Origin of the sequence: Pseudomonas sp. Leaf434 (assembly GCF_001425545.1) — a bacterium.
Lineage (GTDB): Bacteria > Pseudomonadota > Gammaproteobacteria > Pseudomonadales > Pseudomonadaceae > Aquipseudomonas > Aquipseudomonas siliginis.
The window spans coordinates 1-56,009 of sequence record NZ_LMQZ01000014.1 but is presented as its reverse complement, the minus strand read 5'-3'; the positions used below and the strand labels follow the sequence as shown (position 1 = coordinate 56,009).

Annotated in this window: 55 protein-coding genes and 2 pseudogenes (1 of these 57 running past the window's edge); 30 read left to right on the top strand and 27 right to left on the bottom strand. The window is 60.3% G+C overall.

Features of this window, described 5'->3' with window-relative positions:
• The 5 genes in view from lysA to ASG55_RS25735 are tightly spaced (at most 13 nt apart) and all read left to right on the top strand, a layout consistent with a single transcriptional unit that may run on beyond the window.
• Window positions 1-85: the end of a diaminopimelate decarboxylase gene (gene lysA / locus ASG55_RS25755; protein ID WP_056791636.1), read on the top strand. It extends 1,163 nt beyond the left edge of the window; 85 of the gene's 1,248 nt are visible here — the last part of the coding sequence; its start codon lies beyond the left edge, outside the window; the stop codon is at window positions 83-85.
• 3 nt (window positions 86-88) lie between these two features.
• On the top strand, window positions 89-919 hold the full coding sequence (gene dapF, locus ASG55_RS25750) for a diaminopimelate epimerase (RefSeq protein WP_056791632.1): 831 nt from the start codon (window positions 89-91) through the stop codon (window positions 917-919).
• A 13-nt stretch (window positions 920-932) separates the two neighbouring features.
• Window positions 933-1,658 (top strand): DUF484 family protein, encoded by a 726-nt coding sequence (locus ASG55_RS25745; RefSeq protein WP_041476935.1) that lies wholly within the window; start codon window positions 933-935, stop codon window positions 1,656-1,658.
• 2 nt (window positions 1,659-1,660) lie between these two features.
• Entirely contained in the window at window positions 1,661-2,560 is a 900-nt protein-coding gene (xerC, locus tag ASG55_RS25740; RefSeq protein WP_024014773.1) for a tyrosine recombinase XerC, read from the top strand.
• Window positions 2,557-3,264 (top strand): HAD family hydrolase, encoded by a 708-nt coding sequence (locus tag ASG55_RS25735; protein ID WP_056791630.1) that lies wholly within the window; start codon window positions 2,557-2,559, stop codon window positions 3,262-3,264. The genes xerC and ASG55_RS25735 overlap by 4 nt, the downstream gene beginning before the upstream one ends.
• 10 nt (window positions 3,265-3,274) lie before the next feature.
• Here the strand turns inward: ASG55_RS25735 and ASG55_RS27365 are convergent.
• From ASG55_RS27365 to glnK, 5 genes and pseudogenes are all read right to left on the bottom strand, one after another.
• Window positions 3,275-3,376: pseudogene (locus ASG55_RS27365) on the bottom strand (metal ABC transporter ATP-binding protein); the annotation flags it as partial.
• A gap of 78 nt (window positions 3,377-3,454) precedes the next feature.
• Entirely contained in the window at window positions 3,455-3,781 is a 327-nt protein-coding gene (gene sutA / locus ASG55_RS25730) for a transcriptional regulator SutA (RefSeq protein WP_056791627.1), read from the bottom strand.
• 101 nt (window positions 3,782-3,882) lie between these two features.
• Entirely contained in the window at window positions 3,883-4,308 is a 426-nt protein-coding gene (locus ASG55_RS25725; RefSeq protein WP_024014775.1) for a secondary thiamine-phosphate synthase enzyme YjbQ, read from the bottom strand.
• Between the two features lie 214 nt (window positions 4,309-4,522).
• Window positions 4,523-5,860, bottom strand: a complete 1,338-nt coding sequence (locus ASG55_RS25720) for an ammonium transporter (protein ID WP_041476939.1) — start codon at window positions 5,858-5,860, stop codon at window positions 4,523-4,525.
• A 37-nt stretch (window positions 5,861-5,897) separates the two neighbouring features.
• Window positions 5,898-6,236, bottom strand: coding sequence for a P-II family nitrogen regulator (glnK, locus tag ASG55_RS25715; protein WP_002555808.1), 339 nt, complete (start codon window positions 6,234-6,236; stop codon window positions 5,898-5,900).
• Between the two features lie 394 nt (window positions 6,237-6,630).
• Here glnK and ASG55_RS25710 point away from each other — a divergent pair, with 394 nt between their 5' ends.
• Window positions 6,631-6,891: an accessory factor UbiK family protein gene (locus tag ASG55_RS25710; RefSeq protein ID WP_008086041.1), complete on the top strand. Its 261-nt coding sequence runs from the start codon at window positions 6,631-6,633 to the stop codon at window positions 6,889-6,891.
• Between the two features lie 212 nt (window positions 6,892-7,103).
• Here the strand turns inward: ASG55_RS25710 and ASG55_RS25705 are convergent, their stop codons facing one another.
• On the bottom strand, window positions 7,104-7,373 hold the full coding sequence (locus ASG55_RS25705; protein ID WP_056791624.1) for a HigA family addiction module antitoxin: 270 nt from the start codon (window positions 7,371-7,373) through the stop codon (window positions 7,104-7,106).
• Window positions 7,374-7,626: 253 nt separating this feature from the next.
• Here ASG55_RS25705 and ASG55_RS26655 point away from each other — a divergent pair, with 253 nt between their 5' ends.
• Window positions 7,627-8,091, top strand: a complete 465-nt coding sequence (locus ASG55_RS26655) for a hypothetical protein (protein ID WP_082530345.1) — start codon at window positions 7,627-7,629, stop codon at window positions 8,089-8,091.
• Window positions 8,092-8,474: 383 nt separating this feature from the next.
• A complete protein-coding gene (locus tag ASG55_RS25700) occupies window positions 8,475-9,968 on the top strand; it encodes a YifB family Mg chelatase-like AAA ATPase (RefSeq protein WP_056791621.1) in 1,494 nt (497 codons plus the stop codon).
• Here ASG55_RS25700 and ASG55_RS25695 read toward each other — a convergent pair.
• The 3 genes from ASG55_RS25695 to ASG55_RS25685 form a co-directional block, all read right to left on the bottom strand.
• Window positions 9,965-11,179, bottom strand: coding sequence for an aldose 1-epimerase family protein (locus ASG55_RS25695; RefSeq protein ID WP_056791618.1), 1,215 nt, complete (start codon window positions 11,177-11,179; stop codon window positions 9,965-9,967). The genes ASG55_RS25700 and ASG55_RS25695 overlap by 4 nt on opposite strands.
• A 195-nt stretch (window positions 11,180-11,374) precedes the next feature.
• Complete coding sequence (locus ASG55_RS25690; protein WP_016772578.1) at window positions 11,375-13,351, bottom strand: methyl-accepting chemotaxis protein; 1,977 nt, start codon at window positions 13,349-13,351, stop codon at window positions 11,375-11,377.
• A gap of 188 nt (window positions 13,352-13,539) precedes the next feature.
• Window positions 13,540-14,460, bottom strand: a complete 921-nt coding sequence (locus tag ASG55_RS25685; RefSeq protein WP_024014781.1) for a LysR substrate-binding domain-containing protein — start codon at window positions 14,458-14,460, stop codon at window positions 13,540-13,542.
• A gap of 160 nt (window positions 14,461-14,620) precedes the next feature.
• On the opposite strand from ASG55_RS25685, the gene ASG55_RS25680 reads away from it, so the two are divergent.
• Window positions 14,621-16,015 (top strand): NorM family multidrug efflux MATE transporter, encoded by a 1,395-nt coding sequence (locus ASG55_RS25680; RefSeq protein WP_056791616.1) that lies wholly within the window; start codon window positions 14,621-14,623, stop codon window positions 16,013-16,015.
• Between the two features lie 128 nt (window positions 16,016-16,143).
• On the opposite strand, the gene ASG55_RS25675 is transcribed toward ASG55_RS25680, so the two are convergent.
• Window positions 16,144-17,817 (bottom strand): putative bifunctional diguanylate cyclase/phosphodiesterase, encoded by a 1,674-nt coding sequence (locus ASG55_RS25675; protein WP_056791613.1) that lies wholly within the window; start codon window positions 17,815-17,817, stop codon window positions 16,144-16,146.
• Between the two features lie 272 nt (window positions 17,818-18,089).
• On the opposite strand from ASG55_RS25675, the gene rep reads away from it, so the two are divergent.
• Window positions 18,090-20,099, top strand: a complete 2,010-nt coding sequence (gene rep, locus ASG55_RS25670) for a DNA helicase Rep (protein ID WP_016772574.1) — start codon at window positions 18,090-18,092, stop codon at window positions 20,097-20,099.
• A 57-nt stretch (window positions 20,100-20,156) separates the two neighbouring features.
• The gene (locus tag ASG55_RS25665; RefSeq protein ID WP_016772573.1) at window positions 20,157-20,729 is read left to right on the top strand and encodes a xanthine phosphoribosyltransferase; all 573 of its coding nucleotides are present in this window, start codon (window positions 20,157-20,159) and stop codon (window positions 20,727-20,729) included.
• Between the two features lie 131 nt (window positions 20,730-20,860).
• Here ASG55_RS25665 and ASG55_RS25660 read toward each other — a convergent pair whose 3' ends face one another.
• The 6 genes from ASG55_RS25660 to dadA form a co-directional block, all read right to left on the bottom strand.
• Window positions 20,861-22,783, bottom strand: a complete 1,923-nt coding sequence (locus tag ASG55_RS25660) for an acetyl-CoA hydrolase/transferase C-terminal domain-containing protein (RefSeq protein WP_056791610.1) — start codon at window positions 22,781-22,783, stop codon at window positions 20,861-20,863.
• A 170-nt stretch (window positions 22,784-22,953) separates the two neighbouring features.
• The gene (locus tag ASG55_RS25655; protein WP_039757383.1) at window positions 22,954-23,367 is read right to left on the bottom strand and encodes a c-type cytochrome; all 414 of its coding nucleotides are present in this window, start codon (window positions 23,365-23,367) and stop codon (window positions 22,954-22,956) included.
• 181 nt (window positions 23,368-23,548) lie between these two features.
• A complete protein-coding gene (locus ASG55_RS25650; protein ID WP_016772566.1) occupies window positions 23,549-24,097 on the bottom strand; it encodes a cupin domain-containing protein in 549 nt (182 codons plus the stop codon).
• 88 nt (window positions 24,098-24,185) lie between these two features.
• Entirely contained in the window at window positions 24,186-25,259 is a 1,074-nt protein-coding gene (gene alr / locus ASG55_RS25645; RefSeq protein ID WP_056791718.1) for an alanine racemase, read from the bottom strand.
• Window positions 25,260-25,352: 93 nt separating this feature from the next.
• A complete protein-coding gene (locus ASG55_RS25640; protein ID WP_041476645.1) occupies window positions 25,353-25,706 on the bottom strand; it encodes a RidA family protein in 354 nt (117 codons plus the stop codon).
• Entirely contained in the window at window positions 25,678-26,982 is a 1,305-nt protein-coding gene (dadA, locus tag ASG55_RS25635; RefSeq protein WP_056791607.1) for a D-amino acid dehydrogenase, read from the bottom strand. The genes ASG55_RS25640 and dadA overlap by 29 nt, the downstream gene beginning before the upstream one ends.
• 153 nt (window positions 26,983-27,135) lie before the next feature.
• Between dadA and ASG55_RS25630 the strand changes: the two genes are divergently transcribed.
• Window positions 27,136-27,624, top strand: coding sequence for an Lrp/AsnC ligand binding domain-containing protein (locus ASG55_RS25630; protein WP_010465173.1), 489 nt, complete (start codon window positions 27,136-27,138; stop codon window positions 27,622-27,624).
• Between the two features lie 113 nt (window positions 27,625-27,737).
• Here the strand turns inward: ASG55_RS25630 and ASG55_RS25625 are convergent, their stop codons facing one another.
• Window positions 27,738-28,091: a YkgJ family cysteine cluster protein gene (locus tag ASG55_RS25625; protein WP_041476668.1), complete on the bottom strand. Its 354-nt coding sequence runs from the start codon at window positions 28,089-28,091 to the stop codon at window positions 27,738-27,740.
• Between the two features lie 146 nt (window positions 28,092-28,237).
• On the opposite strand from ASG55_RS25625, the gene ASG55_RS25620 reads away from it, so the two are divergent.
• Window positions 28,238-29,548 carry an NAD(P)/FAD-dependent oxidoreductase gene (locus ASG55_RS25620; protein WP_056791604.1) on the top strand — a complete coding sequence of 437 codons (1,311 nt, stop codon included), beginning with the start codon at window positions 28,238-28,240 and terminating at the stop codon, window positions 29,546-29,548.
• 47 nt (window positions 29,549-29,595) lie between these two features.
• On the opposite strand, the gene ASG55_RS25615 is transcribed toward ASG55_RS25620, so the two are convergent.
• A complete protein-coding gene (locus ASG55_RS25615) occupies window positions 29,596-29,838 on the bottom strand; it encodes a DUF1127 domain-containing protein (RefSeq protein ID WP_041476642.1) in 243 nt (80 codons plus the stop codon).
• Window positions 29,839-30,013: 175 nt separating this feature from the next.
• Here ASG55_RS25615 and ASG55_RS25610 point away from each other — a divergent pair, with 175 nt between their 5' ends.
• Window positions 30,014-31,435 carry an aminotransferase-like domain-containing protein gene (locus ASG55_RS25610; RefSeq protein WP_056791601.1) on the top strand — a complete coding sequence of 474 codons (1,422 nt, stop codon included), beginning with the start codon at window positions 30,014-30,016 and terminating at the stop codon, window positions 31,433-31,435.
• 61 nt (window positions 31,436-31,496) lie between these two features.
• Window positions 31,497-33,065: a phospholipase D family protein gene (locus tag ASG55_RS25605; RefSeq protein ID WP_056791599.1), complete on the top strand. Its 1,569-nt coding sequence runs from the start codon at window positions 31,497-31,499 to the stop codon at window positions 33,063-33,065.
• Between the two features lie 87 nt (window positions 33,066-33,152).
• On the opposite strand, the gene ASG55_RS25600 is transcribed toward ASG55_RS25605, so the two are convergent.
• A complete protein-coding gene (locus tag ASG55_RS25600; protein ID WP_056791596.1) occupies window positions 33,153-34,295 on the bottom strand; it encodes an MFS transporter in 1,143 nt (380 codons plus the stop codon).
• Between the two features lie 260 nt (window positions 34,296-34,555).
• Window positions 34,556-36,049 carry an aldehyde dehydrogenase gene (locus ASG55_RS25595; protein WP_041476638.1) on the bottom strand — a complete coding sequence of 498 codons (1,494 nt, stop codon included), beginning with the start codon at window positions 36,047-36,049 and terminating at the stop codon, window positions 34,556-34,558.
• Window positions 36,050-36,285: 236 nt separating this feature from the next.
• Between ASG55_RS25595 and ASG55_RS25590 the strand changes: the two genes are divergently transcribed.
• Window positions 36,286-36,648: a cupin domain-containing protein gene (locus tag ASG55_RS25590; RefSeq protein WP_056791593.1), complete on the top strand. Its 363-nt coding sequence runs from the start codon at window positions 36,286-36,288 to the stop codon at window positions 36,646-36,648.
• 203 nt (window positions 36,649-36,851) lie between these two features.
• On the opposite strand, the gene rpmG is transcribed toward ASG55_RS25590, so the two are convergent.
• Window positions 36,852-37,007: a 50S ribosomal protein L33 gene (gene rpmG, locus ASG55_RS25585; protein ID WP_016772554.1), complete on the bottom strand. Its 156-nt coding sequence runs from the start codon at window positions 37,005-37,007 to the stop codon at window positions 36,852-36,854.
• An 11-nt stretch (window positions 37,008-37,018) separates the two neighbouring features.
• The gene (rpmB, locus tag ASG55_RS25580; RefSeq protein ID WP_007920377.1) at window positions 37,019-37,252 is read right to left on the bottom strand and encodes a 50S ribosomal protein L28; all 234 of its coding nucleotides are present in this window, start codon (window positions 37,250-37,252) and stop codon (window positions 37,019-37,021) included.
• Window positions 37,253-37,698: 446 nt separating this feature from the next.
• Between rpmB and ASG55_RS25575 the strand changes: the two genes are divergently transcribed.
• On the top strand, window positions 37,699-39,285 hold the full coding sequence (locus tag ASG55_RS25575; RefSeq protein WP_056791590.1) for an ABC transporter substrate-binding protein: 1,587 nt from the start codon (window positions 37,699-37,701) through the stop codon (window positions 39,283-39,285).
• 145 nt (window positions 39,286-39,430) lie between these two features.
• On the opposite strand, the gene radC is transcribed toward ASG55_RS25575, so the two are convergent.
• A complete protein-coding gene (gene radC, locus ASG55_RS25570; protein WP_056791587.1) occupies window positions 39,431-40,105 on the bottom strand; it encodes a RadC family protein in 675 nt (224 codons plus the stop codon).
• A gap of 133 nt (window positions 40,106-40,238) precedes the next feature.
• On the opposite strand from radC, the gene coaBC reads away from it, so the two are divergent.
• The 6 genes and pseudogenes from coaBC (at window position 40,239) to ASG55_RS25535 (ending at window position 45,915) form a co-directional block, all read left to right on the top strand.
• On the top strand, window positions 40,239-41,447 hold the full coding sequence (gene coaBC, locus ASG55_RS25565) for a bifunctional phosphopantothenoylcysteine decarboxylase/phosphopantothenate--cysteine ligase CoaBC (RefSeq protein WP_016772551.1): 1,209 nt from the start codon (window positions 40,239-40,241) through the stop codon (window positions 41,445-41,447).
• Window positions 41,448-41,452: 5 nt separating this feature from the next.
• Window positions 41,453-41,908, top strand: coding sequence for a dUTP diphosphatase (gene dut, locus ASG55_RS25560; protein ID WP_016772550.1), 456 nt, complete (start codon window positions 41,453-41,455; stop codon window positions 41,906-41,908).
• A gap of 304 nt (window positions 41,909-42,212) precedes the next feature.
• Window positions 42,213-43,616: pseudogene (locus ASG55_RS25555) on the top strand (phosphomannomutase/phosphoglucomutase); the annotation flags it as partial.
• Window positions 43,617-43,633: 17 nt separating this feature from the next.
• A complete protein-coding gene (gene argB, locus ASG55_RS25550; protein WP_016772548.1) occupies window positions 43,634-44,539 on the top strand; it encodes an acetylglutamate kinase in 906 nt (301 codons plus the stop codon).
• 424 nt (window positions 44,540-44,963) lie between these two features.
• Window positions 44,964-45,536, top strand: coding sequence for a hypothetical protein (locus ASG55_RS25540; RefSeq protein WP_056791578.1), 573 nt, complete (start codon window positions 44,964-44,966; stop codon window positions 45,534-45,536).
• Window positions 45,523-45,915 (top strand): hypothetical protein, encoded by a 393-nt coding sequence (locus ASG55_RS25535; RefSeq protein WP_056791575.1) that lies wholly within the window; start codon window positions 45,523-45,525, stop codon window positions 45,913-45,915. Before ASG55_RS25540 ends, ASG55_RS25535 begins: the two co-directional genes overlap by 14 nt.
• 102 nt (window positions 45,916-46,017) lie before the next feature.
• On the opposite strand, the gene pyrE is transcribed toward ASG55_RS25535, so the two are convergent.
• Window positions 46,018-46,662, bottom strand: coding sequence for an orotate phosphoribosyltransferase (pyrE, locus tag ASG55_RS25530; protein ID WP_056791572.1), 645 nt, complete (start codon window positions 46,660-46,662; stop codon window positions 46,018-46,020).
• 82 nt (window positions 46,663-46,744) lie between these two features.
• Between pyrE and ASG55_RS25525 the strand changes: the two genes are divergently transcribed.
• Window positions 46,745-47,524 carry an exodeoxyribonuclease III gene (locus ASG55_RS25525; RefSeq protein WP_016772543.1) on the top strand — a complete coding sequence of 260 codons (780 nt, stop codon included), beginning with the start codon at window positions 46,745-46,747 and terminating at the stop codon, window positions 47,522-47,524.
• Window positions 47,525-47,592: 68 nt separating this feature from the next.
• Here the strand turns inward: ASG55_RS25525 and gltS are convergent, their stop codons facing one another.
• The 3 genes from gltS to rph form a co-directional block, all read right to left on the bottom strand.
• Window positions 47,593-48,801, bottom strand: a complete 1,209-nt coding sequence (gene gltS, locus ASG55_RS25520) for a sodium/glutamate symporter (protein WP_056791569.1) — start codon at window positions 48,799-48,801, stop codon at window positions 47,593-47,595.
• Window positions 48,802-49,171: 370 nt separating this feature from the next.
• Complete coding sequence (locus ASG55_RS25515) at window positions 49,172-49,540, bottom strand: DUF4870 domain-containing protein (RefSeq protein ID WP_016772541.1); 369 nt, start codon at window positions 49,538-49,540, stop codon at window positions 49,172-49,174.
• Between the two features lie 25 nt (window positions 49,541-49,565).
• Window positions 49,566-50,288 carry a ribonuclease PH gene (gene rph / locus ASG55_RS25510; RefSeq protein WP_027610407.1) on the bottom strand — a complete coding sequence of 241 codons (723 nt, stop codon included), beginning with the start codon at window positions 50,286-50,288 and terminating at the stop codon, window positions 49,566-49,568.
• 268 nt (window positions 50,289-50,556) lie between these two features.
• Between rph and ASG55_RS25505 the strand changes: the two genes are divergently transcribed.
• From ASG55_RS25505 to ASG55_RS25480, 6 genes are all read left to right on the top strand, one after another.
• Window positions 50,557-51,420 carry a YicC/YloC family endoribonuclease gene (locus ASG55_RS25505; RefSeq protein WP_016770639.1) on the top strand — a complete coding sequence of 288 codons (864 nt, stop codon included), beginning with the start codon at window positions 50,557-50,559 and terminating at the stop codon, window positions 51,418-51,420.
• A 12-nt stretch (window positions 51,421-51,432) separates the two neighbouring features.
• Window positions 51,433-52,053, top strand: coding sequence for a guanylate kinase (gmk, locus tag ASG55_RS25500; RefSeq protein ID WP_039757364.1), 621 nt, complete (start codon window positions 51,433-51,435; stop codon window positions 52,051-52,053).
• 168 nt (window positions 52,054-52,221) lie between these two features.
• Entirely contained in the window at window positions 52,222-52,485 is a 264-nt protein-coding gene (gene rpoZ / locus ASG55_RS25495) for a DNA-directed RNA polymerase subunit omega (RefSeq protein WP_008030604.1), read from the top strand.
• 57 nt (window positions 52,486-52,542) lie between these two features.
• Entirely contained in the window at window positions 52,543-54,648 is a 2,106-nt protein-coding gene (gene spoT / locus ASG55_RS25490) for a bifunctional GTP diphosphokinase/guanosine-3',5'-bis pyrophosphate 3'-pyrophosphohydrolase (protein WP_007920338.1), read from the top strand.
• 24 nt (window positions 54,649-54,672) lie between these two features.
• A complete protein-coding gene (locus ASG55_RS25485) occupies window positions 54,673-55,053 on the top strand; it encodes a RidA family protein (RefSeq protein WP_014340863.1) in 381 nt (126 codons plus the stop codon).
• A gap of 65 nt (window positions 55,054-55,118) precedes the next feature.
• Window positions 55,119-55,859 carry a hypothetical protein gene (locus ASG55_RS25480; protein WP_024014801.1) on the top strand — a complete coding sequence of 247 codons (741 nt, stop codon included), beginning with the start codon at window positions 55,119-55,121 and terminating at the stop codon, window positions 55,857-55,859.
• Window positions 55,860-56,009: the final 150 nt, after the last annotated feature.

The following is a 56,009-nucleotide window of genomic DNA, read 5'->3' as shown; positions in this document are numbered from 1 at the left end:
GGTGGATGGTGATCAGGTTTTTGAAGTGCGTCGCCGCGAAACCGTGGCCGAGCTGTTTGCCGGCGAAAGCCTGCTGCCGGAGTAACCCATGCTGCTGCGTTTTACCAAAATGCACGGCCTGGGCAACGACTTCATGGTCCTCGACCTGGTCAGCCAGCACGCGCACATTCAGCCCAAACACGCCAAGCAATGGGGCGATCGCCACACCGGTATCGGTTTCGACCAGTTGCTGATCGTCGAAGCGCCGAGCAACCCGGACGTGGACTTTCGCTACCGGATCTTCAACTCCGACGGCTCGGAAGTGGAGCAGTGCGGCAACGGTGCGCGCTGCTTCGCCCGCTTCGTGCTCGACAAGCGTCTGACCGCCAAACGGCAGATCCGCGTCGAGACCAAGGGCGGCATCATTGAACTGGACGTGCGTAACGACGGCCAGATCGGCGTGAACATGGGCGCGCCGCGCCTGGTGCCGGCAGACATTCCATTCCAGGCGCCGGCCCAGGCCAGCAGCTATCCGCTGGAAGTCGATGGCACCACGGTCGAACTGGCCGCCGTGTCGATGGGCAATCCCCATGCGGTCATTCGCGTGGACGACATCAACAGCGCACCGGTGCATGAACTGGGGCCGAAGATCGAACACCACCCGCGCTTTCCGGCGCGGGTCAATGTCGGCTTCCTTCAGGTCATCGACCGCCATCGCGCGCAACTGCGTGTTTGGGAACGCGGCGCCGGGGAAACCCAGGCCTGCGGCACCGGCGCCTGTGCGGCGGCGGTGGCGGCCATCAGTCAGGGGTGGATGGATTCGCCGCTGTTGATCGACCTGCCCGGCGGGCGTCTGTCCATCGAGTGGGCCGGCCCGGGCGAACCGGTGTTGATGACCGGTCCGGCAGTGCGTGTATACGAAGGACAAGTGCGTCTTTGAGCGAGCAGAAATCATGACCGACAAGCCACAGGTACCCGCCCGACCAGCCGACGAATCAGCGTCCGAGAGCCTCGAGGCAGCCGCGGTTGCCGCCTACCTGGAGGCTCATCCGGACTTCTTCGTCGAGCACGAAGAGCTGCTGCCGTCGTTGCGCATTCCGCACCGACGCGGCGACACCGTGTCGCTGGTCGAACGGCAGATGACCATCCTGCGCGACCGCAACATCGAGATGCGCCATCGCCTTTCGCATCTGATGGACGTGGCCCGCGACAACGATCGCCTGTTTGAAAAGACCCGCCGACTGATCCTCGCGCTGATGGATGCATCGACCCTGGAAGACGTGGTCATCAGCGTTGAGGACAGCCTGCGTCAGGATTTCCAGGTGCCTTTCGTCAGCCTGATCCTGCTCGGCGATAACCCCGCACCGGTCGGCCGCTGGGTGACTCACGCCGACGCGCAAACCGCGATCGGTGGCCTGCTCACCGAAGGCAAAAGCGTCAGCGGCAGCCTGCGTGAACATGAGCTGGATTTCCTCTTCGGCGAAGAACAGCGCCAGCAGATCGGCTCGACCGCCGTGGTTGCCATCAGCCATCAGGGCATTCACGGCATTCTGGCCATCGCCAGCCGTGACCCGCAGCACTACAAGAGCTCGGTCGGCACCCTGTTCCTGAGCTACATCGCCGAGGTCATGGGCCGCGTGCTGCCACGGGTCAACAGCTCGCTGCGCTCGGTACGCTGACCATGGAACGACAACTGGACGCTTACTGCGAACATCTGCGCAGTGAGCGACAGGTGTCGCCGCACACCCTGTCGGCTTATCGCCGCGACCTCGATAAAGTCCTTGGCTGGTGCATCAAGCAGAACATCGGCAGCTGGGCCGCGCTGGATATCCAGCGCCTGCGCAGCCTGATCGCCCGGTTGCATGCTCAAGGCCAGTCCTCGCGCAGCCTCGCCCGCCTGCTCTCGGCGGTGCGCGGGCTCTATCACTACTTGAATCGCGAAGGCCTGTGTGACCACGACCCGGCCACCGGCCTGGCCCCGCCGAAAGGCGAACGACGCCTGCCGAAAACCCTTGATACCGATCGCGCATTGCAGCTGCTGGAAGGTGCGGTCGAGGACGATTTTCTCGCCCGGCGCGATCAGGCGATTCTGGAGCTGTTCTATTCCTCTGGCCTGCGCCTGTCCGAGCTGACCGGGCTCAATCTCGATCAACTCGACCTCGCCGACGGCATGGTTCAGGTGCTCGGCAAGGGCAGCAAGACCCGGCTACTGCCGGTTGGCACCAAGGCCCGCGAAGCCTTGGAACACTGGTTGCCGCTTAGAGCCATGACCAATCCGGCGGACGATGCCGTATTTGTCAGCCAGCAAGGCCGACGCCTTGGCCCGCGCGCGATTCAGGTGCGGGTCAAACTGGCTGGCGAGCGCGAACTGGGGCAGAACCTGCATCCGCACATGCTCCGGCACTCGTTCGCCAGCCATTTGCTCGAGTCCTCGCAGGACCTGCGCGCGGTGCAGGAATTGCTCGGCCACTCCGATATCAAAACCACACAGATCTATACCCACCTCGACTTCCAGCATCTGGCGGCGGTCTACGACAGCGCCCATCCCCGGGCCAAACGCATGAAAGGCGATGATTCATGAGCATTCAGTTGATCACCTTCGACCTCGACGACACCCTGTGGGACACCGCTCCGGTGATCGCCAGCGCCGAAACCGTGTTGCGCGAATGGCTGAGCGAACATGCCTCGGGTCTGGGCGCGGTGCCGGTGGAGCATTTGTGGTCGATTCGCGAGCGTGTGCTGGCGGGCGAACCGGGGCTCAAGCACCGCATCAGCGCGCTGCGTCGACGTGTGCTGTTCCATGCGCTGGAAGAAGCCGGATATGCCCACGGCGAGGCGTCGGAGCTGGCTGACAAGGCTTTTGAAGTGTTCCTGCATGCGCGGCATCAGATCGAAGTGTTCCCGGAGGTCGAGCCGCTGCTGGAGCTGCTCGCCAATCATTACGCCCTCGGCGTGGTCACCAATGGCAATGCCGACGTGCGCCGGCTGGGGCTGGCGGATTACTTCAAGTTCGCCTTGTGCGCCGAAGACATCGGCATCGCCAAACCGGATGCACGGCTGTTTCATGAAGCGTTACAGCGCGGCGGTGTAAGCCCCGCAGCGGCGGTGCATGTCGGCGATCATCCTGGCGATGACATTGCCGGCGCTCAGCAGGCAGGCTTGCGCGCGGTGTGGTTCAACCCGACGGGCAAGGTCTGGGAAGCGGAGCGCTTGCCGGATGCGGAAATTCGCAGCCTGACCGAATTGCCCGTCGTGCTCTCGCGCTGGAATGCCACCTCGAAATAATCCACAAACCCTGTGGGAGCGAGCCTGCTCGCGAATGCGGTGTGTCATTCAACATGTATGTCGGCTGACATGCCCTCTTCGCGAGCAGGCTCGCTCCCACAGGGGACTGCATTTGTTTTCAACGCATTTATTCCAGGCATAAAAAAGCCCGCAGCGACGGCGGGCTTTTTCAGCAAGCGAGCGACGCGCCTCAGATAGGGCGGCTGCCGTACTTGTTGTCCGGCTTCTTGGGCGGATCGGCGACCACATTGGCCTCCACTTCCTGCACCTTGCCGCCGCGCGCAAGGAATTCTTCCATGGCCTTGGCCAGGGCGTCGCGCTCCTTGTTCTTGGCTTCGATGCTCGGCAACTCGTCGACCGAGACCGCAGCCTTGGCTTTGCCTTTGGCAGCCGGGGCCGGCGTGTCGTCACCGCCATCGTCTTCGGTAACGTCTTCCGCTGCCGCTTCCAGGCCTTCCTCGGCCTCGTCTTCGTCGCCTACTTCGAGGTCGTCGTTTTCCAGATCATCGTCGCTCATGTTCTACCTCATGACTTGCCAAAAGCAGATTAGTTATAGACCAGCTTTGGCGGCTGTCGAAGCCGCCGTTGAAAAATCTTCTGCCGCTGCCCGGCAGCGGCTCATGCCTGTTCACCGTGCAAGGTGGCGAGGACTTTACGGGCACCGCCATGATCACGGTGCTCGCCCAGATAAATCCCTTGCCAGGTACCCAGTGCCAGCCGCCCTGCCGCAACCGGCAGACTGATCTGGCAACCGAGCACGCTGGCCTTGAAGTGCGCCGGGAGATCATCCGGGCCTTCGTCGTTGTGCTCGTAGCCGTCTGTTCCTTGTGGGATCAGACGATTGAAAAATCGTTCGAAGTCGCGACGAACTGCCGGATCGGCGTTCTCGTTGATGGTCAACGATGCCGACGTGTGCTGCAGCCACAAATGCAACAGACCGACCCGACAGGTCTTGAGTTCAGGCAAGCCTGCGAGTAACTCGTCCGTCACCAGATGAAAGCCCCGGGGCCTTGCCCGCAGGGTTATCAGAGTCTGTTGCCACATACAGTTCTCCGCTCGTTCGGGGCGCATTCTAGCGTGCTCTGAAAAAAAACAAAGGCCCTAATATTCCTGCAGCGATGTAAGCGATTGCCCGCAGAAAAAGCCTCGTCGTAAAGACGACCAAAGCCGTAAGAAAAATCCTTTCAGCCGCACCTTGAATGACAAATCCCGGACAAAAAAATGCCCGGCGAACCGGGCAATTTTTTATCGCGCGTACTTACAGGTTGTAGCCGCGTTCGTTGTGTTGTGCCAGATCGAGGCCGACCGACTCTTCTTCCTCGGTTACGCGCAGACCCATGACGGCGTCCAGCACCTTGAGGATGATGAAAGTGACGATCGCGGTGTAGATCACCGTGAAGCCGACGCCTTTGATCTGAATCCAGACCTGCGCGCCAATGTCAGTCACGGTGCCGAAGCCGCCCAGTGCCGGTGCGGCAAACACACCGGTGAGGATCGCGCCGAGGATACCGCCGATGCCGTGCACGCCGAAGGCATCCAGGGAATCGTCATAGCCGAGTTTGCGTTTCAGGGTGGTGGCGCAGAAGAAGCACACCACGCCTGCGGCCAGACCGATCACCAGTGCACCCATCGGGCCTACAGTGCCAGCGGCCGGAGTGATCGCGACCAGACCGGCGACCACACCCGAAGCAATACCCAGTGCGCTTGGCTTGCCGTGGGTGACCCACTCGGCAAACATCCAGCCCAGTGCCGCAGCGGCGGTGGCGATCTGAGTAACCAGCATGGCCATACCGGCAGTGCCGTTGGCGGCAGCAGCGGAACCAGCGTTGAAGCCGAACCAGCCGACCCACAGCATCGCCGCGCCCATCAGCGTGTAGCCGAGGTTATGCGGAGCCATTGGTGTGGTCGGGAAGCCTTTGCGCTTGCCCAGTACCAGGCACGCGACCAGACCGGCGATACCGGCGTTGATGTGCACCACGGTGCCGCCAGCGAAGTCGAGCACGCCCCAGTCCCACATCAGGCCGCCGTTACCGGACCAGACCATGTGCGCGATCGGTGCATAAACCAGAGTGAACCAGATGCCCATGAAAATCAGCATCGCGGAGAACTTCATGCGCTCGGCGAACGCACCGACGATCAGCGCCGGGGTGATGATCGCGAAGGTCATCTGGAAGGTGATGAACACCGCTTCGGGGAACAGCGCCGCCGGGCCGGTGATGCTCGAAGGCGTGACACCGGCGAGGAACGCCTTGCCCATGCCACCGAAGAACGAATTGAAGTTGACGACGCCCTGCTCCATGCCGGTGGTGTCGAAGGCAATGCTGTAGCCATAAATGACCCACAGGATGCTGATCAGACCGGTAATGGCGAAGCACTGCATCAGCACGGAAAGAATGTTTTTCGAGCGAACCATACCGCCGTAGAACAGCGCCAGGCCGGGGATGGTCATGAACAGCACGAGCGCTGTCGAGGTGAGCATCCAGGCGGTGTCGCCGGAATTGAGGACTGGCGCTGCCACTTCGTCTGCCGCCATGGCGATGCCGGGCATTACGATGGACAACAGGGCGCCTAGCCCTGCGAATTTACGCAGAGTCATATTGTTTTCTCCTGGGGCGTTGGGTTTGTGGCGGCGCTTAGATCGCGTCGGTATCGGTTTCGCCGGTACGGATGCGGATCGCCTGTTCCAGATTGACCACGAAGATCTTGCCGTCACCGATCTTGCCGGTGTTGGCCGCTTTGGTTATCGCCTCGATAACCCGATCCAGGTCCTTGTCGTCGATGGCCACGTCGATTTTCACCTTGGGCAGAAAATCGACCACATATTCCGCGCCGCGATACAGCTCGGTGTGACCCTTCTGCCGGCCGAAGCCTTTGACTTCAGTGACGGTAATGCCCTGCACGCCGATTTCGGACAGCGACTCGCGCACGTCGTCCAACTTGAACGGCTTGATGATGGCAGTGACTAGCTTCATGAAACTCTCTCCCGAATTGGTGGACTTGCCCCAGGAAAACAAACCCGTCTCAAGTCTAAGCGCAGTGCCTGGCTTTGTAACGCATCGTTGACGCCAGCTAACCGCATCAGACGAAACTCCCCGCTTCGTCTGCCGCACTGCATTCGTAACAGCGACTGCATCAGTGCATGGGTCGAGGGTGACTAAGCAGAAACCTTGCCAGCTCGGCAAAAACCCTGCATTTCAATCGCTTGGCACCTGTTGCAAGCGCTCGGGCAGAAAAGCTTTTGCCGATACGCACAACAACGGTGCGCCACCGTCCGTCCCCCTGCGCGAAAAGCGTGCATCCGTGCAACGGGATTGACTATAGACACTGCGTGATACACTGCCGGCCATTGTTTCCAGGACATTTCCCATGCTCGCGCCCAAAGACTTCCTCGACGCCCTGAGCGGCACCGCCTCCCGCCTCTTCAACGGCGACACCCCGCTGCCGAAAGCCGAAATCGAAAGCCAGTTCAAAATGCTGCTGCAAAGTGCCTTCAGCAAACTCGATCTGGTCAGCCGGGAAGAGTTCGATAGTCAGATGGTAGTGCTGGCGCGTACTCGCGCCCGCCTCGAAAGCCTCGAAGCCAAGGTTGCCGAGATGGAAGCGAAGCTGACACCGCCCGCTGAATAATTCGCGTCCCCTGTAGGAGCTGCCGAAGGCTGCGATCTTTTGATCTTCAGCCCTTCAACCATCCCCGCAACGTCCTACAACCTTAATGACCGCCGTCCGATTGCGCCAAAAAGCCCAGGTTTCTAAGCTCATCTGATGCTGAATGTTCAGCAGAGGGTTGGGCGACCCGGGCAGGGCCATGGTGGAAAAGGGCTTCGCGGATGCTGCAATCGCTATGAGCCCGCATGCCGGAGCTGGGCTCTGCGCAAATCGTAAGTCGACTGAAGATTCATCCATAACTCAGGCGTAGTGTTGAGCTGAATGGCGAGGCTGATTGCCAGATCGGCGCAGATCCTGAGCTGGCATTTCACAAGCTTTTCGATCTCGCTTTCGGGCCACTTCGTGGGCATGGCCAGATCCATGACGGTCATGCCCAACGGCTCCATGAATTCCTTATTCAGAACCTCGCCCGAATGAATCGGGCGCATACCACTGCGGTCCATTTTTTTTGCCTCCAGAGGCTGCGTTGAGTGGCCAACTGGAGCATCCGACTCCCGGATACAAGACCTTCACACCCCTTTCGCCAGCGTCCTACAAATATTAGGGCATGGCCCTACAAACATCAGCGTCTGCGCCTGATTCCGTGAGCTCTTCGCTGTGATTAGGCTGGTGGCTTTCGCCTGCGCTGGTCGATCCTATTCGTCGAGTTCCAGGCGATACACATTGATCGCCAGACACTCTGGTTCTGGATCCCTCTTGTCTGATTTGCTCAAGCTCAAAGAAAACACGCTGGTTCAGCATCCAGATGGTGGTTACATCTTTGGCACGATCCCCGATATGCCAAAATTCGGCTTGCCAGGCGGGAAGATTTATCTGCGGGTAGGTATTCACCGTCGAGCGAATAGTGGTTTTGGCGTAGTGCACATTTGGGAAGCCCATAGTGCCGATTTGCTCAAGCATGGTTGCCAGACTGCCGATGGGGTAGCAGCGATTGTTGCGAAAATGATCGTCCCGGGGGCGCAAATCTATTGTGAGTTCAAAGAACAACGATGTGGAAACAGGGTCGCGGTACTGAGGACATCTATGGGAACACTGATTCTTGAACCGCGACACGAGCGCGCCACAGGATTTGGTTACTTCGTGGTGACTTGGTACCCGCAAAAACGTGCACATGGCACGTTAGTGGGGCAGATACCACGAGCACCACCAAATCAGAAATAAAAAAAGGCGTCCGATGGACGCCTTTTAAGTATTTTTTGAGGAGTAGTCGCAGCGATTCTTTAGCTCCTGGCTTTACGGCCTTGGGTTCAGAATCCGACAGGCTAGCCCGTCGTCACTACTTCAGAGAAACCAGCTTTCTCTGCTGCCAAAAATGCGGGGGAGCTTTTGCTGGTGCCCAGTCCCGACGAATGCGCAGTTGCAGTCCTCGAATGGGATGATCCTTCAATGCCGTGCGAGAGTCAACGCTCTAATTCAGGCAAGCAGTGACAGCCCATCGGGTCTGGATACGTCTTGTAAACCTCTATTTCAGCACCGAAACCCGGCTCAACTACCCTTCAAAAACCCGCATGAAGCGGCTCCCCGATTCAGCTCAAGGAACGACCATGTCCCTCTCCATTGTCCACAGTCGCGCCCAGACTGGCGTGGAAGCCCCCGCTGTTACCGTCGAAGTCCATCTGGCCAACGGTCTGCCGTCGCTGACCATGGTCGGCCTGCCTGAAGCGGCGGTGAAGGAGAGCAAGGATCGCGTACGCAGCGCGATCATCAATTCCGGACTGCAATTTCCGGCGCGGCGGATCACCTTGAATCTGGCGCCGGCGGACCTGCCCAAGGATGGCGGGCGGTTTGATCTGGCGATTGCCTTGGGGATTCTGTCGGCGAGTGTGCAGGTGCCCTGCCTGACCCTGGACGAGGTGGAATGTCTGGGTGAGTTGGCGCTGTCGGGTGCCGTGCGGCCGGTGCGTGGTGTGCTGCCGGCGGCACTGGCGGCGCGCAAGGCCGGGCGGGCGCTGGTGGTGCCTCGAGCGAATGCAGAAGAGGCGTGCCTGGCATCCGGGCTCAAGGTGTTTGCGGTCGATCATTTGCTGGAAGCGGTGGCGCATTTCAATGGGCACACGCCGGTCGAGCCTTACGTTTCCGATGGTTTGATGCACGCTGCCAAGCCCTATCCCGACCTCAACGAAGTGCAGGGTCAAACAGCCGCAAAACGCGCATTGCTGATTGCCGCAGCGGGGGCGCACAACTTGTTGTTCAGCGGGCCTCCGGGAACCGGCAAGACGCTGCTGGCCAGTCGTCTGCCAGGATTACTGCCGCCGCTATCCGAATGCGAGGCGCTGGAAGTGGCAGCGATTCAATCGGTCGCCAGCGGGGTTCCCTTGACTCACTGGCCGCAGCGGCCGTTCAGGCAACCGCACCATTCGGCTTCAGGGCCGGCATTGGTCGGTGGCAGCTCGAAACCGCAACCCGGCGAGATCACCCTCGCCCACCATGGCGTGCTGTTTCTCGATGAGTTGCCGGAGTTTGATCGCAAGGTGTTGGAAGTTTTACGCGAGCCTTTGGAGTCGGGACATATCGTCATCGCGCGGGCCAAGGATCGCGTACGTTTCCCCGCGCGATTTCAATTGGTTGCCGCGATGAATCCGTGCCCCTGTGGATATCTTGGCGAACCCAGCGGCAAATGCTCGTGCACACCGGATATGGTCCAACGCTATCGCAACAAGTTGTCAGGGCCGCTGCTGGATCGTATCGATCTGCACCTGACCGTGGCGCGGGAGGCAACCGCGTTGAATCCGGCAGCCAAGCCCGGTGAAAACAGCGCCAGCGCTGCGGCGTTGGTCGCCGAAGCGCGGGAGCGCCAGCAGAAACGTCAGGGCTGTGCCAATGCGTTTCTCGATCTGCCGGGGCTCAAGCGTCACTGCAAGTTATCCACAGCTGACGAGAAATGGCTGGAGGCGGCCTGCGAGCGACTGATCCTGTCGCTGCGCTCGGCGCATCGCCTGCTCAAGGTCGCGCGCACGCTGGCGGATCTCGAGCAGGCCGATGCGATTACCCGCGAGCATCTGGCCGAGGCACTGCAATACCGGCCGGCGACACCTTAATGCTCGGTCAGATCAACCAGCGGTGCCTGACGCACTTCGGTATCACGCCCGGCCTGAATCTCGGTCACGCGCTTCAAGGCGTTATCCACCGCAGCTTTATCCGCCAACAGGCTGTAGCTGATCTGGAACTGCTTGTGCTGTTTTGGGGCGATGGTCGGCACCAGATTCAACGGCCGCTGATAGCGACGGTTGTAGGAAAAACTGGTTCCCGGTTCCAGGCCGGTGACGTAGCCCTGCCCCTGGGTGTCGGTGTTTTTCCACAGCGAGAACACCGGCAACTGCTCGGTGTTGAAGCCTACGGATACGCCGAGACTACCGGCCTTGTTGTGCAGCACGGTCAAGGTGTCGCCCTTGGCGTCGGCGTAAGGCACGACGTTGTAGACAGTTTCGTCGTAATCCTTGGTCGGCGCGCGATAGGTCTGCCAGTCGGGCAGATCACCCTTGGCCTTGTCGTTGAACGGCGACACCTGCTTCACCGGCGCAGCGAATTTTGCCCCTTGCTCAAGAAACGGTGTGCTGAAATTGCTGTGATACAGCGCCTGATATTCCTTCGCATAGTCGCCGTTGTTGGTCAGAGTGTCGTTAAGGGCGAAGCTTGCGCTGCCCGGTTCGGTGACCAGTTCGGTCGCTACCGAGAAATCGACTTTCTTGAATGCCTGCTCTTTCAGCTCGCCACGCAGCGTGATGGCATACGGCGGCTTCTCGTCGATGTGCAAAGTGACGGTGCTGGCCGGGATGTTGGCGGCGCGACCGTGCAAGGTCAGCAATTCGCCGTTGTCCATGCCGGGATGGCCAACCCACTCGTAACCGCAACGGGTGACCAGCTCATTGAAGCCCTCCAGCCAGCCCAGACCACCGCGACCGTTGAGCTCGATGAACGCCGGGTTGACCACGTCCTTGACCGGCGAATCCCAGCCCATGCGCACGTCGCCCACCGAGGCCTGCAACACGTTCATGCCACGGGTCGGCACCACCGAGAGTTTCATCGTGCCGTTATCGATGTCGACGATGCTGACGCCCTCCTGACGACCGCCATGCAGAGTACGCAGGGTCACGGAAAACGGTTTGGCGGTTTTTACACCGAGTTGCTCGCTGGTGATCGTCCAGTTTTTTGCCGGAGTATTGGCGTCGAGCAGGACATAGTCCCAGGCCATTGCGTGAGAAGCGGCAGAGAATACGCCGAGGGCGACGAGGAGTTTGAGCGGGGTCATGGCAGCAGCCTTTATTGGAGTTGTGCCATTTTTATAGCGCTGCGGAAACGTTTCAGCAAGTGCAAAGAAGCGGTGGGAGAAAAGCATTCGCAAGCAGGCTCGCTCCCACTGGGGTTTCCGGATTTCACAACCTTTGTGAATCACACCGAAAACTGTGGGAGCGAGCCTGCTCGCGGTAGCTGTTTCAAAGACGCATCAACGGAAGCGATCAACCTCGGAACGCAGATCCGCCGCCAGCTTCTCCAGCTCTTTCGCGGTGACAGCCAGGTTCGACACCACCTCACGCTGCTCGCTGTTGGCCAAGGCGATGCTCTGCAAATTGCTGCTCAGCAACGTCGCAGTGCTGCTCTGCTCCTGAGTGGCGGTGGTGATCGCAGCAAACTGCTGGCCTGCCGAACGGCTCTGCTCGTCGATCCGCGCCAGCGCCGACGCCACGTTGGCGTTGCGCGACAAACCTTCCTGCATCAGCACATTGCCCTGCTCCATGGTGCTGATCGCGTTACCGGTTTCCTGCTGGATGCTGTGGATCATGCTGGAGATTTCGTCGGTCGCCTGACGGGTACGCGAGGCGAGGCTGCGCACTTCGTCCGCGACCACGGCAAAACCGCGACCCTGCTCACCGGCACGCGCGGCTTCGATGGCAGCGTTGAGCGCCAACAGGTTGGTCTGCTCGGCGATCGAAGTGATCACGCCGACGATGCCGCCGATTTCCTGCGAGCGCTGCCCCAGCGTGTTGATCACGCTGGCGGTGCTGTTCAGCGCACCGGCGATCTGCTCCAGCGACGACGACGCTTCTTCCATCGAGCTGCGGCCGATCTGCGTTTGCTGAGCGTTTTCCTGCGCCAGGCGCTGGGTCGCGCCCATGTTGTCGGCGATGTTCAACGACGTCGCGCTGAACTCTTCCACGGCGCCGGCCATGCTGGTGATTTCGCCCGACTGTTGCTCCATGCCTTCGTAAGCACCACCGGACAAACCGGACAGCGCCTGCGCACGGCTATTGACCTCTTCCGAAGCGCGGCGGATGTGCTCGACCATGGTCGACAGCGCCTGGCTCATCTGGTTGAACGCGCGGGACAGCTGCCCGATTTCATCGTGGCTCGATACGTTCAGACGCACGCTCAGATCACCAGCACCCAAGGCCTCAGCCTGACGCACCAGATCGCCCAACGGCGCGAGTTTGCTGCGCAGCAGCCAGACCACGGAACCGACCGCAAGCAACATCGCCAGCAGGCTGCCGATCGCCAGTTGCGTACCGACGCTCCAGGTCACCGCGCGGATCTCGGCTTTCGGCATGCTCGCCACCACCGACCAAGGGCCACCTTCGAACGGCACGGCGATGCTGTAGAAGTCCTCGCCCTTGTCGCTCCAGAACTCACCCTTGCCCGGGGTTTTCACCAGGTTGTTGATGGTCGGGGCGGCTTGATCCAGGTTTTCGACACCGGCAATCGGCACCAGCCATTTGTTCTGCTCGTCGAGCAGGGCCAGCGAGCCGGTCTTGCCAATGCGGAAGCGCTTGAGATTGGCGAACTGCGCGTTCTGCGCGTCGGTGTAATCGAAACCTACATACAACACGGCGATGATCTTGCCGCCCGCATCGCGCACCGGTGTGTACTGCGACATGTAGTAGCGCTCGAACAGCAACGAGCGGCCGACATAACTCTGCCCTGCCATCAACTTCGCGTAGGCCGGGTTGGCATGATCGAGCACGGTGCCGATGGCACGGGTGCCGTCCTGCTTGCTGACGTTGGTGCTGACGCGAATGAAGTCTTCGCCGCTGCGCACGAATACCGTGGCCACACCGGCAGTCATCTGCTTGAACTCGTCAACTTCCTTGAAGTTGTTGTTCAGCACTTCGTTGCCCAGATGCAGACCCGGGGTCTGCACGCCGGCCACGGTCACTGGCTGATCGGGGTGCACACTCAGGCCACTGCCGAAGCGTTTTTCGAACAGACCGCTCAGGCGCAGGGTGCTTTCGCGCAGCGTACCGTGGAAGGTACTCAGTTGATCGGCCAGCAGCCGGGCCTCACTGGCCAGATGCTCTTCACGGGTGGCGAGGTTGGCGGAATCCAGCGAACGCAAGGCGAACACCGTACTGCCGCTGATGACTATCGCCAGTATCACAGCAAGGGCAAGACCCAGCTGCGAGGCGATCCGAGCACGAGGTTGAGACATGAACAGCTCCTGGCCGAGCCACCGAATCCTCCTTGATCGCGGTAATTGCCCGGAAAATATTCTAATAGTGGGGTGTAACGCGGAACCGGCACGACGGTTCCACATGCTCGTAGTCGGCGGTAAAACCGAATACTTGAGCGGATTGCGTGGGTATGGCGCAGTAGTGGCATTGTGCCGGCTCGAACGTTTCAGCTCAAGCGCTCTACCGCCGGCAATTGCATGGCGCGGACTTCGCCTTGGAGAAAATCGCTGAGGCGGCGCAAACGTTCACCTCCCGGGCGCGGTTTCGGCCACACCAGGTAATAATTCAGGCCACTGGCGACGGCCGTAGGCCACGGCAGGCTCAAGCGCCCTTGCGCAACATCTTCGGCAACCATCAACAGATCCCCCATCGAAACGCCGTAGCCGCGCGCCGCCGCGATCATGCCCAGCTCCAGCGTATCGAACACTTGTCCGCCCTTGAGCGAGACCTGATCGGACAGGCCCATGCGCTCCAGCCAACTGCGCCAGTCACGGCGATCCGGGGTCGGGTGCAGCAGTTCGGCGGTCGCCAGACGCGCTACATCCCAAGGTTGATCATTGAGCAGGTTCGGCGCGCCGACCGGGATCAATTCCTCGGGAAACAGCAGGCTCGCTTCCCAGTCCGGCGGGAAATGCCCGTCACTGAGCAACACCGCGCAATCGAACGGTTCGTTGTTGAAGTCCACCGAATCAATGTCCATCCACGCGCTGGTCAGTTGCACCTCATTGCCCGGCTGCAAATGGCGGAAGCGACTCAACCGCGCCAGCAGCCAACGCATGGTCAGGGTCGATGGCGCTTTCATGCGCAGGATGTCGTCCTCGGCGCGCAAGGTATTGCAGGCGCGCTCGAGGGCGGCGAAGCCTTCGCGGATACCGGGTAGCAGCAGCCGTGCCGATTCGGTCAGTTGCAGGTTGCGCCCGCTGCGATGAAACAGCCGGCAGGCGAAGTGTTCTTCAAGGGTGCGCATGTGCCGACTGACCGCGCTCTGGGTGATCGACAATTCTTCCGCCGCGCGGGTGAACGAGCTGTGTCGCGCTGCCGCTTCGAATGCGCGCAGGGCATACAACGGCGGAAGGCGTCGGGACATACAAAAAGCTCCAGTAGCGCGGATATAGCCAATCCGGCGGGTACGTTTCAGGATGAGTATTAATCATGCCACCCATCCTTTTTATCCCTTTGTGCAAAGCCTGCCAAGCGCCGAGAATCGACGCTCTTCTGCTTCCTCTGATATTTGGGTGGTGATGACTATGCAGCATCCTGTGCGTACCGAACTCTGGGCCATTCTGCGGCTTGCGGGGCCGCTGATTGCTTCGCAGTTGGCGCACATGCTGATGGTGCTCACCGACACCCTGATGATGGCGCGCCTCAGTCCCGAAGCGCTGGCCGGTGGCGGCCTCGGTGCGGCGAGCTACTCGTTCGTGTCGATTTTCTGCATCGGCGTGATTGCAGCGGTCGGCACACTGGTGGCGATTCGACAGGGTGCCGGCGACATCATCGGCGCGGCGAGGCTGACGCAGGCCGGGTTGTGGCTGGCGTGGCTGATGGCCCTCGGCGCCGGGCTGCTGTTGTGGAACCTCAAACCGGTGTTGCTACTGTTCGGCCAGACCGAAACCAACGTCAACGCCGCCGGACAATTCCTCATCGCCCTGCCCTTCGCCCTGCCCGGTTATCTGAGCTTCATGGCGCTGCGCGGCTTTACCAGTGCAATCGGCCGGGCGACGCCAGTGATGGTCATCAGCCTCGCCGGCACGGTGGCCAACTTCCTGCTCAACTACGCGCTGATCACCGGCATGTTCGGCCTGCCGCAACTGGGTCTGACCGGCATCGGTCTGGTCACGGCGATTGTCGCCAACTGCATGGCACTGGCGCTGGCCTGGCATATCCGTCGGCATCCGGCTTATGACGCTTATCCGTTGCGCGCCGGTCTGTCGCGGCCGAACCGGCAATACCTGAAAGAACTCTGGCGCCTGGGCCTGCCAATTGGCGGCACCTATGCGGTGGAAGTCGGGCTGTTTGCCTTTGCCGCGTTGTGCATGGGCACCATGGGCAGTACGCAAATGGGTGCGCATCAGATCGCCCTGCAGATCGTGTCGGTGGCCTTCATGGTCCCGGCCGGGATGTCCTATGCCATCACCATGCGCGTCGGCCAGCACTACGGCGCCGGGCAACTGGTCGATGCACGGATGTCCGGGCGTGTCGGTATCGCTTTCGGCGCCGTGGTGATGCTCGGCTTCGCCCTGGTGTTCTGGCTGTGGCCGAACCAGTTGGTCGGCCTGTTCCTCGACCACAACGATCCGGCGTTTGCCGAGGTGATCCGTCTGGCGGTGAGCCTGCTGGCAGTAGCGGCGTGGTTCGAGCTGTTCGACGGCACGCAGACGATTGCCATGGGCTGTATTCGTGGGCTCAAGGATGCCAAGACTACGTTTCTCGTGGGGCTCGCTTGCTATTGGCTGATTGGCGCACCGGCGGCGTGGTGGATGGCGTTCCATTTGAACTGGGGGCCGACGGGCGTCTGGTGGGGATTGGCGCTGGGCCTGGCGTGTGCGGCGGTGAGTTTGACGCTGGCATTCGAATGGAAGATGCAGCGGATGATTCGGCGCGAGCCGCAAGCTCAAGGTTTCAACATCCCCCAGGCCGAATGAGGGTTTCCTTTGTGGGAGCGAGCCTGCTCGCGAAGACCGAGTGTCAGGCCCAGATCATTCAGCTGACATAACGCCTTCGCGAGCAGGCTCGCTCCCACGGGGATTTGCGCCGGCCGCAACAATTGTGATCAACCGACGATTTCCAGGGCCGGCTGCTGGTTCGATCCAGACGTCAGATATTCCACCAACTCATCCAGCGGCAACGGTCGGCTGATCAGATAACCCTGCACCTGATCGCAGCCGAACCCGCGCAACAACTCCAGTTGCTCCGGCGTCTCGACGCCCTCGGCGACCACTTCCAGATGCAGGTTGTGCGCGAGGTTGATCATCGCGTGCACCAGTTTGCGGTTCTCTTCGCGCTGTTCCATGCCGCCGACAAAACTCTTGTCGATCTTCAGCAAGGTGATGGGCAGGCTGTTGAGGTGCACGAACGACGAAAACCCGGTGCCGAAATCGTCCAGGGAGAAGCGCACACCGAGGCGGCCGAGCGCATCCATGGTCTGTTTGACCAGATCGCTGCGCCGCATTACCGCGGTTTCGGTCAGTTCGAATTCCAGCCACTGCGCCTCGACGCCGCGCTCGGCAATCAGACGGCTGAGTGTCGGCAGCAACTGGCTGTCCTGAAACTGTCGGAACGACAGGTTGATCGCCATGTGCAGCGCCGGCAGACCCTGCTCGCGCAAAGCCTGCATATCGCGCAAGGCGCGAGAAATCACCCAGTAACCCAATGGCACGATCAGACCGCTCTGCTCGGCCAGCGGGACGAACTCGCTCGGTGGCAACAGACCGCGCTCGCCATGACGCCAGCGCACCAGCGCTTCGAGGCCGACAATCTGGCCGTCTTCAAGATTCAGGCGTGGCTGGTAATGCAGTTCCAGCTCATCGCGGCGCAAAGCCCGGCGCAGTTCGCTTTCGAGGTCGGCCATGCTTCGTGCGTTGCGATTGATGCGTTCGTTGAAGATATGAAAGGTGCAGCCCTGTGTGCTCTTGGCCTGCTGCATGGCGATGTGCGCGTGCCACATCAGTGGATCGGCACCGCCATTGGCGCGGGCATGGGCGATGCCAAGGCTGGAGCCGATCAGCAGGCTCTCGCCGTCGACCCAATAAGGTTCGGCCAACGCCTCAGTGATGCGTTCGGCCATCCACTCGGCGCGTTGCGGCGCGCGGCGGGTATCGATCAGCAGAGCGAATTCATCGCTGCCCAGCCGTGCCAGTTGATCGCCGGCCTCCAGCTGACTTTTCAGCCGCGCGACGACTTGCAGGATCAAGCGATCGCCGGCCTGATGCCCGAGGGCGTCGTTGGCATGGCGAAAATTGTCGAGATCAAGATGGCCGAGGGCGAGACCGCGCCCGTCGCCCTCGGCAAGACGCGCAGTAAGCAGGGTCTGAAAGCCCTGGCGATTGGCGATGCCAGTCAGCGGGTCCTGTTCGGCGAGGCGCTGAAGAGTGTTTTCCAGCACGCCGCGCTCGCGCACATGGCGCAGGCAGCGCTGGAGCATGCCGGCGTCGAGAGCGTCGAACACCAGCCAGTCGCTGACACCGACCGGCGCAGTGGCCGGTTCGTGCTCCAGCAGCAGAACGGTCGGCAGGCTGCAACGCCCGGGCGGCGGTTGCAACGCTGGCAGGGTCAGCAGTACCGCGTGGCGGTTGTCCTCGAACAGGCGGCTGACCGAATCCCAGTTCGGCGCACTGATCAGCACCGCCGCGCTCCCCATCGGAGCCAGACACTCACGCAACAACGCTGTCCACGCTGGCTCTTCGGCCAGTAGCAGCAAACGCAAGGGTTCGACAGGCGTAGACAAGCTGACTCCCTAGACTCTGCAATGATGTAGGCGGGGCATTATGCCGGTGTGCTGAACAATGACCAATGCGTTGTCTGATGACAACGGCATCGAAACGTTATTTTGTGTCACGAATGAGAACATTAGCCGCAAAATCCCCGCGTATCCTGCGTGAAAGTAACAAAACCGGCAAATTTGAATCGCGTGTTGCGTCACAAGTCGGACAGAGCAGCACAAATCGCTGAGCCTGTTAAAATGCCGGCCCATTTCGTCAACGACTCCCGAATTTTCGTATGTCCCGACTCAATCCCCGGCAGCAAGAAGCCGTGAACTACGTCGGCGGCCCTCTATTGGTGCTCGCCGGTGCTGGCTCCGGCAAGACCAGCGTGATCACGCGCAAGATCGCGCACCTGATCCAGAACTGCGGCATCCGCGCCCAGTACATCGTCGCCATGACCTTTACCAACAAGGCCGCGCGCGAAATGAAAGAGCGGGTCGGCACCCTGTTGCGTGCCGGCGAAGGGCGCGGCCTGACCGTCTGCACCTTCCACAACCTGGGCCTGAACATCATCCGCAAGGAACATGCGCGGCTGGGCTACAAACCCGGTTTCTCGATCTTCGACGAGACCGACGTCAAAGCCCTGATGACCGACATCATGCAGAAGGAATACGCGGGCGACGACGGCGTCGACGAGATCAAGAACATGATCGGCGCCTGGAAAAACGATCTGATCCTGCCCGCCCAGGCCCTGGAAAACGCGCGCAATCCCAAGGAACAGACCGCCGCGATCGTCTACACCCACTACCAGCGCACGCTCAAGGCGTTCAACGCGGTGGACTTCGATGACCTGATCCTGCTGCCGGTAAAGCTCTTCGAAGAACACGCCGACATTCTCGAAAAGTGGCAGAACAAGGTGCGGTACCTGCTCGTCGACGAATACCAGGACACCAACGCCAGCCAGTATCTGTTGGTGAAGATGCTCATCGGCAAGCGCAACCAGTTCACCGTGGTCGGCGACGACGACCAGTCGATCTATGCCTGGCGTGGCGCGCGCCCGGAAAACCTGATGCTGCTCAAGGACGACTATCCGTCCTTGAAAGTGGTGATGCTGGAGCAGAACTACCGCTCCACCAGCCGCATCCTGCGCTGCGCCAACGTGCTGATCTCGAACAACCCGCACGAATTCGAAAAACAGCTGTGGAGCGAGATGGGCCACGGCGACGAGATCCGCGTGATCCGCTGCCGCAACGAGGACGCCGAAGCCGAGCGCGTGGCGATGGAAATCCTCAGCCTGCATTTGCGCACCGACCGCCCGTACAGCGATTTTGCGATTCTCTATCGCGGTAACTACCAGGCCAAGCTGATCGAATTGAAGCTGCAACACCACCAGGTGCCGTATCGCCTGAGCGGCGGCAACAGCTTCTTCGGTCGTCAGGAAGTGAAGGACCTGATGGCCTACTTCCGCCTGATCGTCAATCCGGATGACGACAACGCCTTCCTGCGCGTGATCAACGTGCCACGCCGCGAGATCGGCTCGACCACCCTGGAAAAGCTCGGTAACTACGCTACCGAACGCAAGATCTCGATGTACGCCGCCACCGACGAAATTGGCCTGGGCGAACATCTCGACAGCCGCTTCACCGATCGCCTGGCGCGCTTCAAGCGCTTCATGGACAAGGTCCGCGAGCAGTGCGCCGGCGAAGATCCGATTTCGGCGCTGCGCAGCATGGTCATGGACATCGACTACGAGAACTGGCTGCGCACCAACAGCTCCAGCGACAAGGCGGCGGACTACCGCATGGGCAACGTCTGGTTCCTGATCGAGGCGTTGAAAAACACCCTCGAGAAAGACGAAGACGGCGAAATGACCGTCGAAGACGCCATCGGCAAACTGGTGCTGCGTGACATGCTCGAGCGCCAGCAGGAAGAAGAGGACGGTGCCGAAGGTGTGCAGATGATGACGCTGCATGCGTCCAAAGGGCTGGAATTTCCCTACGTGTTCATCATGGGCATGGAAGAGGAAATCCTCCCGCACCGTTCCAGCATCGAAGCCGACACCATCGAAGAAGAACGTCGCCTGGCCTACGTGGGCATCACCCGCGCCCGCCAGACCCTGGCCTTCACCTTCGCAGCCAAGCGCAAGCAGTACGGCGAAATCATCGACTGCGCGCCGAGCCGCTTCCTCGATGAACTGCCGCCGGACGATCTGGCCTGGGAAGGCAACGACGACACCCCGACTGAAGTCAAAGCCGTGCGTGGTAATAGCGCATTGGCCGATATACGCGCGATGTTAAAGCGCTAGAATCGACTACTTTTTAATCTACCTTCGGCGCCCATCGCGCCAACAGAGGAAGCTGTTGTGGAAGCACTGCACAAAAAAATCCGCGAAGAAGGCATCGTGCTTTCCGATCAGGTCCTGAAAGTCGACGCTTTTCTGAACCACCAGATCGACCCGGCCCTGATGAAGCTGATCGGTGACGAATTCGCCGCGCTGTTCAAGGACTCCGGGATCACCAAGATCGTCACCATCGAGGCCTCAGGCATCGCCCCGGCGATCATGACCGGTCTGAACCTCGGCGTGCCGGTGATCTTCGCCCGCAAGCAACAGTCGCTGACCCTGACTGAAAACCTGCTCTCGGCGACCGTCTACTCGTTCACCAAGAAGACCGAAAGCACCGTGGCCATTTCCCCGCGCCACCTGACCAGCAGCGACCGCGTGCTGATCATCGACGATTTCCTGGCCAACGGTAAGGCCTCGCAAGCGCTGATCTCGATCATCAAACAGGCCGGCGCCACCGTCGCCGGTCTGGGCATCGTCATCGAAAAGTCGTTCCAGGGCGGCCGCGCCGAACTGGACTCGCAGGGCTACCGCGTTGAGTCGCTGGCCCGGGTGCAATCGCTGAAGGATGGCGTCGTTACCTTCATCGAGTAACCAGCGGCACCGAGTTTCCCCTGTGGGAGCGAGCCTGCTCGCGAATGCATTGTGTCAGTCACCCTGTTGAGTGAATGACACACCGCTTTCGCGAGCAGGCTCGCTCCCACAGTGGGTTCTGGTGTGGGCAGTTATTGCGCGGTAGCTTTGAGGCCTGTGAGCAGCAGGCGTTGGAAAAGGTCCTCCTTCAGGCCCTCCGGATTGGTCAGCTGCATCCGCTCAAGGTGTTCCGGGAACGTTGAGGCCTCCGGCGCATCCAGCGCTGCCTTGCCCAATTCCAGAATCTCAGTCAGCTTGAACTTGCTCTTCAGCCAGTTCAGCGCCCGCAGCAGATCCCGTTCGATCGCGGTGAAATCACAGCCCAGCGGATACTCCGGAAACAGGTTCGGATGTCGCGCGGCAATCGCCTGCAAGCGTTGCGGTGTGTTATCGGCAAACCGTGGATCGATACGGAAATCCTTTGGCAGCTTGCCGACTTTCTGCGCCTGTTCGATCAGTCCCGGCTGGAAGCGAGAATCGCTGATGTTGAGCAGCGCTTCGATCACCGCTGCGTCGGATTTTCCGCGCAGGTCGGCGATGCCGTACTCGGTGACGACGATGTCGCGCAGGTGCCGCGGGATCGTGCAGTGGCCGTAGTCCCAGACGATATTGGAACTGACCTCGCCGCCCGATTCGCGCCAGCTGCGCAGGATCAACATCGATCGCGCGCCCTCCAGCGCATGGCCCTGAGCAACAAAGTTGTACTGGCCGCCAACCCCGCTGAGCACGCGTCCGTCTGCCAATTGATCAGCCACGCCGGCGCCGAGCAGAGTCATGGTGAACACGGTGTTGATGAAGCGCGCATCGATGCGCTGCAAGCGCTTGAGCTCTTCCTGGCCGTACAGCTCGTTGATGTAGCTGATACGGGTCATGTTGAATTCCAGCAGCTTGCTTTGCGGCAACTCGCGCAGCCGTTCATAAAAGCTGCGCGGGCCGAGGAAGAAGCCGCCGTGGACGCAGATACCGTCAGGCTGTGCCGCTTCATCTAGGCTGCCGGCGTTGGCCTGCTCTTGGGTCGGCACATCCGGATAGACCTTGCGCCGGATGATCCCGGCATCCGCCAAAACCAGCAGCCCGTTGACGAACATCTCGCTGCAACCGTAGAGGCCTTTGGCAAATGGCGCGGTGCCGCCCTCGCGCTGAATCAATTGCGCCCATTGGCTGAGGTTGATGTCATCGAGCACCGCCTGATAGCCGGCGTTATCGGCCTGCCGCGCGAGTAGCGCAGCAGTCAACGCATCCCCCATCGAGCCGATACCAATTTGCAATGTACCGCCATCGCGCACCAGCGCACTGGCGTGCAAACCAATGAAATGATCCTGAAAGCCCACCGGCATATTCGGCGTGGAAAACAGCGTGCTGCTGTCCTTTTCGTCGATCAGCAGATCAAACGTGTCGATATCGACTTCCGCATCGCCGGGCATGTACGGCAGATCCGTATGGACCTGGCCGACCAGCACAATGGTCTCCCCCGCTTCGCGGCGCTTGGCGATCATCGGCAGCAGGTCGAGGGTGATGTCCGGGTTGCAGCTCAGGCTCAGACGATCGGGATGCTCACTGTTGCTGGCCAGCAGTTGCGCCACAAGGTTCAGGCCCGCCGCATTGATGTCGCGGGCAGCATGGCTGTAATTGCTGCTGACGTAATCCTGCTGCGCCGGCGCGCTGTTGAGCAGACTGCCCGGCTGCATGAAGAACTGTTGGATTCGGATGTTGGCGGGCAGGCTGTCATGCTGGAGATCGGCGAGAAAATCAAACTCCGGATAATCACCAAACACGCGTTCGACGAAAGGCTCGATAAAGCGCTTCTGCAACCCATCGCCCAGATTCGGCCGACCGAGGCACAGCGCGGTATAGATCGTCAGCTGCCGCTCGGGCAGGTCCTTGATGCGCCGGTATAGCGCGTTAACGAAGTGATTCGGCTTGCCCAACCCCAGCGGCAGGCCCATGTGGATGTGCGCAGGCAAACGCGCCAGCACGTCGTCCACCGCCTGTTCGATCGAACACAACTGCACCATCTGAAGCCTCCCGCCCGTTCTATTGATAGGGGTAGACCGAGATTGCCTTGAGTTTGCTGCAAAGGACAGTGTTTGGTTTGGAGGGATCAGGGCCTGAATGAATCGGAAACCAGAAACCACAGACACAAAAAAACCGTCCGAAGACGGTTTTTTTTCAAAGCCGGCGCTGATTACAGACCGGACATCTCTTTGATCGCGCCCTTGAGCTCTTCATCGGAGCAATCGGCGCAGGTGCCTTTTGGCGGCATGGCGTTGATGCCGGTGATGGCCTTGGCGAGGATGCCGTCCAGACCACCCTGATGATCGGCCCGCTCCTTCCAGGCTGCCTTGTCGCCGATCTTCGGCGCGCCGAGCAGGCCCGTGCCGTGACAAGCGTTGCAGTGCTTGGCGATCACGTCTTTAGGGGCCTTTGCTCCGCCGCCACCGCCTGCGGTCGCAGCCACCTCCATGCCTTTGCATTCCTGCCCTTGAACACACACCTGGCCGACGGGCTCGAGGCGCTTGGCGATGTCGTCATTTGTCGCAGCTTGAGCGCTGACAGCCCAGAGGGCCAGTACGGTTGCTGGTGCGGCCAGCATTTTCATAATTAGGTTCACGCGTTCACCCTCAATGGTGGCTATTCACGCCTGCGGCCACGGTTCGCAGGCGGGCGCAAGTATAGCGGGTAGGCCGCTGTACTGAAACAACCCCATGGTTAGAGGGGTCTTGTTGCCCATCGGTAAAACGGTTCTGGGGCCTTTGCCGTATTGGCTTGGCGCCTTCTGCTTAGAAATTCGCCGGCGTGGCTGCGCTGATTAGTCGCGCCGGCACGTCGAACGGGTTACGGAAACGATGCGGCTTGGTACTTTCAAAATAGTAGCTGTCGCCGGCTTCGAGGATAAAAGTTTCCAGACCCACCACCAGTTCGAGGCGGCCTTCGACCAGAATTCCGGTTTCCTCGCCCTCGTGGGTGAGCATTTCTTCGCCAGTGTCGGCGCCCGGCGGATAGATTTCGTTGAGGAAGGCGATGGCGCGGCTCGGGTGGGCGCGGCCCACCAGTTTCATGGTCACGGCGCCGTCGGAGATGTCGATCAGCTCATTGGCCTTGTAGACGATCTGGGTCGGCTGGTCCTGCAGGATCTCTTCGGAAAAGAACTCGACCATCGACATGGGAATGCCGCCGAGCACCTTTCTCAGCGAACTGATCGATGGGCTGACGCTGTTCTTTTCGATCATCGAAATGGTGCTGTTGGTGACGCCCGCGCGTTTGGCGAGTTCACGCTGGGAAAGCCCTTTGAGCTTGCGGATCGATTGCAGTCGTTCACCGACGTCCAAGGCGGGAGCCTCCTGATGTTGTAAGAATATTGAGCGTTATCATGGCGACAGCGTTCAGTATTTACAACACTTGGCCCCCGCAGCGGCGTCAACCCTCGGAATAGAGCCTTGGCACACGTTTCAGGTTGCAGAAGATCTGATACGGGATGGTATCGGCCCACTTCGCCACATCGCTGGCGAGGATGTTTTTGCCCCACAGTTCGACGTTGGAACCGAGGCCCGCTTCCGGTATGTCGGTCAGGTCGATGCAGAGCATGTCCATCGACACACGCCCCAGCAGGCGGCTGAGTTTGCCGGCCACCAGCACCGGCGTGCCGGTCGGCGCCTGACGCGGGTAACCGTCGGCGTAACCCATGGCGACCACGCCGATGCGCATCGGCTTGTCGGTGATGAATCTGGCGCCATAACCGATCGGTTCGCCGGCCGGCAATTCACGCACGCTGATGACTTTCGATTCGAGGGTCATCACCGGTTGCAGGCGTTCGGCCACGGCGTTGACTTCTTCGAAGGGGGTCGCGCCGTAGAGCATGATGCCCGGGCGTACCCAGTCGCTTTGGATTTCTGGCCAACCGAGCACGGCTGGCGAGTTGCGCAGGCTGACTTCCGCCGCCAGACCCTGACGCGCCGCTTCGAACACCGCGACCTGCTCGGCGCTGCTTTGCGCATGCAGTTCATCAGCGCGGGCGAAGTGGCTCATCAACACGATTTTCGCGACTTTGCCGCTGGCCAGCAGACGTTGATAGGCCGCCGGATAATCTTTCGGATGCAGGCCGACGCGATGCATGCCGGAATCGAGCTTGAGCCACACCGTGATCGGTTTGCTCAGGACTGCCTGTTCGATCGCTTCGAGCTGCCACAGCGAATGCACCACGCACCAGAAATCATGCTCGACGATCAACGCCAGCTCGTCAGCTTCGAAGAAGCCTTCCAGCAGCAATACCGGTGCGCGAATCCCGGCGGAACGCAGCTCCAGTGCTTCTTCAATGCAGGCCACCGCAAACCCGTCAGCCTCGGCTTCCAGCGCCTGGGCGCAACGTACCGCGCCATGGCCGTAGGCGTCCGCCTTGATCACGGCGAGCGCCTTGGCGCCGGTGACTTCGCGGGCAATTCGGTAGTTGTGGCGCAGGGCTTGAAGGTCGATCAGGGCACGGGCAGGACGCATGGCGGCAGACTTCTGGGCGGTCATGGGAAGAAAAACCGGCGCTGACTGACGACGCGAACCGTCAACAGCACCGGGAGAGGGATCTGTAAAACGTTATGGCAGCGCGGCGACGATGGATATCTCCACCAGAATGCTTGGCTTGGCCATCTTCGCTTCGACGGTGGCACGGGCCGGTGCGGCGCCTTTTGGCAGCCACTGGTCCCACACCGCGTTCATCCCGGCGAAGTGCGCTTCAATGTCGTTCAGGTAGATCGTCGCCGACAACAGATGCTGCTTGTCCGTCCCGGCCAGATCGAGCAGGCGCTCGATATTGGCGAGCACCTCGCGGGTCTGCTGTTCAATTCCGGCGTCAAAGTCGTCGCCGACCTGCCCGGCCAGATACACGGTGCCGTTGTGGCTGACGATCTGACTCATGCGCTCATTGGTGAGCTGGCGCTGGATTGACATGTTTTGCGGACTCCTGGGTCTGGTTGCCGTAACGGGAAATATCGAGGCCTTCGGCGCTGATCTGCGGCTTTTTCTTCGCCATCAGGTCGGCGAGCAAACGGCCGGAACCGCAAGCCATGGTCCAGCCGAGCGTACCGTGACCGGTGTTGAGGAACAGGTTCTTGAACGGCGTGGCGCCAACGATCGGCGTACCGTCCGGCGTGGTCGGACGCAGGCCGGTCCAGAAACTCGCTTCGGCCAGATTGCCGCCCTGAGGATAAAGGTCGTTGACGATCATCTCCAGGGTTTCGCGCCGACGCGGGTTCAGCGACAGGTCAAAACCGGCGATCTCGGCCATGCCGCCGACGCGGATGCGGTTGTCGAAGCGGGTGATCGCGACCTTGTAGGTCTCGTCGAGAATGGTCGAGGTCGGCGCCATGTCCGGATTGGTGATCGGCACGGTCAGCGAGTAGCCCTTGAGCGGATACACCGGGGCCTTGATGCCCAGCGGCTTGAGCAACTGCGGCGAGTAGCTGCCCAGCGCCAGTACGTAGCGATCCGCAGTTTCCAGCTTGCCGTCGATCCACACACCGTTGATGCGGTCACCGGCGTAATCGAGCCTCTGGATGTCCTGGCCGAAACGGAATTCCACACCGAGCTTGCGCGCCATTTCGGCGAGACGGGTGGTGAAGATCTGGCAGTCGCCGGTCTGGTCATTGGGCAGACGCAGCGCGCCAGCGAGAATGTCAGTTACGCCTGCCAGAGCCGGTTCGACGCGGGCAATGCCGGCGCGGTCGAGGACTTCAAAGGGCACGCCGGATTCTTTCAGCACGGCGATGTCTTTGGCGGCGTTATCCAGTTGCGCCTGGGTGCGGAACAACTGCGTGGTGCCGAGGCTGCGGCCTTCGTAGGCGATACCGGTTTCGGCGCGCAATTCATCGAGGCAGTCGCGGCTGTACTCGGACAGACGCACCATGCGCTCCTTGTTCACCGCGTAACGGCTGGCGGTGCAGTTGCGCAGCATTTGCGCCATCCACAGGTATTGGTCGATATCAGCGGTGGCCTTGATCGCCAATGGCGCATGGCGTTGCAGCAACCACTTGATGGCCTTGAGCGGCACGCCCGGCGCGGCCCAGGGCGAGGCGTAACCCGGCGAGACCTGGCCGGCGTTGGCGAAACTGGTCTCCATGGCCGCAGCAGGCTGCCGGTCGACCACCACCACTTCAAACCCGGCACGGGCCAGATAGTAAGCACTGGCGGTACCGATGACGCCGCTACCCAAGACCATGACGCGCATTTTCAATCCCTCATCGCGGCTTTTCGCCGAACTGTTTGTTAGAGCAATGATGGGCGCAGTGTAAAAAAGAAATGCCAGTGCTTTTCACTATATAAGCGCCTATATTTGGCGACAATTCTCGGCAAAAACCCTTTTCACGGAGGCGCATCCCCTATGCGTACCAACACTCAGACCAAACGTGAGCTGGACAAGATCGACCGCAACATCCTGCGCATCCTCCAGGCGGACGGGCGGATTTCCTTTACCGAACTCGGGGAAAAGGTCGGTCTCTCGACCACGCCCTGCACCGAGCGCGTGCGGCGCCTGGAGCGCGAGGGGATCATCATGGGCTACAACGCCCGGCTCAATCCGCAGCACTTGAAGGGTAGCTTGCTGGTGTTTGTCGAGATCAGCCTCGACTACAAATCCGGCGACACATTCGAAGAATTCAGACGCGCGGTGCTGAAGCTGCCGCATGTGCTGGAGTGTCATTTGGTGTCAGGGGATTTCGATTATCTGGTGAAAGCGCGGATTTCCGAGATGGCCTCGTACCGCAAACTGCTCGGCGACATTCTGTTGAAGCTGCCACATGTGCGTGAATCGAAGAGCTATATCGTCATGGAAGAGGTGAAAGAGAGCCTTTGCCTGCCGATTCCGGACTGAAATCGGCGGCGTCCCCTTCGCGAGCAGGCTCGCTCCCACATTTGAAATGCAATCTCCTGTGGGAGCGAGCCTGCTCGCGAAGAAGTCGACTCGGTCTGAACTGAACGCAACGGCTAAACCAACACCTGCCGATTCGCCGCCATGTACTCGAAAATCTGCTTCTCGACCCGTGGATGTATCAACTCCACCGGCCGCCGCTCGTTCGGGCACGGCAGGGTCTTGGTCGTACCAAACAATCGACAGATCAGCGGCCGCTCTTCATACACCGTGCAGCCATTCGGCCCCAGGTGCACACAGTTGAGTTCTTCCAGCGCGGCATCCTGCTCGGCGCGGGATTTGCGCGGCAGCCGGGCCATTTCCTCGGGCGACGTGGTCACCGGGCCGCAGCAGTCGTGGCAGCCCGGCACGCAGTCGAACGTGGGGATCTGCTGACGCAGGGTGCGGATTTTCTGACTGTTGCAGCTCATCGAAACGGTGACCAAAGTGGCGGGCTGATGATTGTGCCGCAAAAGTCCGGATCCAGACACCGCAGGCCGACCGATGTTGCCCACGTTCGGGCGCGCGGCTTATGCTCCGTCAAATTTTCTCGACACTCAGCCGTTGGATGATGCCCATGACCGCCCGCGCCCCGACCACCGCGAGCCAACCCCACGTTGCCTCTTATTACGCCGCCAGCAGCCTGCAGCAGCCTGACCATCCCGTGCTGCAAGGCGAGGTGGTGGCGGATGTCTGCGTGGTCGGCGGTGGCTTTTCCGGGTTGAACACGGCGCTGGAACTGGCCGAACGCGGTTTCAGCGTAGTGTTGCTGGAAGCGCACCGGATCGGCTGGGGCGCCAGCGGTCGCAACGGCGGGCAGTTGATTCGCGGTGTCGGTCACGGCCTTGACCAGTTCGCCAATGTCATCGGTGCCGAGGGCGTGCGCGAGATGAAACTCATGGGCCTGGAAGCGGTGGAGATTGTCCGCCGGCGCGTCGAGCGTTTCGGCATTGCCTGCGACCTGACCTGGGGCTACTGCGATCTTGCCAACAAACCTTCCGATCTCGACGGTTTCGCCGAAGATGCCGAAGAACTCCGCAGCCTGGGTTATCGCTACGAAACCCGTCTGTTGCAGGCCAGTGAAATGCACACTGTGGTCGGCTCCAAACGCTATGTCGGCGGCTTGATCGACATGGGCTCCGGGCATCTGCACCCGCTGAATCTGGCGCTGGGCGAAGCGGCAGCGGCGCAGCAACTGGGCGTGCAATTGTTCGAGCAATCGGCAGTGACGCGCATCGATTACGGCCCCGAAGTGAAGGTGCACACGGCGCAGGGCTCGGTGCGGGCGAAGACCCTGGTGCTGGGCTGCAATGCCTATCTCAATGACTTGAACCCGCAACTGAGCGGCAAGGTCCTGCCCGCCGGCAGCTACATCATCGCCACCGAACCGCTGAGCGCAGAGCAGGCGCACAACCTGCTGCCGCAGAACATGGCGGTCTGCGACCAGCGGGTAGCGCTGGATTACTACCGGCTCTCGGCGGATCGACGTTTGCTGTTCGGCGGCGCGTGTCATTACTCGGGACGCGATCCGAAAGACATCGGCGCCTATATGCAGCCGAAGATGCTTGAAGTGTTTCCGCAACTGGCCGGGGTGAAAGTCGATTATCAGTGGGGCGGAATGATCGGCATCGGCGCCAACCGCCTGCCGCAGATTGGCCGGCTCGCCGAGCAGCCGAACGTGTATTTCGCCCAGGCCTACTCCGGGCATGGGGTGAATGCCACACACCTGGCCGGCAAGCTGCTTGCCGAAGCAATCAGCGCGCAGCACAGCGGTGGCTTTGATCTGTTCGCCAAGGTGCCGCACATCACCTTCCCGGGCGGCAAGCATTTGCGCTCGCCGTTGTTGGCGTTGGGGATGTTGTGGCATCGGCTGAAAGAGTTGGTCTGACGAATCAGGATCGTTCCCACGCAGAGCATGGGAACGCTCTGCGGTATTCATATCCGCCAGAACGGCTTCAACCCCTCCTCCCTTGCCTGCTCCCGCGTCAACCCGACATCCTTGAGCTGCTCCGGTGTCAGGCCGAGCAATGCCTTGCGCGTGTGCAGACGATGCCAGAAAAGATCCCAGCGACTGAGGCCGGACGGCGCGTTACGCAGCAGATTGCGCGCGTTGTCCTTTTGCCCTGCCGCCAGTTCCTGACTGTGTAACGTCAGCCGCACATCGCTCAAGCCGTTCATTTTCGTTGCTCCTGTTTACTTGGGTAGCCAGAGATTCCATGATGCGCGGGCGAGCAAGACCATTACAGACTCAAAGAACCAGTATTAACTCCATACAGATTTGCCGATTCATCGACTGAATGACTGATTTTTGCCGCATCTGTACTGGTTTTCACCAAGTCGCACCGAGGCCACCATGACTCTGTATGTAAACCTCGCCGAATTGCTCGGCACCCGCATCGAACAAGGCTTCTATCGTCCCGGCGACCGCTTGCCGTCGGTGCGTGCCTTGAGCGTCGAACACGGAGTCAGTCTGAGCACGGTGCAGCAGGCGTATCGCGTGCTAGAAGACAGCGGTCTGGCCACGCCAAAACCCAAGTCCGGCTATTTTGTCCCCGTCGGACGCGAGTTGCCGGAGCTGCCCGCAGTAGGCCGCCCCGCGCAACGGCCGGTAGAGATTTCGCAATGGGATCAGGTGCTGGAATTGATCCGCGCCGTACCGCGCAAGGACGTCGTGCAATTGGGACGTGGCATGCCCGATGTTGGCTCACCTACCATGAAGCCGCTGCTGCGCGGGCTGGCGCGAATCAGCCGCCGGCAGGACATGCCTGGTCTGTATTACGACAACATCCACGGCAACCTCGAACTGCGCGAACAGATCGCACGGCTGATGCTCGATTCCGGCTGTCAGTTGAGCGCCAGCGATCTGGTGATCACCACTGGCTGCCACGAAGCGCTGTCCACCAGCATCCATGCGATCTGCGAGCCGGGCGACATCGTCGCGGTGGACTCGCCGAGTTTTCACGGCGCCATGCAGACCCTCAAAGGCCTGGGCATGAAAGCCCTGGAAATCCCCACCGACCCGCTCACCGGGATCAGCCTCGACGCCCTGGAGCTGGCGCTGGAGCAGTGGCCGATCAAAGCCATTCAGCTCACCCCAAACTGCAACAACCCGCTCGGCTACGTCATGCCCGAGTCGCGCAAACGCGTGTTGTTGACGCTCGCCCAGCGTTTCGACGTGGCGATCATCGAAGATGATGTGTATGGCGAGCTGGCCTATACCTACCCGCGCCCGCGTACGATCAAATCCTTCGACGAAGACGGCCGCGTGTTGCTCTGCAGCTCGTTCTCCAAGACCCTGGCGCCAGGGCTGCGCATCGGCTGGGTGGCGCCGGGCCGATATCTGGAGCGAGTGCTGCACATGAAATACATCAGCACCGGCTCCACCGCGCCACAACCGCAGATCGCCATCGCCGAATTCATCAAGGCCGGCCATTTCGAGCCGCACTTGCGGCGTATGCGCATGCAGTACCAACGCAATCGTGACGCGATGATCGACTGGGTGACGCGCTATTTCCCGGCCGGCACCCGCGCCAGTCGCCCGCAGGGCAGCTTCATGCTCTGGGTGGAGCTGCCGGAAGGTTTCGACACGCTGAAACTGAATCGCGCGCTGCACGATCAGGGCGTACAGATTGCCGTCGGCAGCATCTTTTCCGCTTCGGGCAAGTACCGCAATTGTTTGCGGATGAACTACGCTGCCAAACCAACAGCGCAAATCGAAGAAGCGGTGCGCAAGGTCGGCGCTGCGGCAATCAAATTACTCGCTGAGACCGACTGACCTTTTTTGCGCGCCCGGCGTCCAAATTGCCGACCTCAGCCGCCAACCGGAACGACCCTACGTGAGCTTCAGACAGCCCTTACTCGCTTTACTGATACTCGCCTCGTTCCTCAGCGGCTGCGCCAGCCTTGATGTACCGCGCGAACCGAGCCAGGCTTTGCCAGCTTCGCAATCCAGCTTCGGCCGTTCGATCCAGGCGCAGGCCGCGCCCTACAAGGGGCAGTCAGGGTTTCGCCTGCTCTCCGACAGCGGCGAGGCGTTTACTGCCAGGGCCGAGCTGATTCGTCACGCCCAGGTCAGCCTCGATTTGCAGTACTACATCGTCCACGACGGCATCAGCACGCGGATGCTGGTGGAGGAAGTGTTGAAGGCGGCCGACCGTGGCGTGCGCGTGCGCATCCTGCTCGACGACACCACCAGCGACGGCCTCGACCAGATCATCGCGACCCTTGCGGCACATCCGCAGATCCAGATTCGTTTGTTCAATCCGTTGCACCTGGGACGCAGCACCGGCGTAACACGCGCGGCCGGGCGACTGTTCAATCTGTCCGTGCAGCACCGGCGCATGCACAACAAGTTGTGGCTGGCGGACAACAGCGCGGCCATCGTCGGCGGGCGCAATCTGGGCGATGAATATTTCGACGCCGAAGCCAACCTGAATTTCACCGACATCGACATGCTCAGCATCGGCCCGGTGGCCGAGCAGCTCGGACACAGTTTCGACCAGTACTGGAACAGCGCGCTGAGCAAGCCGATCGACGAATTCCTCTCCAACCAACCGACCGCCGTCGACCTGCAAAACACGCGCACGCGCCTGGAAGAATCGCTGGAAGAAACCCGCAAGCAGAACCACGCGCTCTATCAACAGTTGATGAAATTCACTACCGACCCGCGCATGGACATCTGGCGCAGAGAGCTGATCTGGGCCTGGAACCAGGCCTTGTGGGATGCGCCGAGCAAGGTCCTGGCCAAGGGCGAACCCGATCCGCATCTGCTGCTGACCACGCAACTGGCGCCGGAACTGACCGGCGTCAGCAAAGAGCTGATCATGATTTCCGCCTACTTCGTGCCGGGTCAGCCGGGGCTGGTTTACCTGACTGGGCGCGCCGATGCCGGGGTCTCCGTAAGTCTGCTGACCAATTCGCTGGAGGCTACCGACGTGCCGGCGGTGCATGGCGGTTACGCGCCCTATCGCAAGGCGTTGCTTGAACACGGGGTGAAACTCTATGAGTTGCGCCGCCAGCCTGGGGATAACTACGGCAGCGGGCCACGCGTGTTCTACAGCAAGTCGTTTCGCGGCTCGGATTCCAGCCTGCACAGCAAGGCGATGATCTTTGATCGACGCAAATCGTTTATCGGCTCGTTCAATTTCGACCCGCGCTCGGTGCTGTGGAACACCGAGGTCGGCGTCCTGGTGGACAGCCCGGAACTGGCCGAGCATGTGCGCGCACTGGCACTGCAAGGCATGGCGCCAACCTTGAGTTATCAGGCGAAACTCGAGGACGGCAAGGTCGTCTGGGTCACCGAGGACAACGGCCAGATGCATACCCTGACCAAGGAACCGGGGAGCTGGTGGCGGCGCTTCAACTCATGGTTCAGCACCAGCGTCGGCCTGGAGCGGATGCTGTAAAAAGCAAAGATCGCAGCCTTCGGCAGCTCCTACAGGGCAAACGCATTTCCAACTGTAGGAGCTGCCGGATGCTGCGATCTTTTGATCTCAAGCAGTCTGGATTTTGCCGAAGGCGCCCTGGCGCAACAACAGGATAACCAACCCGAAAGCCCCCGCCGCCATCAACAGTGGCAACGCATGCCCGTTGATCCACTGACTCCCCGCCCCCGCCGCCAATGGCCCGACCAGACAACCGACACCCCACAACTGGGCAATATGCGCATTGGCGCGCACCAGCGCATCGTCACGATAACGCTCGCCAATCAGAATCAGCGACAGGGTAAACAAGCCGCCAGCACTGGCGCCGAACAGCACCCACAGCGGCCAGATCAGCAGCGTGTCGATCAGCATCGGAATGGCCAGACTCGACAGCATCAACACCACAGCGCAACCAGCAAACAGCGTGCGCCGCGACAGGTAATCGGCCAATGCGCCGATCGGCAATTGCAGCAGCGCATCGCCGACCACCACGGTGCTGACCATGGCCAGCGCGATTTCGGCGGTGAACCCCTGTTGCAGGCAGTACACCGGCAGCAGCGTCAGGATCATCGCTTCGAACGCGGCGAACAATGACACCGCCCAGGCAATCGCCGGCAGCTCACGGGCGAAGCCCCACAGATCACCAAACGTGACGCTGTTGGCCTCGCTGCTCGGCGCGCCGCTGCGCCCCAGCAGCAGGAAAGGCGAGAGCGTCAGCAGACCGGCCCCGACCCAGAAACCGTAATCATGCTCGGTACCCAGCGCACCCAGCAGCAACGGACCGGACAGCTGGCTCAGCGCATAGCTGCTGCCATACAGCGCCACCAGACGCCCGCGCCACTGCTCGACCACCAGCTGATTAATCCAGCTCTCGCCGAGGATGAACACGATGGTCAGGATCACACCGATCAGCAACCGCAGCAGCAACCAGATCGGATAACTCGGCAGCAGCGCCAGCAGGCCGATCGACAATGCCCCGGCCCACAGGCACAGGCGCATCAGGTTCGCCGTGCCGAAATACGCGGCGAGATGGCTGGAAACCTTCGCCCCCAGCAGCACGCCTATTGCCGGCATGGCTGCCATCACACCGATGGCGAACGAGCCGTAGCCCCAGCCTTCCAGACGCAACGACACCAGCGGCATGCTGACCCCCAGGGCCAGGCCGACACTCAAGACAGACGCCAACACGGCGAAATACGTCGCCCACCGCATGTTCCACGCTCCTGTGGATATTTTTATATGCACCACAAAATCACTGTGGGAGCGAGCCCCTGTGGCGAGGGGATTTATCCCCGTTGGGTCGCGCAGCGGCCCCAAAACCTGCAACCACGATGTACCAGGTACACCGCGTGCAATGGTTTAGCGACTACTTCGCAGCCGAACGGGGATAAATCCCCTCACCACAGAGGCTCGCTCCCACAGCGGATCTCTGTTTGGTCAGGAAGCCCGGAGTGACCGGGCTCGCTAACGCCTTACAGCTTGATCCACGTCGCCTTCAGCTCGGTGTACTTGTCGAAGGCGTGCAGCGATTTGTCGCGACCGTTGCCCGACTGCTTGAAGCCACCGAACGGCGCGGTCATGTCGCCGCCATCGTACTGGTTGACCCACACGCTACCGGCGCGCAAAGCCTTGGCGGTCAGGTGCGCCTTGGAGATGTCCTGGGTCCACACCGCTGCGGCCAGACCGTATGGCGTGTCGTTGGCAATCTGGATGGCTTCTTCGGCGCTGTCGAAAGCGATCACCGACAACACTGGGCCGAAAATCTCTTCCTGAGCAATCTTCATCGCATTGCTCACACCATCGAAAATGGTTGGCTCGACGTAAGTGCCACCGGTCTCCTGGAGGATGCGCTTGCCGCCGGCGACCAGTTTGGCGCCATCGCTATGGCCGGATTCGATGTACGACAGCACAGTGTTCATCTGCTGGGTATCGACCAGCGCACCGACGTTGGTCGCCGGGTCCAGCGGATTGCCCGGCTTCCAGGTTTTCAGCGCCTCGATCACCATCGGCAGGAATTTGTCCTTGATCGAGCGCTCGACCAGCAGACGCGAACCGGCGGTGCAGACTTCGCCCTGGTTGAAGGCGATGGCGCTGGCGGCGGATTCAGCGGCGGCCTGCAGATCCGGCGCATCGGCGAAGACGATGTTCGGGCTCTTGCCGCCGGCCTCCAGCCAGACGCGCTTCATGTTCGATTCGCCGGCGTAGACCATCAGTTGCTTGGCGATCTTGGTCGAGCCGGTGAAGACCAGCGTGTCGACGTCATTGTGCAGACCCAGCGCCTTGCCGACGGTGTGGCCATAGCCCGGCAGCACATTGAGCACGCCTTTCGGAATCCCGGCTTCAATGGCCAGCGCAGCGATACGGATGGCGGTCAGCGGCGATTTTTCCGACGGCTTGAGGATCACCGAGTTGCCGGTCGACAGCGCCGGGCCGAGTTTCCAGCAAGCCATCATCAGCGGGAAGTTCCACGGCACGATAGCGCCGACCACGCCCACCGGCTCGCGAGTCACCAGGCCCAGTTGATCATGTGGGGTCGCGGCGACTTCGTCGTAGATCTTGTCGATCGCTTCACCGCTCCAGCTCAGCGCCTGCGCCGCACCCGGCACGTCGATGTACAGCGAATCGCTGATCGGCTTGCCCATGTCGAGGGTTTCCAGCAGCGCGAGTTCTTCGGCGTGCTGTTTCAGCAGGCTGGCGAAGCGGATCATGGTGGCTTTGCGTTTGGTCGGCGCCAGGCGCGACCAGACGCCGGAGTTGAAGGTGGCGCGGGCGTTTTCTACAGCACGGTCAGCATCGGCGGCGTCGCAGCTGGCGATCTTGCCGAGCAAGCGGCCATCGACCGGGCTGATGCATTCGAAGGTTTCGCCGGAAACGGCGTCGGTGTATTCGCCATTCAAGAAGGCGCGGCCTTCGATTTTCAGATCGCGGGCGCGTTGTTCCCAGTCGGCACGAGTCAGGGTGGTCATTCGGGTGTCCTCCTCTTATTGAATACGAGCACCGCAAGCGCTGCGGCGCTGTTCAAGAATTCTGCCCGGCCAGCCTGCACTTTCGGCCCGAGGCACCCGCCACCCTAAACCAGCGACCGGGTTTGTTTCAATATATTTGACATAAGCTGGCCATACGGCCTTGCGGTGTTCATTTTAATAAACATAGACTTTGGCCCATTCCAGCCAACGCGCCGTCATTAACGGAGAAAACAACAATGAACATCCAGAACGTCGTCGACATCAGCCTCGCCAGCAGCGCAGCCGAGCGTTATCGCCCGGACCCGGCGAAAGTGCTCAAAGGCGACCCTGAGCAAGCGGTGTTTCATCAATACGACAGCCCTTGTGGGCAAATGGGCGTTGGTGTGTGGGAAGGCGCGGTGGGCCAGTGGACGGTGAATTACACCGAGAATGAGTACTGCGAGATTCTGCAGGGGGTTTCGGTATTGCGTGACAGCGATGGCAATGCCAAGACCTTGCGCGTTGGCGATCGCTTCGTGATCCCGGCGGGTTTTCGCGGCACCTGGGAAGTGCTGGAGGCTTGCCGCAAGGTTTATGTGATCTTTGAACAGAAGGCTTGAGATGTTTGCTGGCTGATCGGCCCTCATCGCTGGCAAGCCAGCTCCCACAGGTTTTGTGCATGACACAGGTTCTGTGAAGACCGGCAATCAATGTGGGAGCTGGCTTGCCAGCGATAAGGCCCAACCGGTCACCGCAGAATCCAAGGCAAAAAAAAGGCCCGTATCTCACGATACGGGCCTTTTTCGCAGTCAGGAAAAATCAATTACTTGATTTTGCCTTCCTTGTACATCACGTGCTTGCGAACAACCGGATCATATTTCTTGATCTCGATTTTGTCCGGGGTAGTACGCTTGTTCTTGTCGGTAGTGTAGAAGTGACCAGTACCGGCGCTCGAGATCAAACGAATCAATTCACGCATGATTAGCTCCCTTAAATCTTGCCATCGCGGCGAAGTTCGGCGAGCACGACAGTGATGCCACGCTTGTCGATGATACGCATGCCTTTGGCAGATACGCGCAGACGCACAAAACGTTTCTCTTCTTCAACCCAGAAGCGGTGATGCTGCAGGTTCGGCAGGAAACGACGACGGGTTTTGTTGTTTGCGTGGGAAATGTTATTCCCAGTCACCGGACCCTTACCGGTAACTTGACATACTCTCGACATGCCTCAGCCCTCTAAAACCACATGCCCAACCCGGCATGGGTTGGCCGCTTAATCTCTCAGTCATTTGGCGCCAGGCGCCGCGTTTCTTTAGAGGTCTTACCGGCTACACCTACAGTGAAGGAACCGGGCCCCTAGAAAAGAGCGCTGCTTTATACCAGAAAGACCGGGGTGCAACAACAATCGGTGTGCAATCAATCGGCAAAAGGGCGATTTTTTCCGCCGCAGACGCCTTGGACAAAGGCTGCGGCCAGTTTTGACCACTCGTCGCAGAAATCCCGTCCTACAGGCGATTCAGACTTTTCATCCCCCTGCCCACGCTCGAAACCGCGCAAGAGTGCGCCTGAAAATGCAAAAAGGGGATAGTCATTTGCAATTCAGAGCTCTAGGGTAGGACTTTTCCAGACTGCACTTGCAGATGGGCCTTCGATCTGTAAAGGAAACCGACCATGCGCCTCGCTGCCCTACCCCTGTTGCTCGCCCCGCTCCTGCTGAGCCCCCTTGCCCAGGCCGCCGCGTTGAGCGTGTGCACCGAGGCCAGCCCTGAAGGGTTCGACGTGGTGCAGTACAACTCACTGACCACCACCAATGCTTCGGCTGACGTATTGATGAACCGCCTGGTGGATTTCGACACCGCCAGCGGCAAGGTCATTCCGAGCCTTGCCGACAGCTGGGAAGTCAGCACCGACGGCCTCACCTATGTGTTCAAACTGCACCCGCAGGTGAAATTTCACACAACCGATTACTTCAAGCCGAGCCGCGAGCTGAGTGCCGAAGACGTAAAATTCAGCTTCGACCGCATGCTCGACCCGGCCAACCCGTGGCACAAAGTCGCCCAGAGCGGCTTCCCCCATGCGCAGTCGATGCAACTGCCAACCCTGATCAAGAAGATCGACGCCCTTGACCCGCTCACCGTGCGTTTCACGCTTGATCATCCGGATTCGACCTTCCTCGCGACCCTGAGCATGGGCTTCGCCTCGATCTATTCCGCCGAATACGCCGACAAACTGATGAAGGCCGGCGCCACCGACAAACTCAACAGCCAGCCGATCGGCACCGGCCCGTTCGTGTTCAATCGCTTCCAAAAAGATGCAGCGATTCGCTACAAGGCCAATCCGGACTATTTCCGTGGCAAGCCTGCCGTCGACCCGTTGATCTTCGCCATCACGCCGGACGCCAACGTGCGCCTGCAAAAGCTGCGGCGCAATGAATGCCAGATCGCCCTGTCGCCGAAACCATTGGATGTACAGGCCGCGCTGAAGGAACCGACGCTGAAAGTCGAAAAGACTGACGCGTTCATGACCGCTTTCGTGGGCATTAACAGCCAGCATCCGCCGCTGGACAAGCCGGAAGTGCGCCAGGCGATCAACCTCGCTTTCGACAAGGCCAACTACATCAAAGCCGTGTTCGAAGACACCGCCGAGGCAGCCAATGGGCCATACCCACCGAACACCTGGAGCTATGCCAAGAACCTGCCGGGCTATCCGCACGACGTGGCCAAGGCCAAGGCGCTGCTGGCCAAGGCCGGCTTGAAGGACGGCTTCCAGACCACGATCTGGACGCGGCCATCGGGCAGCCTGCTCAACCCGAACCCAAGCCTCGGCGCGCAGATGCTGCAGTCGGATCTGGCCGAGATCGGCATCCAGGCAGAAATTCGTGTGATCGAATGGGGCGAGCTGATTCGTCGCGCCAAGGCCGGCGAACATGATCTGCTGTTCATGGGCTGGGCCGGTGACAACGGCGACCCGGACAACTTCCTCACTCCGCAGTTTTCCTGCGCAGCAGTGAAGTCCGGGACCAACTTCGCGCGGTACTGCAACGCCGATCTGGACAAGCTGATCAGCGCCGGCAAGACCACCAGCGAGCAAGGCGTGCGCACCAAGCTGTATGAGCAGGCACAAGCGCAGATCCAGCAGCAGGCATTGTGGCTGCCACTGGCGCACCCGACGGCCTACGCTTTGACGCGCAAGGATGTTCAGGGTTATTCCGTCAGCCCGTTCGGCCGCCAGGATTATTCCAAGGTCAGCCTCAAATAACCTGCCTGACACACCGGTGGATGGAAACAATCTGTGGGAGCGAGCCCGCTCGCGAAAGCGGTCATTCAGCAAACAATGATGCTGACTGATAACACGCCTTCGCGAGCAGGCTCGCTCCCACAAGGTCCAGAATCGGCGCCGAGAACTACATCCAGCCACACTCCGCCATCGACAGCGGTTCGCCGTCGCCGATGATGAAGTGATCGAGCACTCGCACGTCAATCAGCTCCAGCGCTTTCTGCAGGCGCTTGGTCAGCAGCCGATCGGCCTGACTAGGATCGGTGTTGCCGGACGGATGGTTGTGACAAAGGATCACCGCTGCGGCGTTATTCGCCAGCGCGCGCTTCACCACCTCCCGAGGATGCACGCTGGTGTTGTCGATCGAGCCGCGAAACAGCGCCTCGAAATTCAGCACCTGATGTTTCGAATCGAGAAACAGGCAGCCGAACACCTCGTGCGGCTCATGCCGCAGCATCGCCTTGAGGTAATCGCGGACGACCTGAGGGTTCTCCAGTGCCGGTTTCTGTCGTGAACGCTCGGCCAGATGGCGCTTGCTCATTTCCTGCGCGGCTTGCAGCTGCGCGAACTTGGCGGGGCCGAGGCCCAGTTGTTTGCTGAATGCGTCCTGATCGGCCTCGAGCAGCAAACGCAGGCCACCGAATTGCGTCAGCAGATGTCTGGCGAGGTCCACAGCGCTTTTTCCGGGCAATCCGGTGCGCAGAAAAATCGCCAACAACTCAGCGTCCGAAAGACTCCCTGCGCCGTGTTCCAACAGCCTTTCCCGAGGCCGTTCCGCCGCCGGCCAATCGCGAATACTCATAGCACCTCCTTGTCTGTGGGCGCCGCTGTTCCGTAGCGGTCGCTGTGATATCGTAGCCCATCTTTTTGGCGGTCGATTCAACCCTGGGGAGGGGTATCGCGCCGCCGTCATCAACGAAATGAAAGGCAGACCTATGCAGCGGCTGTATCGGAAACGCATCGTTCTGGGCGTCGGCGGCGGCATTGCGGCCTACAAGAGCGCCGATCTGGTTCGCCGCCTGATCGACCAGGGTGCCGAAGTGCGCGTGGTCATGACCCATGGCGGCGCCGAATTCATCACCCCGCTGACCATGCAGGCCCTGTCGGGCCACCCGGTTCACCTCGACTTGCTCGACCCTGCCGCCGAAGCCGCCATGGGTCATATCGAGCTGGCGAAATGGGCCGATCTGGTGCTGATCGCCCCGGCCACTGCCGACCTGATCGCCCGCCTGGCCCAAGGCATTGCCAACGATCTGCTGACAACGTTGGTGCTGGCCACCGACGCCGTGGTTGCTGTCGCGCCAGCGATGAATCAGGCGATGTGGCGCGACCCGGCGACCCAGGCCAACCTGCAACTGCTGGAAAGCCGTGGCCTGAAGACTTTCGGCCCGGCCTCGGGCAGCCAGGCCTGCGGCGACGTCGGCATGGGCCGCATGATGGAGGCCACCGATCTGGCCCTGCTCGCCGCTGATTGCTTCCAGCGCCAGGCCCTGACCGGCAAGCATGTGGTGATCACCGCCGGCCCGACTCAGGAAAACATCGACCCGGTGCGCTACATCACCAACCACAGCTCCGGCAAAATGGGTTTTGCCCTCGCCGAAGCAGCCGTGGAAGCCGGCGCCCGTGTCACTTTGATCAGCGGCCCGGTGCACTTGCCGACGCCTGATCGCGTGACGCGGATCGATGTGGTCAGCGCCCGCGACATGCTCGCCGCCTGCGAATCGGCCATGCCTTGCGACGTGTTCATCTCGTCGGCAGCGGTGGCGGACTACCGCCCCGAAGTCGTCGCCCCGCATAAACTCAAGAAAGATCCTACGAGCGGTGACGGCTTCGTCCTGCAAATGGTGCGCAACCCGGACATCCTTGCCACTATCGCGACCCGTCCCGACCGTCCGTTCAGTGTCGGCTTCGCCGCCGAAACCGAACACCTGCTCGACTACGCTGCACGCAAGCTGAAGGACAAGAATCTCGATCTGATCGTCGCCAACGACGTCGCCAACCCGAGCATCGGTTTCAACAGCGAAGAAAACGCCTGCAGCGTCATCGACCGTGAGCTGCACGCCACGGTTTTCGCCCAGACCAGCAAGAGCAAGATCGCTCGCCAACTGGTCACTTTTATCGCCGAACGTCTGAACCAGGTTTAATTTACATGCACGCTTTGCAAGCCAAGATCCTCGATCCACGCATCGGTACCGAATTCCCGCTGCCGCAATACGCCACACCGGGCTCCGCCGGCCTCGACCTGCGCGCCATGCTGGAACAGGACATCGTGATCAAACCGGGTGAAACCGTGCTGATTCCCACCGGCCTGTCGGTGTACATCGGCGACCCGAATCTCGCCGCGCTGATCCTGCCGCGCTCGGGCATGGGCCACAAACACGGCATCGTGCTGGGCAATCTGGTCGGCCTGATCGACTCCGATTACCAGGGCCCGCTGATGGTCTCCTGCTGGAACCGCGGCCAGAGCGACTTCACCATGACCGTCGGCGAACGCCTGGCGCAATTGGTGCTGGTACCGGTGGTGCAGGCGCATTTCGAAATGGTTGAAGAGTTTGTCGAGACCGAGCGCGGTACCGGTGGTTTTGGCCATACCGGCACCAAATAACCGAATAGAAATTATTGCGGTGAGGGGATTTATCCCCGATGGGCTGCGAAGCGGCCCCCAAGATTTTGGGTCTGCTGCGCAGCCCATCGGGGATAAATTCCCTCGCCACAAAAAATGCGCTACATCGGCGGCAGGTATTAACACCGTAAATCAAGGTTTTGCCAGCCGAAAGCCACGCCAGGCGAGGCGTCATGGCCCTTTCATAGCACGAACTCTCTGTGGAAAACGCCGTCATACCCTTCAGTTTGAGCCTGCCGTCGAATCATTCGCCGGTCTGTCCCGCCCTTTTCGAGATGGAGCATGTCCACAAATGAGCACCCCCGCCAAGATCGCCCCGACGCTGCCTGACAGCATTTTCCGCGCCTACGACATTCGTGGCACCGTGCCGGAATTCCTCAACGGTGAAACCGCCTACTGGATCGGTCGCGCCATCGGCTCGCAGAGCCTGGCCCAGGGTGAACCGAACGTGTCGGTCGGTCGTGACGGTCGCCTGTCAGGCCCGGAGCTGGTCGCGGAACTCATTCGCGGCATCGCCGAGAGCGGTTGCCACGTCAGCGATGTCGGCCTGGTGCCAACGCCGGCACTGTACTACGCCGCCAATGTGCTGGCCGGCAAGTCCGGGGTGATGCTCACCGGTAGCCACAATCCGTCGAACTACAACGGCTTCAAAATCGTCATCGCCGGCGACACCCTCGCCAACGAGCAGATTCAGGTGCTCCACGAGCGCATCAAGAACAATGACCTGAGCAGCGGCCAGGGCAGCGTCACTCAGGTCGAAATCCTCGACCGCTACAACACCGAAATCGTCCAGGACATCAAACTGGCCCGCCGCCTGAAAGTCGTGGTCGACTGCGGCAACGGCGCGGCCGGCGTGATCGCCCCGCAACTGATCGAAGCGCTGAACTGCGAAGTCATCCCGCTGTTCTGCGAAGTCGACGGCAACTTCCCGAACCATCACCCGGATCCGGGCAAACCGGAAAACCTCGTAGACCTGATTGCCAAAGTCAAAGAGACCAACGCCGATATCGGCCTGGCCTTCGACGGTGACGGCGACCGCGTTGGCGTGGTGACCAACACCGGCAGTATCGTCTACCCGGATCGTCTGCTGATGCTGTTCGCTCGCGACGTAGTGGCGCGTAACCCGGACGCGGAAATCATCTTCGACGTCAAATGCACCCGTCGCCTGGTGCCATTGATCAAGGAATACGGCGGTCGGCCGCTAATGTGGAAGACCGGTCACTCGTTGATCAAAAAGAAAATGAAACAATCCGGCGCGCTGTTGGCCGGCGAAATGAGCGGGCACATCTTCTTCAAGGAACGCTGGTTCGGTTTCGACGACGGCATCTACAGCGCCGCACGTCTGCTGGAGATCCTCAGCAAGGAAAAATCCACCGCGGAAGAGCTGTTTGCGACCTTCCCGAACGATATTTCCACGCCGGAAATCAATATCCATGTGACCGAAGAGAGCAAATTCAGCATCATTGATGCACTGCACGATGCTCAGTGGGGCGAAGGCGCCGACCTGACCACCATCGACGGCGTGCGTGTCGATTACGCCAAAGGCTGGGGCCTGGTGCGCGCATCCAACACCACACCGGTGCTGGTGCTGCGCTTCGAGGCCGATGACGAGGCTGAATTGCAGCGCATCAAGGATGTGTTCCACGCCCAACTGAAACGCGTTGCACCTGATCTCCAACTACCGTTCTGATCCACCCGGAGCCCTGAATGACCCTCGAACGCGAAGCCGCCGCCAACACTGCCAAGGTCCTGTCCGAAGCGCTGCCTTACATCCGACGCTATGTCGGCAAGACCCTGGTGATCAAATACGGCGGCAACGCGATGGAAAGCGAGGAGCTGAAAACCGGCTTCGCCCGCGACATCGTGCTGATGAAAGCCGTGGGCATCAACCCGGTGGTGGTGCACGGTGGCGGCCCGCAGATCGGTGATCTGCTCAAGCGCCTGTCGATCGAAAGCCACTTCGTCGACGGCATGCGCGTTACCGACGCGGCGACCATGGACGTGGTGGAAATGGTCCTTGGCGGTCAGGTCAACAAGAGCATCGTCAACCTGATCAACCGCCATGGCGGCAGCGCCATCGGCCTGACCGGTAAGGATGCCGGGCTGATCCGGGCGAAGAAGCTCACCGTCTCCCGCCAGACCCCGGAGATGACCCAGCCGGAAATCATCGACATCGGCCACGTCGGCGAAGTCGTCGGCATCAATACCGAGCTGTTGAATCTGCTGGTCAAAGGCAACTTCATCCCGGTCATTGCGCCGATTGGCGTCGGTGAGAACGGCGAGTCGTACAACATCAACGCCGACCTGGTGGCGGGCAAGGTTGCCGAAGCACTGAAAGCTGAAAAGCTGATGCTGCTGACCAACATTGCCGGCCTGATGGACAAGTCGGGCACCGTGCTGACCGGCCTGAGCACGCAGCAGGTCGACGACCTGATCGCCGATGGCACGATCTACGGCGGCATGCTGCCGAAGATCCGCTGCGCACTGGAAGCGGTTCAGGGTGGCGTAGGTAGTTCGTTGATCATCGACGGTCGTGTGCCGAACGCGATTCTGCTGGAAATCTTCACTGATACTGGCGTGGGTACGCTGATCAGCAATCGCAAGCGTCCTTGATCGCTGATACACCGGAGATCGCAATCTGCGGCAGCGCCTGCAAATTTCGTTGATGCGAAATTTCTGTAGGAGCTGACGAAGGCTGCGATCTTTTTTGTGCGCGCAGGAAACGCCTGACTCGACACAGCGAAACGTCCGACATCCCTCCAGAACAAATCTCCATAGGATCTTCCCCTCATCCAACGGAGATCTTCCCATGCAAAAAAACAGCGTTCCTTACGGCAGTGACATTTCGGCTGGCACTTACGCCTGCGTGGACTGCGGCCGAGAGTATTCAGCCCCTTCGCAGACTTCGATGCCGCCCTGCCCTGACTTCACCGAAGCCTCTCACCCACTCAAGGGCTGGAAAGTGCTCACCGGCCAAGGAGATGCACCCCAGGATCCCTACCCAGCCGCCAGCGACAAATAACCGGAGCGGCGACTCATGCAGATCTCGTTCACGATCGACGCCGATGCTTTCGAGCAGGAACAGAAGGAACCGGTGAAAAAGACCTTGCGCATCGGCGATGCGGAAATCGCCCATGCGCTGGAGCGCATCGCCAAAGCCAGCCTGACCGAATACCTGAAAATGCTGGTCGAGGGCGGCATGCCCAGCCGGGCCGACGAAGCCAAGCAGGATCGCCTGCTGTATCTCATTCAGAGTTACTTCGGGCAAACCCTGCCGACCGAATCGCAGATCTCGACGATCTTTCAACTGACCCAGAGCCAAAGCAAAACCCTGCTGAAGAACACCGTTTCGCGTTTTCGCAATCAGCTCGACGACATCCTGCAGCACAGCATGCGCGCCGTCATCGTTTCCGCCGAACACGCGCAGAACGTGTTTCTGGTGGTGATCAGCTCGGATGTGATTCGCGATGAATTGAACATGCTCATCACCCAGAACGAGCCGACCTTCAAACCCATCACCAAACGCAAGGGCAGCGCCGGGCAATTCGAGATCAGCGAAGATTCCCACGCATTGCTCTGCGCAACGCTGGGTCTGAATGCCGTTCAGTGACATCGTCGCGGTCAGTGGCTTGCTGCTGACCCTGACCACGTTCATGTTCAATCTGGCGTGGCCGGCGCTCAATGAAGCGCTGGCTGAAGATGAATTTCAAAAAGGTTCGCAGGCCCGCAAGCGCAGTCGAGACAACGTGATGGCAGCTTTCTACTGGCGAGCATTGCCATTGACGTGCGCGTTTGTGGCGCTGTTTTACGTCAACTTGCCGGCTGCGGTTAGCATCATCGACAGCAGCACGCTGGATTTGTGGGATTTCGATGTGGATCGCACTTTGTACGTGATGGTGGTTGTAGCGCTGCTGGTGTTTGCGCTGGTCAATGCGGGACTGGCGCTGAGACTGCTGATCAAATGGCAAAAACTGCGTAGACCACTGTAGGAGCTGCCGAAGGCTCGGGCCGCGATCGGACGATCTTTTGATCTTGATCCTGAAAAACAAGATCAAAAGATCGCAGCCTTCGGCAGCTCCTACAGGTGCGTATCACACGCCAAATTGGGCGCGGTACGCTTCCACGGCTGGGAGGTGTTGCTTGAGCTGCGGATCGTCGGCGAGGAACTCCAACACCTGATTCAGCGAGACGATGCTGATCACCGGAATGCCGAAGTCACGCTCGACTTCCTGGATGGCCGACAATTCGCCGTTGCCACGCTCCTGGCGGTTCAGCGCGATCAGCACACCGGCGGCTTTGGCGCCGTCTTGGGAAGCGATGATCTGCATCACTTCACGAATGGCGGTGCCGGCGGTGATCACGTCGTCGATGATCAAGACTTCGCCAGTCAGCGGCGCGCCAACCAGGCTGCCGCCCTCGCCGTGGGCCTTGGCTTCCTTACGGTTGAAGCACCACGGCAGATCACGATCGTGATGCTCGGCCAGCGCAACGGCGGTCGTGGCCGCCAGCGGAATACCTTTATAAGCCGGGCCAAACAGAACGTCGAAGGGGATGCCGCTCTCGGTGATGGCCGCAGCGTAGAAACGTCCCAGCTGGGCAAGGGCCGAACCCGAATTGAACAGGCCGGCATTGAAGAAGTAGGGACTGGTGCGCCCGGACTTCAGGGTGAACTCACCGAAGCGCAAAACGCCGCGATCGATGGCAAAACGAATGAAATCGCGCTGATACGCTTGCATGAAAAAAACCCCAAATACCACGGATTTAGCTAATTAGCTTGACGCCGTGTATCATACACGCACGCGATTTTTGGGGCCATTTATGCGGATCATCAGTGTGAACGTCAATGGTATTCAGGCGGCAGTCGAGCGCGGTTTGCTCAGTTGGCTGCAAGCCCAGAATGCCGACGTCATCTGCCTGCAGGACACCCGTGCCTCCGCCTTTGAACTGGATGACCCAGCCTTCCAACTGGATGGCTACTTCCTTTATGCCTGCGATGCTGAAGTCCCTGCCCAAGGCGGCGTGGCTTTGTATTCGCGGTTGCAACCGAAGGCTGTCATCAGCGGTCTCGGTTTCGAGACGGCCGACCGCTACGGGCGCTACCTGCAAGCAGATTTCGACAAAGTCAGTATTGCCACCTTGCTGTTTCCTTCGGGGATGAACGGCGATGAGGACTTGAACCAGAAGTTCAAGCTCATGGACGATTTCGGCAAGTACCTGGACAAACAGCGACGCAAACGTCGCGAGTACATTTATTGTGGCTCGCTGTACGTTGCGCAGCAGAAACTCGACATCAAGAACTGGCGCGACAGCCAGCAATCTCCAGGCTTCCTGGCGCCGGAACGCGCCTGGATGGACGAGATTGTCGGCAACATGGGCTATGTCGATGCGCTGCGCGAAGTCAGCCGAGAAGGCGATCAGTACAGCTGGTGGCCGGATAACGAACAGGCCGAGATGCTCAATCTGGGCTGGCGTTTCGATTATCAGATCCTGACCCCGGGCCTGCGTCGCTCGGTGCGCAGTGCACGCCTGCCGCGTCAGCCACGGTTTTCGCAGCACGCGCCGTTGATCGTCGACTACGACTGGACGCTGACCATCTAAGCGTCGTATCGCAGCCAAAGAAAATGCCCGCATCGTGAGATGCGGGCATTTTTTATGCGCCGTGCTTCCTAAACCGCAGCGAAGAATGGCAAGGCCAGGTACAGCTTGATCACGATGACGTTAACGATATCGATGAAGAACGCTCCTACCATCGGCACCACCAGAAACGCGATTTGCGAAGGGCCATAGCGCTGCGTCACCGCTTGCATGTTGGCAATGGCCGTAGGCGTGGCACCCAGCCCAAAGCCGCAGTGTCCCGCAGCGAGTACGGCGGCATCATAGTTGCTGCCCATCACCCGAAACGTTACGAAAATCGCGAACAGCGCCATGACCAGCGCCTGCACGGCCAGAATGATGAAGATCGGCAATGCCAACGCCGCCAGATCCCAAAGCTTCAGCGACATCAGCGCGATCGCCAGAAACAGCGAGAGGCTGACATTGCCGAGCACGGAAACTTCACGCTCGAACACCTGATACAAGCCAAGTGCTGACAGACTGTTGCGCAACACCACACCTACAAACAGCACGCAAACAAACGTCGGCAGTTCGAACGCAGTGCCATGCAGAACGCCATTCAGAAGGTTGCCAGCGAGCAGGCTGACGGCAATCAGCGCCAGCGTCTCGACGAACGAAAACGGCGTGATTGAGCGTTCCTTGTTTGGCTGTTCAAAACCTCTTGGCAGTCGCGGCGCTTGTTGCGGATTGCAACCCGGCACTTGCACGCGCTTGATCAGCAACCGGGCAACGGGCCCACCGATCAGACCACCCAGCACCAGACCGAACGTCGCTGAGGCCAGCGCCAGCTCTGAAGCCGACGCCAGGCCATATTTCTCGCTGAACACCGCGCCCCATGCAGCGCCAGTGCCGTGGCCGCCGGCCAGCGTGATCGAGCCCGTCAGCAAGCCCATCAAAGGGTCGAGCCCGAGCAGGGTTGCCAACCCGATGCCCATGGCGTTCTGCACCACCAGCAAGCCAATGACCGCCAGCAGGAAGATACCGACAATGCGGCCGCCCTTCTTCAGGCTGGCAAGGTCAGCACTCAAGCCAATGGTGGCAAAGAAAGCCAACATCAGGGGGGTTTGCAATGATGTATCGAAGCGGACTTCAATGTCGAAAGTGCGCAATATCAACAGGAGCACGGCAACCACAAGGCCGCCTGCTACCGGTTCAGGAATATTGTAACTTCGCAGAAAGCCGACACGCGTAACAAGTCCGCGTCCGAGCAGCAGTACTAAAGAAGCGGCCACGAGCGTGCCGTAGAAATCGAGCTCAATCATGTGGATTATTCTTGGCTAAGTATTCACGAGGCGAGCGTTTACCTGGGCTCGACGGGTGAACCGGCTGATTTTCTCAACACTGATTACTGGGGAATTCAAGTACCATCGATGGCTTGAACATATCGGAATGTTTCAACCGAAACATTACATCGGGCAACTTTAACAACCAGCTCGCGCCAATAACAAGAACGGGAATAAGCACTGGACCGATCAGTTGTGACCAAAGATGTAATAGAGGAACATCAGCAAATAAATGCCAAACCGCACATCGTTAACAGACTAGTCCTACAACAAAAACCAATTATTAAGTTGCACAAATAAAAATACCCCGATAAGTCGGGGTATTTTCATATTGCGATACAACAGACTTTCACTTGATCAATCGCCAGGTAAACGGATATCTGTATGGGAAACCTTCGTTGGCTTTGACCCCTGCAATGATCGTCAGGACCAGTGCGGCGATCGCCAACAAACCAAACAGGAAGAAACCAATGATCAGCAGCATGAGCAGGAAGCAGATCATTGAGGCTATCGCCACCGTGATCTGAAAATTCAACGCCTCTTTGCCCTGTGCATCGATAAAAGGGTCTTTCTCGCGCTTCATCTGCCATAGGATCAACGGCCCGATCAGATTGCCGAACGGAATCCAGATCCCCAGCAAGGCGGACAGGTGACAGAACATTGCCCACTGGCGAACCTCCTGGCTCGGTTTGGGCAGCAACTCTTGCTCGTCACTCATCATGTCCTCCTTGTGATCGAAAACCTCAGTCGGCCAGTGCAGCCTTCTGCAGTTCGAAGATCTCGTTCATGCCTTTCTTCGCCAGTTCCAGCATGGCGTTCAAGTCTTCAGGCTGGAACGGCGCGCCTTCAGCAGTGCCCTGCACTTCGATGAAACCGCCGGTGCTGGTCATCACTACGTTCAGGTCGGTTTCAGCAGCGGAATCTTCAAGATAGTCCAGATCCAGCACCGGCTCGCCCTGGTACATGCCCACCGAGACTGCACCGATCATCTGCTTGAGCGGGTCACCGCCTTTCAGGCCGCCGCGCTTCTTGATCACTTTCAGGGCATCGACCAGCGCAACCATGGCGCCGGTGATGGACGCGGTGCGAGTACCGCCATCGGCCTGGATCACGTCGCAATCGACATACAGGGTCACGTCGCCAAGCTTGGACATATCCAGCGCCGCGCGCAGGGAGCGGCCGATCAGACGCTGGATTTCGAGAGTACGACCGCCCTGCTTGCCACGGCTGGCCTCACGCTGGTTACGCTCACCGGTGGCGCGCGGCAGCATGCCGTACTCGGCAGTCAACCAGCCCTGGCCCTGGCCTTTGAGGAAGCGCGGCACGCCATTTTCGACGCTGACGGTGCAGATGACTTTGGTATCACCGAATTCGACCAGTACGGATCCCTCGGCGTGTTTGGTGTAGTTGCGGGTGATGCGGATCGAGCGGAGCTGATCGGCAGCGCGACCACTTGGACGTTTCATAGGGATACCTGTACTGAGGACGGAAAACTGCCGAGCATTATAGAGCGCTGCACCGCGAGTGGGCACTGGTTAAAACCGCCGGCCGACGACCGAAGCCCCTCAAGCGCGCATAACCGACGGGCTGCAGCGCTTTGTCACACCGTGTGTTTGGGCGCATTCGCCGCACTGCGCTACAATCCTGCGCCTTTGCTGCCAGTCGGCTTAAATTCATTGAAATCGCGCCTGCGAAACAGCGTTTCGCGCCGATCTGCATTGCGAGGTCACCGCCATGGTGCACAGCATGACCGCCTTCGCCCGCGTCGAGAAAGCCGGCGTTCAGGGCACCCTGAGCTGGGAACTGCGCTCGGTCAACAGCCGCTATCTGGAACCGCACCTGCGCTTGCCCGAATCGTTTCGCGACCTCGAAGGCGCCGTGCGTGAAGCGCTGCGTCAGGGTCTGTCGCGGGGCAAACTGGAATGCACGCTGCGCTTCACCGAAGAAAGCACTGGCAAACCGCTGCAAGTGGACCGCGAGCGCGCCGCGCAACTGGTGGCCGCTGCGGAAACCGTTGCCGGTCTGATCAAGAATCCTGCTGCGCTGAATCCGCTGGAAGTGCTGGCCTGGCCCGGCGTGCTGGTGGCCGATGCGACCGACCCGCAAGCGCTGAACGCCGAAGCGCTGGCGCTGTTCAATCAGGGCTTGAAGGATCTGAAGGCTGGTCGCGAGCGCGAAGGCGCGGAGCTGGCTCGCTTGATCAACGACCGCCTGACTTCCATCGAAGAAGACGTGGTGACCCTGCGTGAACTGGTGCCGCAGATGCTCGCCACCCAGCGCCAGAAGGTCCTCGACCGCTTTGCCGACATGAAGGCCGAGCTCGACCCGCAGCGCCTGGAACAGGAAATGGTCATCCTCGCGCAAAAAAGCGACGTGGCCGAAGAACTGGATCGCCTGAGCACCCACATCATCGAAGTTCGCCGGGTGCTCAAGTCCGGTGGTGCCGCCGGGCGGCGTCTGGACTTCCTGATGCAGGAGCTCAACCGCGAAGCCAACACACTGGGCTCCAAAGCCTTCGACCCACGCAGCACCCAGGCCGCCGTCAACCTCAAGGTGTTGATCGAGCAGATGCGCGAACAAGTGCAGAATATTGAGTAAGGCTACCCTGACATGACCCAACACACCGGCACCCTGTACATCATTTCCGCGCCATCGGGCGCGGGCAAGAGCAGTCTGGTCAAGGCGTTGACCGACGCCGACCCGGAGATCCGCGTTTCGGTCTCGCACACCACCCGCGCCATGCGCCCGGGCGAAGTGGATGGCGTGAACTACCATTTCGTGACCCGCGAAGAGTTCGTGAAGATGGGCGAGCACGGCGACTTTCTTGAACGCGCCGAAGTCTTCGGCAACTTCTACGGCACCTCGCAAAGCCGTTTGCAACAGACTCTGGACGAAGGTCACGACCTGATTCTGGAAATCGACTGGCAAGGCGCCGAGCAAGTGCGCAAGCTGATGCCGCAAGCGCGCTCGATCTTCATCCTGCCGCCATCGCTGCAAGCCCTGCACCAGCGCCTGACCAACCGCGGCCAGGACAGCGACGAGATCATCGACGGCCGCATGCGCGAAGCGGTCAGCGAGATGAGCCATTACGTCGATTACGATTACCTGATCATCAACGACGATTTCGCTCACGCGCTGGACGATCTGAAAGCGATTTTCCGCGCCAATCAGCTGCAACAGAAACGCCAGCAAGTGCGTTTCGGCAAATTGCTGGCTGAATTGCTCGGCTAAAACAGCACTTCCCAAAATGCCTGCAAGCGCTTTACATTGGTGCTTGCAGCGCGTTGAAGGGTCTGGTCAAAAAATCAGCGCTTCCCTAATCGCTGGTGATTTTTTAAACTGCTCAGTCCGCTCGCCCAACCGGGCAGCGCGCATATTGCATTCGCTCCGAGGAATACCATGGCCCGCGTAACCGTTGAAGACTGCCTAGAACACGTGGAAAACCGCTTTGAGCTGGTCATGCTCTCTACCAAGCGTGCCCGTCAACTGGCCACCGGCGGCAAAGAGCCATTGGTGCAGTGGGAAAACGACAAGCCGACCGTTGTCGCGCTGCGTGAAATTGCTGAAGGCCTGATGAGCTACGAGTTCATCGCCGAGCAGGAAATCGTCCAGGATGAACCGCTGTTCGCAGCGTTCGAGGACGAGTCGAACGAGGCCGTCTAAGCCTATGCCTGGTCGACGTAGCACGGCGCGGGGTCACAGCTTTCGGCAGGAATCATCATGCCGAGCATAGACGCCCTCGCCGATCGCTTATCGACCTACCTCGGCAACGACCAGGTCAACCTGGTCCGCCGAGCGTATTTCTACGCCGAACAAGCCCATGACGGTCAACGCCGTCGCAGCGGCGAGGCGTATGTCACGCATCCTCTTGCCGTGGCCAATATTCTTGCCGACATGCACATGGACCATCAGAGCCTGATGGCCGCGATGCTGCATGATGTGATCGAAGACACCGGTATCGCCAAGGAAGCGCTGCAAGCGCAGTTCGGTGAAACCGTGGCCGAACTGGTCGACGGGGTCAGCAAACTGACCCAGATGAATTTCGAGACCAAGGCCGAAGCCCAGGCGGAAAACTTCCAGAAAATGGCCATGGCCATGGCGCGCGACATCCGGGTGATCCTGGTCAAGCTCGCCGACCGCCTGCACAACATGCGCACGCTGGAAGTGCTGTCCGGCGAAAAACGCCGGCGCATCGCCAAGGAAACTCTCGAGATCTACGCGCCCATTGCCAACCGGCTGGGCATGCACGCGATCCGCATCGAATTCGAAGACCTCGGCTTCAAGGCCATGCACCCGATGCGTTCCGCGCGGATCTACCAGGCGGTCAAGCGCGCCCGGGGCAACCGCAAGGAAATCGTCAACAAGATCGAAGAATCCCTCGGTCACTGCCTCGCCATCGACGGCATCCAGGGCGAAGTCAGCGGTCGGCAGAAACACCTCTACGGCATCTACAAGAAAATGCGCGGCAAGCGTCGGGCCTTCAACGAAATCATGGACGTTTACGCGTTCCGGATCATCGTCGACAAGGTCGATACCTGCTACCGCGTATTGGGTGCTGTGCATAATTTGTACAAACCGTTGCCAGGGCGCTTCAAGGATTACATCGCGATCCCCAAGGCCAACGGCTATCAGTCGCTGCACACCACCCTGTTCGGCATGCACGGGGTACCGATCGAGATCCAGATCCGCACCCGCGAAATGGAAGAAATGGCCAACAACGGCATCGCCGCCCATTGGCTGTACAAATCCAGCGGTGACGAGCAACCGAAAGGCACGCACGCACGTGCCCGCCAGTGGGTCAAAGGCGTGCTGGAAATGCAGCAACGCGCCGGCAACTCGCTGGAATTCATCGAAAGCGTGAAGATCGACCTGTTCCCGGACGAGGTCTACGTGTTCACGCCCAAAGGCCGGATCATGGAGCTGCCAAAAGGCTCCACGGCGGTCGACTTTGCCTACGCAGTGCACACCGATGTCGGCAACAGCTGCATCGCCTGCCGGATCAATCGTCGTCTCGCGCCGCTGTCCGAACCGCTGCAAAGCGGCTCCACGGTCGAAATCGTCAGCGCCCCCGGCGCACGGCCGAACCCGGCGTGGCTCAACTTCGTGGTCACCGGCAAGGCACGCACACATATTCGTCATGCACTGAAACTGCAGCGCCGCTCCGAGTCCATCAGCCTCGGCGAACGCCTGCTGAACAAGGTGCTCAACGGGTTCGACAGCTCCCTGGAGAAGATCCCGGCAGAGCGCGTCAAAGCAATGCTTACCGAGTACCGCCTCGAACTGATCGAAGACCTGCTCGAAGACATCGGCCTGGGCAACCGCATGGCGTACGTGGTCGCCCGTCGCCTGCTTGGCGAAGGCGAGCAGCTGCCGAGCCCGGAAGGTCCGCTGGCGATTCGCGGCACCGAAGGCCTGGTGCTCAGCTACGCCAAATGCTGCACGCCGATCCCGGGCGACCCGATTGTCGGGCACCTGTCGGCGGGCAAAGGCATGGTCGTGCACCTGGATAACTGCCGCAACATCAGCGAAATCAGGCACAACCCGGAAAAATGCATCCAGCTCTCGTGGGCCAAGGATGTCACCGGCGAATTCAACGTCGAGTTGCGCGTCGAGCTGGAACACCAGCGCGGCCTGATCGCCCTGCTGGCCAGCAGCGTCAACGCGGCCGACGGCAATATCGAGAAAATCAGCATGGACGAACGCGATGGCCGCATCAGCGTCGTGCAGTTGGTGGTCAGCGTCCACGACCGTGTGCACCTGGCCCGCGTGATCAAGAAACTGCGCGCCTTGACCGGGGTGATCCGCATCACCCGCATGCGCGCATAACCTGCCTATTACAAGGAGTCCTACATGACCAAAACCGTCATCACCAGCGACAAGGCCCCGGCCGCCATCGGCACTTACTCCCAAGCGATCAAGGCAGGCAACACCGTTTACATGTCGGGCCAGATTCCTTTGGACCCGAAAACCATGGAACTGGTCGAAGGCTTCGAAGCCCAGACCGTCCAGGTCTTCGAGAACCTCAAAGCCGTGGCCGAAGCCGCCGGCGGTTCGTTCAAGGACATCGTCAAACTGAACATCTTCCTCACCGACCTGAGCCACTTCGCCAAGGTCAACGAGATCATGGGCAAGTACTTCGACCAGCCATACCCTGCCCGCGCCGCCATTGGCGTGGCCGCCCTGCCGAAGGGTGCGCAGGTTGAAATGGATGCCATTCTGGTCATCGAGTGATGCGCACGGCGCGGCCTTCACGCCGCGCCGACTGCTGCAAGAAAAGGTTTTGAAAGGATTTCACCATGCGCAAAGCGCTAGCTCTCTCGCTGCTCGCCCTGTTTCTCGGCGGCTGCGCCAGCGACCCTGCCGACCGTGACATCAGCGGCACCTGGATCAACCAGGTGGCGATCGATGCCGCCGCCAAGGGCGGTCCCCTGCGTGAAGCGCTGCAGGCTTACGGCCCGAATCTGGAGTGGGACGTCAACACCAAGGCCGGTCAGGCCCGCTATACCAACGGTTTTGAGAACGTCGAAGGACGGCTGCTGGGCGAAGAGTCCGGCGCCTGGAAAGTCGACTTCTATGGCAGCTCCGCCAGCGAACTGAAACGCGATGGCGGGCGCCTGCAACAAGCTGCCAGCGACAACGAACCCGAACAAGTCTTCGATCGCGCACAGATCCCGGTGCCGGAAGGCGCGCCAATCGGTGCCAGCTTCGAACGCGCGCTCTACTCAGCATACCTGGGCGGCAACTGGACCATCGCCAGCGGCCAGGGTGAAGGCGGCACCGTGCAGTTCCAGGCCGACGGCCAGGTGACCGGCCTGCCGGGCGTTGACCGTTATGCCTTGTGTCTGGCCGGCGATTGCGCGTCGATGAGCAATGGCAACGACAGCATGTGGCTGCAACTCAATGGCCAGGGCAATAACTGGATCTTTGTGCGCAAGGGCAAGGAGCTGGAGATTTTGCAAGCAGTCAACGCTGCGCTGGCGGATGAGCAACCGCAGTTTGCCGCGGGTGAGCGCAAGTGGTTGCTGGAAAAACAGTAACCCGCTGAAAAGATCGCAGCCTTCGGCAGCTCCTACTTTGGAATGCATTTTCCTGTAGATACCGTCTTGAGCCTCACCGGGCAAGCGCAAGTTTCGGGTCATATGGCAGTCCTGACTTGAGCACTCCGTAAACGAAGTGCAGCAGCTTGC

Excerpts from the sequence above, each read along its gene's own strand:
- ASG55_RS25525 (WP_016772543.1), top strand. The coding sequence starts at position 46,745 with ATGCGGATCATCAGTGTGAACGTCAATGGTATTCAGGCGGCAGTCGAG.
- sutA (WP_056791627.1), bottom strand. The coding sequence starts at position 3,781 with ATGAGCGACGATGATCTGGAAAACGACGACCTCGAAGTAGGCGACGAA.
- ASG55_RS25575 (WP_056791590.1), top strand. The coding sequence starts at position 37,699 with ATGCGCCTCGCTGCCCTACCCCTGTTGCTCGCCCCGCTCCTGCTGAGC.
- rep (WP_016772574.1), top strand. The coding sequence starts at position 18,090 with ATGTCCCGACTCAATCCCCGGCAGCAAGAAGCCGTGAACTACGTCGGC.
- alr (WP_056791718.1), bottom strand. The coding sequence starts at position 25,259 with ATGCGTCCTGCCCGTGCCCTGATCGACCTTCAAGCCCTGCGCCACAAC.
- rpmG (WP_016772554.1), bottom strand. The coding sequence starts at position 37,007 with ATGCGTGAATTGATTCGTTTGATCTCGAGCGCCGGTACTGGTCACTTC.
- xerC (WP_024014773.1), top strand. The coding sequence starts at position 1,661 with ATGGAACGACAACTGGACGCTTACTGCGAACATCTGCGCAGTGAGCGA.
- ASG55_RS25690 (WP_016772578.1), bottom strand. The coding sequence starts at position 13,351 with ATGTCTCAACCTCGTGCTCGGATCGCCTCGCAGCTGGGTCTTGCCCTT.
- coaBC (WP_016772551.1), top strand. The coding sequence starts at position 40,239 with ATGCAGCGGCTGTATCGGAAACGCATCGTTCTGGGCGTCGGCGGCGGC.
- ASG55_RS25630 (WP_010465173.1), top strand. The coding sequence starts at position 27,136 with ATGCGTACCAACACTCAGACCAAACGTGAGCTGGACAAGATCGACCGC.
- ASG55_RS25620 (WP_056791604.1), top strand. The coding sequence starts at position 28,238 with ATGACCGCCCGCGCCCCGACCACCGCGAGCCAACCCCACGTTGCCTCT.
- spoT (WP_007920338.1), top strand. The coding sequence starts at position 52,543 with ATGCCGAGCATAGACGCCCTCGCCGATCGCTTATCGACCTACCTCGGC.
- ASG55_RS25535 (WP_056791575.1), top strand. The coding sequence starts at position 45,523 with ATGCCGTTCAGTGACATCGTCGCGGTCAGTGGCTTGCTGCTGACCCTG.
- dadA (WP_056791607.1), bottom strand. The coding sequence starts at position 26,982 with ATGCGCGTCATGGTCTTGGGTAGCGGCGTCATCGGTACCGCCAGTGCT.
- ASG55_RS25695 (WP_056791618.1), bottom strand. The coding sequence starts at position 11,179 with ATGACCCCGCTCAAACTCCTCGTCGCCCTCGGCGTATTCTCTGCCGCT.
- ASG55_RS25720 (WP_041476939.1), bottom strand. The coding sequence starts at position 5,860 with ATGACTCTGCGTAAATTCGCAGGGCTAGGCGCCCTGTTGTCCATCGTA.
- ASG55_RS25595 (WP_041476638.1), bottom strand. The coding sequence starts at position 36,049 with ATGACCACCCTGACTCGTGCCGACTGGGAACAACGCGCCCGCGATCTG.
- rph (WP_027610407.1), bottom strand. The coding sequence starts at position 50,288 with ATGAAACGTCCAAGTGGTCGCGCTGCCGATCAGCTCCGCTCGATCCGC.
- ASG55_RS25615 (WP_041476642.1), bottom strand. The coding sequence starts at position 29,838 with ATGAACGGCTTGAGCGATGTGCGGCTGACGTTACACAGTCAGGAACTG.
- ASG55_RS25735 (WP_056791630.1), top strand. The coding sequence starts at position 2,557 with ATGAGCATTCAGTTGATCACCTTCGACCTCGACGACACCCTGTGGGAC.
- ASG55_RS25710 (WP_008086041.1), top strand. The coding sequence starts at position 6,631 with ATGCTCGCGCCCAAAGACTTCCTCGACGCCCTGAGCGGCACCGCCTCC.
- ASG55_RS25625 (WP_041476668.1), bottom strand. The coding sequence starts at position 28,091 with ATGAGCTGCAACAGTCAGAAAATCCGCACCCTGCGTCAGCAGATCCCC.
- pyrE (WP_056791572.1), bottom strand. The coding sequence starts at position 46,662 with ATGCAAGCGTATCAGCGCGATTTCATTCGTTTTGCCATCGATCGCGGC.
- dapF (WP_056791632.1), top strand. The coding sequence starts at position 89 with ATGCTGCTGCGTTTTACCAAAATGCACGGCCTGGGCAACGACTTCATG.
- ASG55_RS25725 (WP_024014775.1), bottom strand. The coding sequence starts at position 4,308 with ATGTGGCAACAGACTCTGATAACCCTGCGGGCAAGGCCCCGGGGCTTT.
- gltS (WP_056791569.1), bottom strand. The coding sequence starts at position 48,801 with ATGATTGAGCTCGATTTCTACGGCACGCTCGTGGCCGCTTCTTTAGTA.
- argB (WP_016772548.1), top strand. The coding sequence starts at position 43,634 with ATGACCCTCGAACGCGAAGCCGCCGCCAACACTGCCAAGGTCCTGTCC.
- dut (WP_016772550.1), top strand. The coding sequence starts at position 41,453 with ATGCACGCTTTGCAAGCCAAGATCCTCGATCCACGCATCGGTACCGAA.
- ASG55_RS25540 (WP_056791578.1), top strand. The coding sequence starts at position 44,964 with ATGCAGATCTCGTTCACGATCGACGCCGATGCTTTCGAGCAGGAACAG.
- rpoZ (WP_008030604.1), top strand. The coding sequence starts at position 52,222 with ATGGCCCGCGTAACCGTTGAAGACTGCCTAGAACACGTGGAAAACCGC.
- ASG55_RS25600 (WP_056791596.1), bottom strand. The coding sequence starts at position 34,295 with ATGCGGTGGGCGACGTATTTCGCCGTGTTGGCGTCTGTCTTGAGTGTC.
- ASG55_RS25590 (WP_056791593.1), top strand. The coding sequence starts at position 36,286 with ATGAACATCCAGAACGTCGTCGACATCAGCCTCGCCAGCAGCGCAGCC.
- ASG55_RS25640 (WP_041476645.1), bottom strand. The coding sequence starts at position 25,706 with ATGTCAATCCAGCGCCAGCTCACCAATGAGCGCATGAGTCAGATCGTC.
- ASG55_RS25480 (WP_024014801.1), top strand. The coding sequence starts at position 55,119 with ATGCGCAAAGCGCTAGCTCTCTCGCTGCTCGCCCTGTTTCTCGGCGGC.
- ASG55_RS25515 (WP_016772541.1), bottom strand. The coding sequence starts at position 49,540 with ATGAGTGACGAGCAAGAGTTGCTGCCCAAACCGAGCCAGGAGGTTCGC.
- ASG55_RS25505 (WP_016770639.1), top strand. The coding sequence starts at position 50,557 with ATGGTGCACAGCATGACCGCCTTCGCCCGCGTCGAGAAAGCCGGCGTT.
- ASG55_RS25700 (WP_056791621.1), top strand. The coding sequence starts at position 8,475 with ATGTCCCTCTCCATTGTCCACAGTCGCGCCCAGACTGGCGTGGAAGCC.
- ASG55_RS25655 (WP_039757383.1), bottom strand. The coding sequence starts at position 23,367 with ATGAAAATGCTGGCCGCACCAGCAACCGTACTGGCCCTCTGGGCTGTC.
- ASG55_RS25745 (WP_041476935.1), top strand. The coding sequence starts at position 933 with ATGACCGACAAGCCACAGGTACCCGCCCGACCAGCCGACGAATCAGCG.
- ASG55_RS25610 (WP_056791601.1), top strand. The coding sequence starts at position 30,014 with ATGACTCTGTATGTAAACCTCGCCGAATTGCTCGGCACCCGCATCGAA.
- radC (WP_056791587.1), bottom strand. The coding sequence starts at position 40,105 with ATGAGTATTCGCGATTGGCCGGCGGCGGAACGGCCTCGGGAAAGGCTG.
- ASG55_RS25685 (WP_024014781.1), bottom strand. The coding sequence starts at position 14,460 with ATGTCCCGACGCCTTCCGCCGTTGTATGCCCTGCGCGCATTCGAAGCG.
- ASG55_RS25485 (WP_014340863.1), top strand. The coding sequence starts at position 54,673 with ATGACCAAAACCGTCATCACCAGCGACAAGGCCCCGGCCGCCATCGGC.
- rpmB (WP_007920377.1), bottom strand. The coding sequence starts at position 37,252 with ATGTCGAGAGTATGTCAAGTTACCGGTAAGGGTCCGGTGACTGGGAAT.
- ASG55_RS25705 (WP_056791624.1), bottom strand. The coding sequence starts at position 7,373 with ATGGACCGCAGTGGTATGCGCCCGATTCATTCGGGCGAGGTTCTGAAT.
- glnK (WP_002555808.1), bottom strand. The coding sequence starts at position 6,236 with ATGAAGCTAGTCACTGCCATCATCAAGCCGTTCAAGTTGGACGACGTG.
- ASG55_RS25680 (WP_056791616.1), top strand. The coding sequence starts at position 14,621 with ATGCAGCATCCTGTGCGTACCGAACTCTGGGCCATTCTGCGGCTTGCG.
- ASG55_RS25660 (WP_056791610.1), bottom strand. The coding sequence starts at position 22,783 with ATGGTGCAGTTGTGTTCGATCGAACAGGCGGTGGACGACGTGCTGGCG.
- gmk (WP_039757364.1), top strand. The coding sequence starts at position 51,433 with ATGACCCAACACACCGGCACCCTGTACATCATTTCCGCGCCATCGGGC.